Genomic DNA, 56,189 nt, shown 5'->3' with positions numbered 1-56,189 from the left:
AACGAGGCCATCCAGCAGCTCGACAAGGTGACCCAGCAGAATGCCGGAGCCTCCGAGGCGATGTCCTCAACATCTGAACAATTGTCGGCGCAGGCTGAGGAGATGCTGGAATCGATCAGCTTCTTCCGAATCGCGCAGTCCACTGCAGGTCGCCCTCATCAAGCCTCCAAACAGCATCGGAGTGCAGGATTCGCCGGTCGGCAAGGCACAAGCCCATCGGCCAAGTCAGCCAAGTCTGCTTCAGGCATGACGGTTGCAGCTCAGCAGGCCCGCGTCAACGGCTTCAAACTCGACATGTCGATGGGTGGACCGGATGAAGCCGACCACGAATTTCGGGAGATTGCATGATGGCGCGGTCCGAGGCCCAGTTCGTTACCTTCGCCATGGGTGAAGAGATCTTCGCGGTTCCAGTCGAGGTGGTGCGTGAAATCCTCGACCACGAGCATGCTTTCAAAATTCCGCAGGGCCCGGACTATCTCCTGGGCCTCAGGGATGTGCGCGGCCAAGGCGTGCCGATAATCGACCTGCGTCGACGTCTGGGCATGGCGGCGACGGTCCTCACTCACCATACCCGCGTACTCGTGCTCGACATTCCCTGTGATGGGCGGGTGCTGACACTTGGCATGATGGCAGACAAGGTCTTCGAGGTTACACCCTTTCACTTGGATCAAATCGACAGTGCCCCGCAGATCGGGGTGCGCTGGGAGTCCGATTACATTCAGGGTGTCGTCCGGCGGACAAGTGATTTCGTGGTGATCATCGATCTTTCCCGGCTCTTCGCCCATCAGGGTGAAGAGATCCAGCGCGCCAGCTTAGACGCGCGGCAGGTGGCATAGTATCGTGTTCGCGGAATCCATCACTGCCACCCAGATCAATTTCGAAGACCGCTTGAGCAATCGCAATTTCAAGCGCCTCGCGAGCTATATCTACGATTATAGCGGGATCAAGATTACCGATGCGAAGCTGACCATGCTGGAAGGTCGCCTGCGACGGCGGCTTCGCGTGACCGGACATGGGAGCTTTGACCGATATTGTGAATACCTGTTCGATGAGGGAGGGCTCGACAAGGAGGCCGTCTACCTCATCGATGTGGTGACCACGAACAAGACGGATTTTTTCCGCGAGCCCAATCATTTCGACTTCATGTGCAGTCACATCCTGCCGGAACTCGCCCGGCGCGGCAGCCAGCCGATCAGGATATGGAGTTCGGCGTGCTCGATCGGTGCCGAACCCTATACGATCGCCATGCTGCTCGAGGAGTTCTCGACGCTGCAGAACGGACCCAACTATTTTATTCTCGCAACGGACCTCTCGACGGACGTGCTGGACAAGGCCCGGCGGGGTATCTTCAGCCAGGAGATGATTGACCCGGTGCCCCCGGCGCTGGTGTCCAAATATGTCCGCTTTTCGAGAGATCGGGAACGGGCCCAGGTACGCATCGTTCCCAAGCTGCGGTCGCGGATTGGCTTTGCCCGTCTCAACCTCATGGATCCGACCTACGAGATCGGCGAGCCCGTAGATATGATTTTTTGCCGCAACGTCTTGATCTACTTTGATAAAGACACACAACTTCAGGTTATGAGCAAGCTCTGCAGCAAGCTTTCGGTCGGCGGCCACATGTTCATCGGTCACTCGGAATCGATTTCCGGAATGAACCTGCCGCTGCGCCAGATTGCCAATACCGTCTTCAAGCGACTGTGAGAACCAGATGAGAAAAAAGGTCCGTGTCCTGATCGTCGACGATTCCGCCAGCGTTCGCCAGACGTTGACGAACGTCTTGCAGTCGGATCCCGATATTGAGGTGATCGGCACCGCTGGCGATCCCTTCATGGCAGCCAAGCGCATCCAGGAAGAAATTCCGGATGTTATCACGCTCGATGTTGAGATGCCCCGCATGGATGGGATCACCTTCCTGCGCAAGCTCATGTCGCAAAGGCCGATCCCTGTGGTGATGTGTTCGTCCCTGACGGAAGCCGGCACCGAAACATTGATGCAGGCACTGGAAGCGGGTGCGGTTGACGTTGTCCTGAAGCCCAAGATCGGCGCCGCGGACTATCTCGCCGAACAGGCGAGCCACATCTGCGATGTCGTGAAGGCGGCATCGCATGCCCGCCCGGGTGTCAGACGGCGCGGGCTTGGAAACGGGTCACCGTCGGAAGCCCCGCCAGAAAAGCTGACGGCCGACGCCGTTCTGCCGCCGCCGTCAGGCCGGGCAATGGCCAAGACCACGGAAATGGTGGTCTGCGTCGGCGCTTCCACCGGCGGGACCGAGGCCCTTCGCGAGATGCTCGAAGCCTTACCAGCCAATTCGCCGGGCATCGTTATCGTACAGCACATGCCGGAAAAATTTACCGCAGCCTTCGCACGACGCCTCGACGGTCTTTGCGCGATGGAAATCAAGGAAGCCGAAGACGGGGACACGGTGTTGCGGGGGCATGTTCTGATTGCGCCCGGTGGCGGCAGTCACACCGTCCTCGAACGGCAAGGCGCGCGGTACTACGTCTCGGTCCGGCAGGGGCCGCTTGTGTCCCGCCACAGGCCTTCAGTCGATGTGCTTTTCCGATCGGCCGCGCGCGCGGCCGGTGGCAATGCCATGGGCGTTATCATGACCGGCATGGGTGACGACGGCGCTCGCGGCATGCTGGAAATGCACGCCGCCGGTGCCTACACCATTGCTCAGGATGAGGCGACCTCCGTCGTCTTCGGCATGCCGAAGGAAGCCATTGCCCATGGTGGCGTCAACCGCGTGGTGCCCCTTGGGTCGATTGCCGCCGAGATCATCGCCGCCGACAAACGGCGGTGATCTACCGGTCTGACGCGACCGGACAGAGGACGATCACCAAGAGCTGCATTCAAGCTTAAATAAAGTGAGCGGCGCTGGGCTTGCTCGCCCGGCGGTGCGTATTCGCATGCGAGACGTGGTCTGAACCTTGACAGGTTGCGCTTCCTCAGTCCCTGCAGAAAAGGCGCATGGGCACAACACGCACGGTCCACGAGCGAGCCGCGCCGGTTGCGGATGCCGCCGCTCAGAAGAATGCGTCGTCCAGGTCGTCATCACTGAGAGTGCCACTTTCTGTGGCGGATGACGCAGGGAGCTCGGTGCCCATGATCTGCGCATGCAGTTCCCGCTCGGCGACCATCGTATACAGCCGGCCGATCTGGCTCCCGATCACATCGAGAGCCTCCGTCAGCCCCTCTGCTGGCACGACGTCTTCAAGGATCTCCATTCGTGCGGCACAATCGCGAAGCACATCGCCAAGCGCCTCGTTGAAATCCAGTCTTCTGAGGGAGCCATTGATCTCGGTGAGGGCGGTCTGGCTTTGCTCATTGAGCGCCGTCAGCTGCGTATCCATCCGGTCACCGGCAGCACGGAGATTGTCGCGGACCTGTTCCAGCTGTCCGTCGAGGCTGTCTTCAGCTTCACCATTCATCTGGCCAACGAGTTGTTGGGCGGCGGCTTCGAGACTGTGGAGCTCGGCCAGGATATCCTCGGCGGTCTCGTCGAGCCTTCCGGCGAAATGCCGAAGCTCGGCCGTAACGACATTGATGGCCTTGCCCTCTTCACCAATCCGGCTGCAGCGGAGATTGGTGTTCAGCGCGATGTAATGGATGTCGGTGCGGACAGCGCGGACCGTGCCGATGCCTTCGAGCAACTGGCGAACGATATTTGCCGTATCAAGGCTCAGTCTTGATGCTTCTGCGCCGACGTGGTCCACTTCTCGCACTGCAGTTCGGGCACTGTCTATGCCTGTCTCGAGCTGTCGAATGGCGTTGTTGTTACCGCCCGAGGCACGATCAGACATGGTGGCGCTCAATGCTTCGATTTCCGCAAGCTCCGAGCGAAAGCTGGAGACGGTCGCCACGATCTTGCCGGTGTCTCGGTCGAAATCTTCGATCGTATGCTCCAACTGCCGGTAGACGAGGCTACGGATCAACAGGATCAGCGACTGTCTCTGCGCCTCAGTCAGCGCATGTCCAGGTTCCGATACCAGATAGTCCGACAGGATCTGCAGGCTGGACTGGCAATGCTCTATCCGTTGACGCGTGATGTCGCCGACCTGCATGGACGAAAGAATTGCGCCGAGCTTCATCTGTATGCCACTGGCGACAGCGCGGACACTGGTCGCCCGTTCGACCAGAAGCCTGCGATAGTTGCCAAGATCCTCGGCGCCGGCCGAAAGCGTTCGAAGGATCTGCGGCACGGCCTCGTCATAGCTGGAGACGATTTCGCGGCTTTTGCGGATTGCTGGACCGAGGCCGCTCCCCAGCGTCAGGACCTTGCCGGCGAAATCGTCGACCTGTTCGGTTCCCTCCTGGATGCGGTCGAGGATTTCTTCGGCAAAGCCCGCAAAATCGGCAATGCTTGCTCCAGTAATCTTGGCCGTCAGGGCGAAGGTGCGCAGATAGCGCAGCGTTTCCTGCATGAGATCGACATGGGGCTCAAGCGCCCGTTCGGCCCGCAGGATTTCCTGGAAACCCTCCTGTCGCCCCGCCTCTATGCTGGTCTGCTGGGAGAGGCGATCCATGGACGAGGTGAGCTTTGCCATGGTTTCCCGCGCGGTCTCCTCGTCAAGCGCACCGTTGAGTTGATCGAGCGAAGCGATGAGGTTGTTCAAGACGTCGAGAATGGAGAGCAGTGCCGATCCACCGTCGAGGAAGCGCTTCTCAATCAAGGCGCGCGCCGCCTCCATGCGGTCGACATAGTCCGAGAGCTCCGTCGGAGACGCTCCTGCAGAAAAGCTAGATGTCTTGAAAGCCGCTTCACCCATTTCCCGACCTACCGCCCCGTCTGTTCAACATCAGCTTATGCGTCAATCTCTGCCATCGTCCGCCGCTCCAATCTGAGCGGGGGGCGTCCTTCTGGCGGTACACTGTGGTGAGACAGCAGTTAATTCCATCAGAACGAGTAGATCATATCTGCGGCTTTAGTTAATTTAGCATCCACTTTGGTATTGTTGGCGGATTTTTGGTCAGGGGATCTCGAAAGATGTTGGCAGCTTCGCTGGACGTTCCGAGATTTGCGCGATGCTGAAAAGTCGTTTCGCGGAACGTTTGTAAGGGCGGCCGTAAGGCATTTACCCATTCCTTGCGATCAGAGATCGTAGAGGGTTCAATGCGGAGCCGCTGGCGCCGTCTTCGTTGAGACAGGTGCAATTAACGTGCGTGATTGCGCCAGATCACACGCTGCGACGAAGCACCACCCTTGGTGGCAGCATGACGTGCTGCGCATCTTCACGCCCCTCGATGCGACTAAGCAGCAGCTCGCTTGCGCGTGCGCCAAGGCTTAGCGGATCCTGATTGACGCTGGAGAGGCTGACGGCCGGCTGTCCGGCGAGCGAACAGTCGTCGTAGCCGATGACTGCGAGTGTGCCGGGGACATCGATGCCCAATTCGTGACAGGCCGCCAACAGCGGAATGGCATCGAGATCAGACCAGGCGAAGATCGCCCGCGGCCTGTCTTCCGAAGAGAGCAACGCCGCCAGTTCCTTCGACCTTGGCTCGCTCGGATGTGGATTGCGGATGATACGAGCCCTCTCTTCCGATCCGATTGCGGCCATCGCCGCCATGTACCCTGCCTCACGCTGCACCGCGACGACCGAACTGGGGCTGTCCGAGCGGTCGTAGCTCAGCATCGTGATGTCGCTGTAGCCGCACGATGCCAGCGCTTCGACGGCCATCTGTGCCCCCGCGAAATCGTCCGAATTGACCGTGTCGTACAAGTTCGCCTGGGGTTCGTGATGGGCAATGGCGACGATGGGGATCTGTTTCGCATAGTGCGCGACCACGCTTCCAGAGATCTGCGGCCCGATCAGGACCAGGCCATCCATCCTGGTGTCGATCATCGACTCGATCATCGATGTCTCAAGCTTGGAGGCCGCGCGACCGACGCCGACCATCGCCTTGTAATTCGCCTCGGCCAGACCTGCGTCGATCCCTTCCAGCAGAACCGGGACGAACGGGTTGGTGAGTTCCACGACAAGGATGCCAACGGTATACGTCCGCCCGCGCATGGCCCGTGCCGCCGTCGACGGACGATACTTCAGAAGGTCGATGGCGTGTTCGACCTTGGTCCGCAGAGCCTCTGACACGCCGTAGGCATTGCGCAGCACCTTGGATACGGCGGCGACCGAGACGCCTGCATGCTCAGCGACATGGCGGATCGTCACGCGATCAGTCGGCGGGCCAAGCTTCTGTTTTTCCATGGTTAATCTCGTCTGCGCATGATCCTTAGATCCACTATATGCAAAAAGCGCTTGCGCGGCAAACGAGTTTGTAGAATGATATACATAGAACGATACACAAAATGATCGGTGCGGCTCGATGGGTATGCGCCGGCGGGAGTAGAGACACCATGGACAGGCCCTCTCTGACAGGCTCGACTTTGGCATCTGATAGTCAGCCATTTGCGCGGGCTGAGATGATCGCGCCCGAGATCGACAAGGGGCAGGGGGCTGCCGGAACTTTCGTCCAGACTCATTGGCAAGTGGATGTCCTCCCCTCAACAGCCACCTTGGCAATCTCGGCGCTCGGCCTCTATCGTGCTTTCATCAACGGGAAGCGTGTCGGCGAAGATCTGCTGACGCCCGGCTGGACCTGCTATGACGACCGGGTAGCCTACCAGACATACGAAGTCTCTGAGCTTCTTAAGGTCGGCGAAAACAGGATCGAGATCTGGCTTGGCGATGGCTGGTATCGCAGCCAGTTGCTTTGGGCCTCGAACCCGATCTTCAATTGCTGGGGAGATCGTGTGGCGGCGATCGCAGAGATCGAGGCCGACGGCGCAGTCTCGCTCGTGACGGACGCAAGCTGGAAGAGCGGTCTCTCACCCGTGACGCGCAATGGCATCTATTTCGGTGAAGACTATGATGCGCGTATTGTACCTCGCGCCGAGGCCGGCATAGACCTGCTCGAGTTCGACAAGGGCCTGCTGGTGCCACACGAGGCGGATGCGGTGAAGGAGCTCGCACCGCTCACTCCGATCGATCAGTGGCAGGATGGCGAGGGCAGAACCCTCTATGATTTCGGTCAGAATGCCGGCGCCTTTATCCGGCTACGCGTCAGTGGAAAGGCGGGCGCGTCGGTCCGCGTCGAGCACTCCGAAATCCTCGGACCGGACAAGGTCTTCGACAACCGGAACTATCGCAGCGCCCGCGCCGAACTGCGTTACATCCTGTCTGGCGAAGGCGAGGAAAGCTATGCCCCACTCTTCACCTTCATGGGCTTTCGCTACGCCCGGGTGACGCTCGAAGGAGACGTCAGTCTGCTCTCCATTGAGATGGTGCCGATCAGCTCGGTGCCGGTCGCCACCGGTGGCATCACCACGGGGGTTGCGGCGGTCAATCGGCTCGTCGAAAACACCATCTGGTCACAGCGTTCGAACTTCATCGAGATCCCCACGGATTGCCCGCAGCGTGACGAGCGCCTCGGCTGGACGGGAGATGCGCAGGTCTTCGCGGGCACTGCCTGCTGGCTCGCCGATAGCGAGCGCTTCCTCATCAAATATCTGCGCGACGTTATGCACGACCAGCGTGAGAATGGTGCCGTCCCGCACTTCTCGCCGGACCCGACACGGCTCCATCCAATCGACGACAGGGGCGACTGGGCGGGTTCGACAGGCTGGGGTGATGCCATCGTCATCATCCCCTGGCAGCTCTATCTACATTACGGCAATAGAGAGGTCCTCGCGGAGTGCTTCCCGGCGATGATCAAGTGGCTCGACTATCTCTGGGGTATTTCGGGCGGTCCGATCATTCGCCCGCCAGCCGTTTGGGGAGAGCACGGTTTTACCTTTGGTGACTGGCTGCAGCCCGTCGGCGACAACCGCAAGCCCCGACCCACCGTCGCCGACGATTGTGCGGCCACCCTTTATCATTTCATCTCGACACAGATCGCCGCGCGGATTGCCCGCATTCTCGGTCGTGACGATGCGACGCGGCAGTTGGACGAGCGCGCAAACCAGATCCGCGCGGCCTTCCGCAACGAGTTCTTTTCACCGTCGGGCCGGATCGCACACAACGACCAGACGTCCTGGGCGCTGGCTTTCCTGTATGATCTCGTTCCTGATGACTACAAGGCGGCGGGGAGGGACTATTTCCGCCGTGTGGTGGAAGAAACCGATGGCGTGATCGGCACAGGCTTCATCGGCACCCCCGCGCTACTGCCGGCACTCACCGGGCTCGGCATGCTCGACCTTGCGGAAAAGGTGTTCCTCAATCGGAAGGTCCCGGGCTGGCTTTACCAGGTCGAGCGTGGCGCAACGTCGATCTGGGAGCGCTGGGACGCGGTGGCTGAGGATGGTTCGATCTACGATCCGGATATGAACAGCTACAACCATTATGCTTATGGCGCCGTCTGCCAGTGGCTGTTCGAAGATGTGGCCGGGCTCGAGCTGACGCCTGAGGGGGCAGGCTTCACGCATGTTACGCTCGATCCTGCCATCCTGCCGGCGCTCTCGCCCGTCAAGGCCTGGCACGATGTAAAGCAGGGGCGCATCGAAGCCGAGTGGACACTGAAGGGCGATCAGGTGACCTACAGAGTCGTGTTGCCCGAGGGGGTCGCGGCCTCGATCACGGCCGAAAACGGCCGAAAGGATCTCACCGTGAATGGTGTTCCGGTCACGCCTGGCGTGGAGAGCAGACTACTACCGGGCGAGCATAGCATGACCTTCCGCATCTGAACCGCGGCACCGTCAGCGGACGGATACGACACATGTTTAAGTGGTCAATAGAGGAGGAAACGACCATGAATTTGAAAGCAGGAACCATCCTGGCTGCGTCTCTCGCCAGTCTATTGGCAAGTGCGGCCCATGCCGACGTGACGCTTACGATACTGGCCGACACCAATCAGGAAACGATCACCTTCCTCGACGTGCTAACCAAGGCCTACAGCGAGAAGCGTCCCGATATCAGCTTCGACATCGAAAACCGTGCCGGTGGAGCGGAAGGCGACAACATCGTCAAGACCCGCCTTGCGACTGGAGAGATGGCCGACATCTTTCAGTATAACTCTGGTTCGCTCTTCCAGGCGCTGAAGCCGGAGCAGACGCTGGTGGATCTCTCCGATATGCCGAATGCGGGCAATATCTCCGAAAGCTTCAAACCTGTGGTCAGTGCTAGAGATGGCACCGTGCGTGGCGTGCCATTCGGTCCGGCGATGGGGGGCGGGATCTTCTACAACAGGAAAATCTACGCTGAGCTCGGACTTGAGGTTCCTAAGTCCTGGGCTGATTTCATCGCCAATAGCGAAAAGGTCAAGGCGGCTGGTAAAGTCGCTATCGCCCAGACCTATGGCGACACCTGGACCTCCCAGCTCTTCGTGCTCGCCGATTACTACAACGTCAACGCTGCAGCACCGAACTTCGCAATAGAATTCACGGACAACAAGGCGAAGTTCGCCACAACTCCCGCCGCTGCCAAGGGCTTCGAACGCCTCGAGCAGACGGCAAAGGCGGCACTTTTCAATGCCGATTTCGGCGCTGCCAAGTTCGATGATGGGATGCGCATGGTCGCAACGGGCGAAGCCGCCCACTACCCGATGCTGACCTTCGGCATTGGCAACATCCAGCAAAACTATCCGGACAATCTGGCCGACCTCGGCTTCTTCGCCCAGCCGGGTGACGACGCCGCAAATAACGGTCTGACGATCTGGATGCCTTCCGCGCTCTACAGTCCGGCATCCGCCGAAAACGCTGAGGAAGCGAAGAAATTCCTCGATTGGGTCGCGTCCAAGGAGGCCTGCGAAATGATGGCAAAGGCTGTTCCTTCGGGTCCCTATCTCATCAAGGGCTGCCAGCTTCCCGCCGACGTTCCCCAGGCGGTGAAGGACATGCTGCCCTATTTCGAGGCTGAGGGCCGCACGGCGCCAGCGCTCGAATTCCTCTCACCGGTCAAGGGCCCGGCTCTCGAGCAGATTACCGTGGAAGTCGGATCCGGCATTCGTCCGGCTGCCGAGGCGGCAGCCCTCTATGACCAGGATGTCGAAAAGCAGGCCAAGCAACTCGGCTTGCCGAACTGGTAACCTCCCGCCCTTCGAACCCCGTCCGGTCTCGCAGGTCCGGGCGGGGTCTGAACCGGAGAAGAGACATGGTTACGCAGAAATCCCCCTATCCCTACTGGTTTGTGCTGCCGGCGGCGATCGTATTCACGGTCCTGTTTCTGGTGCCGACAGTGGCCTCCTTCTGGTTCAGCCTGACGCGCTGGGACCTGTTTTCGGCCGATTTCATCGGCCTTGACAACTACCGTCAGTTTCTGCGCGAGCCTTTCCTGATCCAGGGAACGGTCAATACGCTGATCTACGCCGTAGCGACCTCGGCCACGAAGACCGTGATCGGCCTTTTGCTCGCCGTGTTACTCACGTCCGGCATCTGGGCGCAGGGCTTTTTGCGGACTGTCGTGTTCTTCCCCGTTCTGGTGTCGACGATTGGTATCGGGATCACATTTGCCGTGTTAATGCACCCGACCAATGGCATGATCAATGTCACCTTGAAGAGCATGGGACTACCGGGCCCCGGTTGGCTGACCGACCCCTCACTGGCACTCTATTCGGTGATCTTCGTTGATCTCTGGAAGGGCGTTGGTCTGGCAACGCTGATCTATATCGCCGGCCTCGCCACGATCAGCCAGGACTACTATGAGGCAGCCCGCATCGATGGCGCGACCCGAACCCAGATGTTCTTCCGCGTCACTGTTCCGCTTGTCCGTCCAGCAACTGTCACCGTCGTTACCCTCTCGCTCATCGGCGGCCTTCGCAGCTTCGATTTGATCTGGGCGATGACGCGGGGCGGACCGGGCTTCTCCTCGGATGTGCTCGCGAGCGTTATCTACAAGCAATATCAGGCCGGCTTTTATGGGCTTTCGACCGCTGGCAACGTGATCCTTTTCCTGTTGATCGCGCTGATCATTCTACCGCTCACGGCCTGGTTCAACCGTCGGGAGGTGGACCTATGACCCGCCGCCAGCTTTATACGGGCATCGTCTCGCTCGCGCTTGCGTCCGTGATCTTCATACTGCCTTTCATCTTCATCTTTCTGACTGCCGCCAAGACACGGCAGGATGCCTCGCGGCTCACTTTCTCCTGGCCACTGGACTGGCAGTTGTGGGAAAACTTCCTCCAGGTCCTGCAAACTCGCAACTACCTGCTGCTACTTGCCTACCTCAACTCCACCGTGATCACCGTCTTCGCCGTTACGCTGCTCGTTCTCTTCGGTGCGATGGTCGGATATGTTCTCCAGCGACGTCCATCCCGCTGGAACACGGTCATTTACGCGTTCGTGTTGGCAGGCTTGATGATCCCGCCAGCAGTCGTGCCGACAATCTGGGTGCTGCAGTCGATCGGTCTGTTCAAGACGATCACCGGCATGATCTTCATTCAGGTCGCCTATGGCCTTGCCTTCTCGGTTCTCCTGTTCCGCAGCTTCATTGCCACGATCCCGCGCGACCTAGACGAGGCGGCCCTGATCGATGGCGCAACGCCATTGCAGATCTTCTTCCGCGTGATCCTGCCACTGCTGAAGCCTGTGACAGTGACGGTCATCGTCGTCCAGTCGATCACCATCTTCAACGATTTCACCAATCCGCTCTATTACCTCCCGGGGCGCGAGAACGTGACGGTTCAGCTGACACTTTATAATTTCCAGGGCCAGTTCCAGACCCAGTTCAATCTGCTCTTCATGAACATTCTTCTGGTCACGATCCCGCCGCTCATCGTCTACATTTTCTTCAATCGACAGATCGTTGCCGGCATGACCGCCGGAGCCGTCAAAGGATAGTCGTATGACCAGTGTTGTTCTTCAGGACATTCGCAAGAGTTTCGGCAGCCTTGAGGTCATCAAGGGGATCGATCTGACAGTCGAAAAAGGCGAGTTCTGCGTCTTCGTCGGCCCATCCGGATGCGGGAAGTCGACCTTATTGAGGATGATATCAGGTCTTGAAACCTCGACCTCGGGACAGATCATTATCGACAACCAGGACGTGACCCATGCCGAGCCGTCAAAGCGCGGCATCGCCATGGTCTTCCAGTCCTACGCGCTCTATCCGCATCTGACAGTGCGCGAAAACATCGGTTTCGGGTTATCGCTCGCCGGTCTTCCGAAGAGCGAGATCGCCGAGAAGGTGGAAAAAACTGCGGAAAGCCTGCAACTGACCCATCTGCTCGACCGTAAGCCGAAGGCCCTGTCAGGCGGACAACGCCAGCGGGTGGCGATCGGACGTGCCATCATCCGCAATCCCAAGGTTTTCCTGTTTGACGAACCGCTCTCCAACCTTGATGCAGCGCTTCGTTCACAGATGCGCATGGAACTGACCGACCTGCACGCCAAGCTCGGCGCCACCATGATCTACGTCACCCATGACCAGGTCGAGGCGATGACAATGGCTGACAAGATCGTGGTCCTGAATGCTGGGCGCATCGAACAAGTCGGCTCGCCAATGGACCTCTACCACAACCCCGTCAGCCCCTTCGTCGCTGGCTTTATCGGATCGCCAAAAATGAACCTCTACGATGGCGAGGTTGCCGCCGCTGAAGGCTGCGCCACTTACGGCATCCGTCCCGAGCATCTTGCTTTGTCAAAGAGTGAAGGGAAATGGCAGGGCCAAGTCCGTCATATCGAACGGCTGGGTGCAGACACCGTCGTCTACCTCGTACACCCTCTGCTGAAACAGATTGTCGCTCGTGTGCCCGGTGATTTCAAAATTGAATCCGGAGACGTCATTCATGCGTCACCTATGAGCGGCAAGGAACACCGTTTCGCATAAGACGAAATGCATGTTTGACGTACTGCCCCGAGCATCAGCGCGCCAGGCAGAAACCACGTCAGTGCATCAGGCGATCTATTCGCCTGCATCTAATGCGGTGATCGGCTACACAACTCTCGTCGAGTTCACTCAAGGTTGATGAGAAGGCGCCGTTTTTGTGTGGGATGCTCGACGTGCTTCGGCAGAGCGCGCTAAAACCTTGCATATTCACCCCAATTGCTGAACTCGTCATCGAGTGCGTAGAAGCCGATATCGCTTCAGGTGATTGCCTGCTTGCGGCCAAACCGCAAGCAGGCTCTTTCTGTTCTAGGTCGTTGCAGGTGCCTCAACGTCTGAATACGCCTGCACCACATCAGGAAGTCTCGCACCCTTGATACTGACGGCCGCGACAGCAGCGTTCAGTTCAGCGATCTCAGACGGTGAGAACGAGACGGAGGGAGCGCCAATGTTCTCGATCATGTGTGCCATTTGGGTGGTGCCGGGGATTGGAACGATGAACGGCTTTTGGGCCAGCAGCCAGGACAGAGCGATCTGACCAAGACGAGCTTGCTTGCGTTCCGCCCAAACTTTCAGGACCTCGACGAAAGCGAGATTGTTCGGCAGGCTCTCCGGTGCCAAGCGCCCCTCAACGCCGCGGATGTCGCCCTCGGCGAAGCGCGTTCGCGCATCGATTGCGCCGTTCAGGAAGCCAACGCCGAGCGGGCTCCAGGGAACGAAGCCAATGCCAAGCTCTTCGCATACCGGAATTGCTCCCGTTTCCGGGCCGCGCCACAGCATGGAATATTCGCTTTGGACCGCGTTGATCGGCAGCACCGCATGCGCGCGGCGAAGCGTGTTCAGCCCCATCTCGGAGAGACCCCAATGCAGCACCTTGCCCTCGTCCATCACTCGCAGAGCGATACGGCACAAGACGCTGCTCGTAGCGATCTCTCTCAGTTCCATAATTAAGATTATGCGATCCTGTACTGTAGGGGGGCAGATTCCATTTTCAAATGCAACGAAGACAATAATGGCCATGGTTTCAGGAGGATGGAATGGCCCGCTCTTTTGTGCAGTTGAATATGGACGAACGTCGCATCATCGCACGGATGCATGCGAAGAAGATCAGCCAGGCAGAGATCGCACGAACGCTGGGTCGGGACCGCTCGACGATCTGCCGAGAACTACGGCGCAATTTCTGGCACGATCGTGACGTTCCGATTGCCGAAGGATACTGGCACGTCACCGCGCATCGGATGGCGGAAGACCGGCGACGGAGATATCGCAAGCTGCTGCGCGATCCATATCTGTGCGCTGCGGTCATCGATCGCCTGAAGGAAGGCTGGTCTCCGGAACAGATATCCGGACGGCTGCGACTCGTCAGCGGCTCGTCTGCCCGATTGAGCCATGAAACGATCTACCAATATGTCTACTCGCAGGAAGGCCAGGATCAGCAACTGGCTCGACATCTGCCCGAACGACGACGCAAACGGCGCCCGAGATACGCACGCAAGCCCAGAAGTCTGGTCTTTCCAATCGAGTGCGCCATTCGCAACAGGCCTGAGACCATCTATTCCCGCAGCGAATTTAGCAACTGGGAGGCGGATCTGATGATCTTCAGAATGGAACATGGATCCGCCAATGTCGCGACCGTCGTTGAACGCAAGAGCCGGTATACCGTTCTATTCCGCAACAATGACAGGCGCTCAAAGCCGATCATGAACCAATTGATCAGCCACCTAGCGCCCCTACCCGCGCGAGCTCGGCAAAGCCTGACGTTCGACCGAGGCCTCGAATTTGTTTCATGGCGGGAGCTGGAAAAGGGCATGGGAACGGCAGCCTGGTTCTGCGATCCGCAAGCACCATGGCAAAAAGGCACCGTTGAGAATACCAACAAACGGGTTCGTCGTTACCTCCCGCCTGAGACCATCGTGCTGGCTGTCAGCGATCAGGAGATCCGTTCCTTGTGCGAACGTCTCAATGCCACGCCTCGGAAGTGCTTGGGGTTTCAGACGCCGACTGAGATCTTTGGCAAGCACTTATTGGCTACGAAGGGCCAGATCATATAGATTTCCAACCGGCGTTGCATTCAGTCTGGAACCAATAGGGCTATTTAGTAATGCGACAGTTGGGCCAGTTAGAGATACGACAGTCTCGCCTCTTGACGCCCGGTCAATGCTCAAACCGGAAGCTCAATGTCTTCCCGATTCTTCTTGGCTCCCTCGGTCAAAGCAATCCGTAGCCGCTCGGCATCCTCTCCTGGGAGCATGGCCGCCCCAGTTCGCAAACCTTCCTGCCACGCAGGTCCACGCTCCCATGCTTCATTGTAGACCAGCGCCAGATCGGCAGATCGCCTTGTTTGTTGCAGGGCTTCGAAGAGCAGTGCCGCCTGGCGGATGTCCTTCTCCCGCTTGGCTGGACCTTGCCCGTCTGTGTGTCGCCGGCTGGCCACGATAAGTTTGTGAATCGCATAGCGGGACGGTTCCGGAACGACCACCGAAACACCACTCCGGTGGAGCAGTATTGTCCTCACCGGTTCCCGGATGAGGAAGTCGAGAAAGCGCAGTGGCTCGGCACTGGCGCCCCCGAGGGCGGGCATCTTCGCCGGTTGTTCGACGTAATCGTCCGACCCCCGGTTCGAGGTGAGGAATTCGACCCGGTAGCCGTCGGCGTTCTGGAAGGCGGATGACGCCGCAACGCCCGATCGATGGGGAACTGGCCTGAAGCTGGCGTCGACGCCCTGCAGCAGCTCTACAATCGGCGGCAGGCTGTCTTCGACCTCTCGGCTGATGGCATAATCCTGAGCAATGTCCGCATCTCCCGTCAGGATCGATGCCATGGGAAGGCGGACACCGAGCAGGCCCGAATAGCACTGGAAGGCCACCGTTCCGATCAGGACACCCCGAAGTCGGAACAGCCCGCCCTCGGCGAGCGCGGCAACGATATCGCCCGACATGGCATCGGGAGAAACCATGCCGCCTTCGCGGGTCAGCGTGTTGACCATGCGCCGTCGCGCGCGCAGATCGTCCTTGTCCCGTTTGTGATCCGCGACCCGGGCGGCGATATCCGGATCTTCCGCAGGGCCGACGTAACGGCGTTTCGTCCCACCATGTCCATCAGGCGTGTCGAAATACCAGTACTTGCGTCCCTTCACGGTCGCTGGGGTGAAGCGGCCTTCCGCAGGAAAGTCCGCCGTCCATGCAGCATCAAGCGAGCGCTGCCCCAATTCGGCGAGCATCGTCTGGTACATGAGATCGATGGACTTCATCAGCACGCCTCCGGCGTTATACTGTTTTTCAAAAACAGTATAACCGGCCAAGGCATGGCGAACAAGGTGGGATTTCGCGCAGGCATTCTCACTGCAGATGGAATGTCGTTTAACTCAAGACCTGAGACAAAGATCCGGATTTTTGCTTCCACTAGCCTCATGTACAAATTATTCGCGGCAATCTCCTCTTCCCGTAAAGCCAATGACGGTAGAGGCAGGTCCATCAGCAATTTGGACTCACAGCGAAGATTGTAAAAAGAGGCCAAACTGGTCCAACACCCCGCGCGCATCACGTCGCTTGCGAGAGGCGGTTCCACCCTTCTTTCACCGTTTCCATGGCCGGGTTCGTCGATGTGCTTGCGACATGAGGCAGGGTGGAAATCTTCTCCCCGAGGACCCGCCGATACCGGCCAATGTCACGCGTGCGGACCTTCAACAGGTAGTCGAAGCGGCCGGCAATCATGTGGCATTCTTCGATTTCCCGGACCTTCTTGACGGCCTCGTTGAAGCTCCTCAGCGCCTCTTCGCGCGTATCGGACAGCTTAACCTCGACAAAGGCCACATGGTCGAGCTGCATTTTGACCGGACTGAGAATTGCCCTGAAGCCTTCGATGTAGCCTTCAGAGACCAGACGCTTGAAACGGATCTGGCAGGGGGTCTTGGACAGACCAACACGGACGGCCAGATCGGTAATCGAAATCCGCCCATCCTCCACGACAGCGTCGAGTATCTTTTTATCGAACTGGTCAAGATCACCAGTTGTACCCAAACTTGTAGCCATTTCGATCTGAAATCTCCCCTTATAAAAGACATTTAGCCACCCAAAGATCCAAAATCAAGACAACTTCACTATCGCTATTGTGGTAGCATTCCAGATATCGAATTGGAGGCAGGGTCGATGGGTCTGAGGACGACGCGTCTTGACGGTGCAACATGTGACGCAAACATGCTGATCGATAGATATGGTCCGATAGGCCTGTCTGCAGTGCGTGCCGCCGTCAGCATCCCCTCCGCCAAACCCGCTGAGGACGGCCGGAAAGACAAGCTCGACAGGTTTCTTGTCCCTGAACATCTCCCGGAATTTTGAGCCGCCAGGCTCCATTCAACGCTCAACCAGGACCGCTGCGATGCTGAAAACAGTTGCTGAAAACGCGCCAGACGCCTCCACCCTGCCCTTCGCGCAGTTTGCCCCGCCGATCCGTGAACAGTCAGAACTGCGCAAGGCGATCACCGCCGCCTATCGCCGCCCGGAAACCGAATGCCTCCCGCCGCTTGTCGAGGCTGCGCGCGTTTCGGACAGCGAGAAGACGGCGATCAAAGGCGTTGCGCGCAAGCTGATCGAAGCGCTTCGGGCCAAGCACAAGGGCACGGGTGTCGAAGGGCTGGTTCACGAATATTCGCTGTCGAGCCAGGAGGGCGTTGCCCTCATGTGTCTTGCCGAGGCCCTTTTGCGCATTCCGGACACGGCAACGCGGGATGCGCTGATCCGCGACAAGATTTCCGAAGGTGACTGGAAATCCCATGTCGGCGGCGGGCGCTCGCTGTTCGTCAACGCGGCCACCTGGGGTCTGGTCGTTACCGGCAAGCTGACCTCGACCGTCAACGATCGCAGCCTCTCGGCTGCGCTTACCCGGTTGATTGCACGCTGCGGCGAACCTGTGATCCGGCGCGGCGTCGACATGGCGATGCGGATGATGGGCGAACAGTTCGTCACCGGCGAGACAATCGACGAAGCCCTGAAGCGCGCCCGTCCGCTTGAAGCACGCGGCTTCCGCTATTCCTACGACATGCTGGGTGAGGCGGCGACCACCGCCAAGGACGCCGAGCGTTACTATCTGGACTACGAAAACGCGATCCATGCCATCGGCAAGGCGTCAGCGGGGCGCGGCGTCTATGAAGGTCCCGGAATCTCGATCAAGCTGTCGGCCCTTCACCCCCGCTATGTTCGTAGCCAGTCGAAGCGCGTCATGGACGAGCTTCTGCCGCGTGTTCGGGCGCTGGCATTGCTGGCACGCAGCTATGATATCGGCCTGAATATTGATGCTGAAGAAGCTGATCGGCTCGAACTTTCGCTCGACCTCCTCGAAGAACTCGGCCTCGATGCGGACCTGTCCGGCTGGAACGGGCTCGGCTTTGTCGTCCAGGCTTATGGCAAGCGCTGCCCCTATGTCCTCGACTACATCATCGATCTGGCACGCCGCTCCGGGCGCCGGATGATGGTGCGCCTCGTCAAGGGTGCCTATTGGGACGCCGAGATCAAGCGCGCCCAGCTGGATGGCCTTTCGGACTTCCCGGTCTATACGCGCAAGATCCACACCGATGTGGCCTATATCGCCTGCGCCAGAAAACTGCTCGCGGCGACGGATGTGATTTTCCCGCAATTCGCCACGCACAACGCTCAGACGCTTGCCACCATCCACCATCTTGCAGGCCCTGACTTTCAAGTGGGCAAATACGAGTTTCAGTGCCTTCACGGCATGGGGGAACCGCTCTATGACGAAGTCGTCGGCAAGCAGAACCTCGACCGACCCTGCCGCATCTATGCGCCTGTTGGCACGCATGAGACACTGCTCGCCTATCTTGTCCGTCGCCTGCTTGAAAACGGTGCGAACTCGTCCTTCGTCAATCGCATCTCAGATCCGAAGGTTTCGGTCGACGACCTCACGGCCGATCCGGTTGACCTCGTGGAAGCCTTCAGCCCAGTTGGGAAGTCCCATGACCTGATTTCGCTGCCGGCAAACCTTTTCGGAGCCGAGCGACAGAATTCCGCAGGCATCGATCTTTCGAACGAGACGGAACTGGCGCGGCTCGCCGCAAGCCTGGTTGAAACCGCGAAAACCTCCTGGCACGCCACACCGCTTCTGGCAGATGGCTCCATTGAGGGCTCGATCCAGCCCGTCGTTAATCCGGCCGACCACGGCGACATCATCGGTCAGGTGACCGAGGTCGAGATCGATGCGGCCTCTAGGATTGCCAAGCTGGCGGAAATGGGCGCACAGGAATGGGCAAAGGTCGCGCCGGCGGACCGGGCACGGTGCCTCGACCGCGCAGCCGACATCATGCAAGCGCGCATTGAACCCCTGATGGGGATCATCATGCGGGAGGCTGGAAAATCGGCCGCAAACGCGATTGGTGAAGTGCGCGAAGCCATTGATTTTCTGCGGTACTATGCTGAGCAGGCAAGGCGCACGCTCGGCCCCTCCCACGCGCCTCTCGGCCCGATTGTTTGCATCAGCCCATGGAACTTCCCGCTTGCGATCTTTACCGGGCAGGTTGCTGCAGCGCTCGTCGCCGGCAATTCGGTGATGGCCAAGCCCGCGGGCGTAACACCCATCATCGCCTTCGAAAGCGTGAAGATCCTTCATGAGGCCGGCATTCCGCGCGCAGCCCTCCAGTTCACACCGGGCGGTGGAAGCCTGGGGGCAGCCCTGATCGACGCCCCGGAAACGGCGGGCGTGATGTTCACCGGCTCGACGGGCGTTGCGCGGATGATCCAGTCGCAGCTGGCCAACCGTCTTTCGAAGGTGGGCAAGCCCATTCCCCTGATTGCCGAGACCGGCGGCCAGAATGGGATGATCGTCGATTCCTCCGCCCTTGCCGAACAGGTGGTCGGCGACGTGATCGCATCTGCCTTCGACAGCGCGGGGCAGCGATGCTCCGCCCTGCGGGTGCTTTGCCTGCAACAGGATGTGGCCGACCGGACGCTGACGATGCTGAAGGGCGCGCTGCAGGAACTCTCGATCGGTCGCACAGACCGGCTGAACATCGATGTCGGTCCTGTCATTACGCAAGCGGCCAAGGCAGACATCAACGCGCACATCGAAAGGATGAAGGCGCTGGGCTGCAAGGTCGATCAGCTGCCGCTTCCCGCCTCCGCCGACCTCGGGACCTTCGTGGCTCCAACAATCATCGAGATTAAGTCACTCTCCGATCTCAAAAAGGAGATCTTCGGGCCCGTTCTTCACGTCATCCGTTACCGCCGCGAGGACCTCGACCGGCTGATCGATGACATCAACGGCTCTGGCTACGGCCTGACCTTCGGCTTGCACACCCGCCTCGACGAAACAATCGCGCATGTGACGAGCCGGGTGCAGGCAGGTAATCTCTATGTGAACCGAAACATCATCGGTGCCGTTGTCGGTGTCCAGCCATTCGGTGGTCGCGGCCTCTCCGGGACGGGACCAAAGGCCGGCGGTCCGCTTTATATCGGCCGTCTCGTTCAAAAGGCGCCGGTGCCACCGCAGCACAGTTCCGTTCACAAAGATCCGGCAATCGCCGATTTTGCGGTCTGGCTCTCATCCAAGGGCAGAACCGAGGATGCAGATGCCGCTCACGAACTCGGAAGCCTTTCGGCTGTCGGCTTGCACAAGGAGCTTGTCGGCCCGGTCGGCGAACGCAATCTCTACTCGCTTCACCCCCGGGGCCGCGTGCTGCTTGCCCCAGTGAGTGAGCGGGGGCTCTACAGGCAGATTGCGGCAGCACTGGCAACCGGCAACCAACTCGTCATTGATGAGGCCTCTGGTCTTCGCCCGATACTGACGGATATCCCGGCGAGCGTCTCTCAGCGCATCAGGTGGACATCAGACTGGAACAAGGACGGGCCCTTCAGCTCGGCTCTTGTCGAAGGTGACGCAGATCGGATCGTGAAGGTGAACCAGGCGATTGCGGCGCTCGACGGTCCGCTCGTGCTCGTCCAGTCTGCCACGACGTCAGAAATCGAGAACGATATCGAGGCTTATTGTCTGAATTGGCTGGTTGAAGAAGTTTCGACGTCCATCAACACGGCTGCGGCCGGCGGAAACGCAAGCCTCATGGCAATCGGCTAGGATGACAGCCGATCCGGCAACCGAGCCAAAACTTTAGCTCGGTTGCCGGACTAACAATCCAAGCTCCCGTTTGCTCGATCTGGTGTTTGCACGGAAAGGTCCGGCGGACTCGAGTTGACCTGATCAGCCAGTCTCCTGAGCCACGGCTCGGCCGTTATGGCCCCTTCAAAAGAAGCTTTGAATGAGATTAGGGCCGGGAGTGCTTGGTCGCTTAACCAAGTGAGGCTGCAGTCCGTCTCATCTCCGGAATTGCCCTGAAATTAGGCGTATTATTTTCTGCACAAAAACTGTCTTGACGGACGGTGAGATTCAACGTTCACTGAACCAATCACAAATTGGTTCGGACCATTCATGCCAGAGACTTCTCCCAAGGAAAATTCGAATTACGCTCTCGAGAAGCTGCGGGATCTTCTTCGGCACGGAGATCTCGGCACGGAAGGCAAATTGCCGACAGAGCGCACCCTGTCCGAAAAGCTTGGGCTGAGCCGCCGGGCAATCCGTCGTGCGCTTGAAGTTCTGGAGGCGGAAGGCGCGATCTGGCGTAAGCAGGGGTCAGGCACCTATGCCGGCCAGAAGCCTGACGAGTGGAGCGGCCAGCTCGAGACCATCGTGGCTGGGACCAATTTCATGGAGATCATGGAAGTCCGTCTGCGCATCGAACCGCAGCTGGCGCAGCTCGCCGCTCTTCGCGCCAAGGGCAGCGATATCGACCGCATGCGCGACCTGGCCCAGAAAATCGCCGGCAGCGAGGACGCCGACGCCAAGGAACTCTGGGACGGCGCTTTGCACCGCCAAATCGCGCAATCGGCCGGCAATCAGCTGTTTCTGTCGATCTTCGATGTGATCAACCGGGTCCGACAGGACGATGCCTGGCAGGCTATCCGGGAGCGTGCCCGCAACAGCGCCAACACGATGAACGTGTCCAATGCCCAGCATGCAACGATCATCGATGCCATCGCATCCCGTGATCCGGCCAAAGCCGGCGAAGCCATGAGACAGCATCTCCTGATGCTGCAGGAGCGGCTGATCCGCCAGACATCCATGGACCATCTGGAGGGCGACCCGCAGGGCGACTTGTCATGACCAAACGCATTCCGGCTACGGCCGGCCTACCCTTAAACGCCGGAGCCATAATCGGCGACACCCATGAGAACAGAAAACCACACCAGAGGATTTGTCGACCATGAAGATACTGTCCCGATTTTCCGCCCTACTCCTGGCGAGCGCGATGCTTGCAAGCCCCGCACTCTCGGCCGAGCTTCGCATCGGCTTGCAGGACGATGCCGACGTCCTAGATCCGGCCCAATCGCGAACCTTTGTCGGTCGTATCGTCTACACCGCCATGTGCGACAAGCTTGTCGACGTTTCGCCCGACCTGAAGATCGTGCCGCAACTGGCCACCGATTGGGCCTGGTCGGCAGACGGCAAGGAACTGACCATGAAGCTGCGCGAAGGCGTCAAGTTCCATGACGGTACGCCTTTCAATGCAGCAGCCGTCGTCGCCACAATTGAGCGCAACAAGACCCTGCCGGAATCGCGCCGCAAGAGCGAATTGTCCTCTGTCGACAAGGTGGAAGCCACCGGCGACTACGACGTGAAGTTCACGCTCAAGGCGCCCGATGTCACACTGCTGGCTCAATTGTCCGACCGTGCCGGCATGATCGTCTCACCGAAGGCTGCCGCGGAACTCGGTGCCAATTTCGGCTCCGCGCCGGTCTGCGCCGGACCGTTCAAATTCGTCGAACGCGTGCAGCAGGACCGTATCGTGCTCGAAAAATTCGCCGACTACTGGGACAAGGACAAGGTCTTCATCGACAAGGTGACCTATCTACCGATCCCTGACACGACGGTCCGTCTTGCCAACCTGCGCTCCGGCGAACTTGACATGATCGAACGACTGGCGGCAACCGATGCAACATCCGTCAAGGCAGACGAGAGCCTGACTTATTCCGACGTCGTCAACATCGGCTACATGGCGCTCTACGTGAACATCGCCAATGGCCCCCGCGCCGACAATCCGTTTGGCAAGGACAAGCGCCTGCGCCAGGCCTTCTCGCTCGCTATCGACCGCGAAGCGCTCAACCAGGTCGTCTATGAAGGCACGGCCGTTGGCGGCAATCAGCCGTTCCCGCCGAACAGCCCGTGGTTCAACAAGGAGCTGCCGGTTCCGGCCCGCGACCTCGAAAAGGCGAAGGCCCTGATCAAGGAGGCCGGTTTCGAGCGGGTGCCGATCGAAATGCAGATCCCCAACAATCCGGTTGCGGCCCAGATGATGCAGATCGTCCAGGCCATGGTGGCCGAGGCCGGCTTCGATGTCAGCCTGAAGACCACCGAGTTCGCCACGCTGCTCAGCGAACAGACCGCCGGCAACTATCAGCTCAGCCGCTCCGATTGGTCCGGCCGCGTCGATCCCGACGGCAACCTGCACCAGTTTGTCACCTGCGAGGGCGGCATCAACGACACCAAATACTGCAATCCTGAAGTCGATACGCTGCTCAACGAAGCCCGCGCTTCGACGGATGATGCCGTGCGCAAGCAGAAATACGATGCCGCCGGCAAGATTGTCAATGAGGACCTGCCGGTGATTTATCTCGGCCACCAGTCGTGGATCTGGGCAACGAAGAAAGAGGTCACCGGCTTCGTTCCGTCGCCCGATGGCATGATCCGCCTGCTCGGCGTGAAGAAGGGCTGATCCGCCTCGATCTCTCCTGCGGAGCGTCTGACGCTCCGCAGGCATCCTTTGAAATCAGGACCGGAAGTTCATGCATATCTACATCGGAAAACGGCTGTTGGTCGCCATACCGACGCTATTGATCGTGTCGATCTTCGTCTTCTCGCTGCAGAAGCTGCTGCCGGGCGATCCGATCCTCGCCATGGCCGGCGAAGAGCGTGATCCGCAGGTGATCGAATTCCTGCGAGACAAATATCGTCTGAACGACCCCGTGATCTACCAATACGGCTACTGGATCGCCAACGTGCTTCAGGGTGATTTCGGCATGTCGCTGCGCACCAACCAGCCGGTGCTTGAACTGATCGGGGAGAAACTTCCCGTCACGATCCAGCTGGCGATCATGTCGATGATCTTCGCCTTTGTCATCGGCGTTCCCATGGGCATCCTGGCTGCCGTCAAGAAAAACACTGTCATCGACTATATCGCCAATATCGTCGCGCTGTCAGGCCTCTCAATCCCGAATTTCTGGCTCGGCATCATGCTGATCTTGCTGGTCTCGGTCAAACTCGGCTGGTTGCCGGCCTCTGGCTACGAGTCGATCTTTATCGATCCGGTGCGGTCGATCGAAACCATGATCATGCCGGCCTTCGTGCTGGGCACAGCACTCGCCGCGACCTTGATGCGTCATACCCGCTCGGCCATGTTAAGCGTGATGAAGTCCGACTACATCCGCACGGCCCGCGCCAAGGGCTTGTCGGACCGGGTCGTCATTCTCAGCCACACCTTCCGCAACGCGCTGCTGCCAATCGTGACGCTCAGCGCCCTTCTGTTCGGCGAGCTTCTCGCCGGCGCGGTGCTGACCGAGCAGATCTTCACCATTCCGGGTTTTGGCAAGCTGATCGTCGATGCCGTCTTCAACCGCGATTATGCGGTGGTTCAGGGTGTTGTGCTGTGCACCGCCGTCGGCTTCATCCTGATGAACCTCGTGGCCGACGTGCTCTATGTCATCCTCAACCCGCGCATGAGGGCCAGCCTATGACGACGCTTAATCCGACTGTGGCAGCGAGCGTTCCCGCCAAAAGCGGCAACCGTGCCTGGCGCAAGCTGAAGGCCAATCGCAGCGCGCTTGTGGGGCTCTGCATCATTCTCTTCTTCGCGATCCTGGCATTGTCGGCACCGCTTCTGCCGATCCCCGATCCGCTGGCCACCAGCTGGACTGCCGTCCGCAAGGCGCCATCGGCAGAGCACTGGATGGGCACCGATGATATCGGCCGCGATATCCTCTCCCGGATGATCTGGGGCGCGCAGGCCTCATTGATGGCGGGCACATTTTCTGTAGCGATCTCGATCGTCATCGGCGTACCCTTCGGTCTCATCGCCGGCTATTTCGGCGGCTGGGTCGATCAAGTCATCTCGCGCATCACCGAGGCCTTCCTCGCCCTGCCCTTCCTGATCATGGCGATTGCGCTGGCGGCCTTCCTCGGCCCCAGTCTCACCAATGCGATGATCGCCATCGGCCTGTCGGCCATGCCGGTTTTTGTGCGGCTGACCCGCGGTCAGGTGCTGGCCGTCAAGACGGAAGACTATGTCGAAAGCGCCCGATCGATCGGCCTTGGCCATCTCGACATCATGCTCCGTTACATCCTGCCCAACATCACGGCACCCATCATCGTGCAGTCGACGCTGACAGTGGCGACCGCCATCATTGCCGAAGCGAGCCTGTCCTTCCTGGGGCTTGGCCAGCAGCCTCCCGCACCAAGCTGGGGTTCGATGCTCAATGTCGCGAAGAATTTCCTCGATCAGGCCCCGTGGATGGCCATGTGGCCGGGGGCGGCGATCTTCCTGGTCGTGATCGGTTTCAATCTGCTCGGCGATGGTCTGCGCGATGCGCTCGACCCCCGAGAATCCTGAGGACTACCTGAAAAGGAACATTGCATGACTGAGTTTACCACCCGCCCGGAGATCCTCGGCACTTTCGGTGTCGTCACCTCCACCCACTGGATCGCCTCCGCCGTCGGGATGAGCATCCTGGAAAAAGGCGGCAATGCGTTCGATGCAGCAGTCGCGACCGGCTTCGTGCTGCAGATCCTCGAGCCGCATCTGGTGGGTCCGGGCGGTGACATGCCGGCGCTGATCTATTCGGCCAAGACCGGCAAGGTTGAAGTGATCTGCGCACAGGGGCCTGCCCCGGCCGACGCGACCATCGAGCACTACACACGGGAGGGGCTGTCGATCATCCCTGGCGATGGTTTGCTCGCCACCGTTATTCCCGGCGCCTTTGACGGCTGGATGCTGATGCTGCGGAACTATGGCACGATGACCGTGCGCGAGGTGTTGGAGCCGGCCATCCACTATGCCAGACATGGCCACCCGATGCTGCCGCGGGTGTCCGCCACGATCAAGGGTCTGGCGGAGTTCTTCGAGAAGGAATGGCCGACGTCCTATGAAACCTGGCTGCCGGGTGGCGTGGCGCCCGAGCCGCATGCACTGTTCTGCAATCCGGTCCTTGCCGCCACCTACACCCGCATCGTCAACGAGGCTGAATGCGCGACCAGTCGCGAGAACCAGATCGATGCGGCCCGCGACGCCTTCTACCGGGGCTTCGTCGCCGAGGCGATCGAGGACTATCTGAAGACCGCCGACGTGATGGATGCCAGCGACAGCCGCCACAAGGGCGTGTTGACCGCTGACGACATGGCCGGCTGGTCCGCAACCGTGGAAGCGCCGCAAACCTTTGACTATCACGGCTGGACCATCGCCAAGACAGGCCCATGGGGCCAGGGGCCGGTGCTGCTGCAATCGCTGGCGCTGCTGAAGGGTTTTGATGTCGGCGCCATGGACCCGCTGGGTCCGGATTTCGTCCACACCGTTGTTGAGACCATGAAGCTCGCCTATGCCGACCGCGAGGTCTATTACGGCGACCCGGCCTTTGCCAGCGTGCCCATGGAGCACCTGTTGTCGGACGCCTACAATGACGCACGCCGCAAGCTGATCGGCACCACCGCATCCATGGACCTGCGTCCGGGCCGATTGCCAGGTTTCGAAAGCCAGCATGACCTGACAATGGAAATGCTTGCATCCATGTCCGGCACGGGCGCTGTCTACGAGCCGACCATGTCGCACCTGACGGAAAAGCGCGGCGACACAGTGCATATCGATGTCATCGACCGCGAGGGCAATATGGTCTCGGTCACGCCGTCAGGCGGCTGGCTGCAGTCCTCACCGATCATCCCCGGCCTCGGCTTTTGCCTCAATTCCCGTGCCCAGATGTTCTGGCTGAAGCCGGGTCTTCCGACTTCGCTGGCCCCCGGCAAGCGCCCGCGCACCACGCTGACACCATCGATCGCGCTCCATGAAGGCCGCCCGACCCTGGCTTTTGGAACGCCTGGCGGCGACCAGCAGGACCAGTGGCAGCTGTCCTTCTTCCTGCGCTATGTGCATCACCGGCAGAACCTGCAGGCGGCAATCGATATGCCGCTGTTCCACACCGCGCATTTCCCCGGCTCCTTCTATCCGCGCACCAGCCAGCCGGGCAATGTGATGATCGAAAGCTCGATCGGCGCTGAGACCATCAAGGCGTTGCGAGCCATGGGCCACGACATTACCGAGGCCGATCCTTGGTCGGTCGGTCGACTAACGGCCGCGCGTCGCGACGCCGACGGCCTGCTGCGGGCGGCGGCCACGCCGCGCCTGATGCAAGCCTATGCGATCGGGAGATAATCCATGACCTGGTCCATCGTCGCGCGCGATCCGGCAACCGGTCATCTCGGCATCGCTGTCGCCAGCCGCTTCTTCGCGGTGGGTGCTGCCGTGCCTTTCATGCGCGGCGGGATCGGCGCGATCGCCACCCAGGCCTTCGTCAGCCCGCTCTACGGCACGGACGGCCTTACGCTTTTGGCTGAGGGACACGCGCCTGACGCTGTCATCGCAATCCTCACGGATCGTGACGACGGTTGTCAGCAACGGCAGATGCACCTGATCGACGGGCAAGGCCGCAACGCTGCCTTTACCGGTGAAAAATGCGTCGAATGGGCAGGCCATCTTGTCGATGAGAATGTTTCGGTCGCCGGCAATATGCTGGCGGGACCGCGGGTCATTTCCGAAACCTTGCGGGTCTACAAGGAGACCGCGAGTGCGCCATTCGCAGAGCGACTTCTAGCGGCCATGGAAGCTGGCGAAGCGGAAGGTGGCGACAAACGGGGACGGCAGTCGGCAGCCCTCAAGATCTACCGCGACCAGGACTATCCCTGGCTCGACATCCGCGCCGACGACCATCCCGATCCGCTGGGCGAGTTGCGAAGGCTGTATGCCGTGGCGCAGGAGCGTTTCCTGCATGTCGTGGAAACCATGCCGACCCGCGCCAATCCGCATGGCCTGACCGATCGGCGCCTGATCGACGAAAAGATTGCCGCCCTTGAAACGGCACGCATCGCAGAGGGACGCCCCTCGCCTTCCTTTGCCACGCCGCTCAAACCAGCCTGAACCAGACCGCATCAGAAGCGCACTTCAAGTATCGGACACGGAAAGCCATGAACGCCATGACGACAGCTGCCGCAAAGATCGAGACATCAGCCGTTCTCTCCGTCGAGGACCTGACCACGTCTTTCCTCGTCGATGGCCAGTGGCGGACGGTGGTGCGCAACATATCCTTCGACGTGAAGCCCGGAGAAACCGTCGCCATTGTCGGCGAATCCGGCTCTGGCAAGAGCGTCACTTCGCTCTCGATCATGCGCCTTCTGGCCCGCGAACAAAGTCGCGTCGAGGGACGTATATGGCTGAATGGAAGGGACATTCTGGCATTGCCGGAAAAGGACATGCAGACGGTGCGCGGCAATGAAGCTGCGATGATTTTCCAGGAGCCAATGACCAGCCTCAATCCGATCTTCACGATTGGGCGGCAGATCTCGGAAGTGCTGACACGGCACAAGGGCATGACAAGGGCCGAAGCCCGTGCGGAGACGATCCGCATGCTGGAGAAGGTGCGCATTCCCAATGCGACGAACCGTTTCGACGATTATCCGCACCAGTTTTCCGGCGGCATGCGCCAGCGCGTGATGATTGCCATGGCGCTCGCCTCGCGCCCGAACCTGTTGATCGCCGACGAGCCGACAACGGCACTTGACGTGACCATCCAGGGCCAGATCCTCGACCTGATCAAGGAGCTGCAGGAGGAGGACGGCATGTCCGTTCTCTTCATCACCCATGACATGGGCGTGGTGGCCGAGATCGCCGACCGGACCATCGTCATGCTGCGCGGCGACGTGGTCGAGAAGGGAGCGACTGCCGACGTCTTCCATCGCGGCCAGCATCCCTATACGCGGGCCCTGCTTGCAGCCGTACCGAAGCTCGGCTCGATGCATGGCCATGCCTGGCCGCTGCGTTTTCCGATCGTCGATACCGGCTCGGGTGTGGCGAGTGAACCGACTGAGGTTGCTGATACCGTCGACACGCGCAAGACGCCGGTGCTCTCGGTCAAGAACCTGGTGACGCGCTTTGCGATCCGTAGCGGCCTCTTTGGCCGGCAAACCGGCGCCGTGCATGCGGTGGAGAATGTCTCCTTCGACCTCTTCCAGGGCGAGACCCTATCCATCGTCGGCGAGAGCGGTTGCGGCAAGTCGACAACGGGGCGTTCGATCACCCGTCTCGTCGAACCGGAAAGCGGTGAAGTTCAGCTCGACGGCTATAACGTTCTGCGGCTGGATCAGCCGAGCCTGCGCGCCATGCGCCGCAGCGTGCAAATGATCTTCCAGGACCCCTTCTCAAGCCTGAACCCGCGCATGACGGTGGGTGCCGCCATTGCCGAACCCTACCTTAAGCACCGCCTCGGCACCCGGCAGGAGGCCCAGGAAAAGGTCGCGGATCTCCTGCGCAAGGTCGGCCTCGACCCGCAAATGATGGATCGCTATCCGCACGAATTCTCGGGCGGCCAGCGCCAGCGCATCGCGATTGCCCGGGCGCTCGCGCTCAACCCGAAAGTTATCGTGGCCGACGAAAGCGTTTCGGCGCTCGATGTGTCGATCAAGGCGCAGGTCTGCAATCTGCTGATGGACCTGCAGGAAGAATTCAATCTCGCCTTTCTTTTCATCAGCCATGACATGGCTGTGGTCGAACGGATCAGCCACCGGGTCGCGGTGATGTATCTCGGCGAAATCGTCGAGATCGGTCCCCGCGCGGCCATCTTCGACAATCCTCAGCACGACTATACGAAAAAGCTGATGGCTGCCGTTCCGGTTCCCGATCCCGACCGTCGTGGCCTGAGGCGGAGTGCGGCCATCGACGAACTGAAAAGCCCGGTCCGGCCCGTCGGCTATGTGCCGCCTCACCGCGAGTACCGCGAAGTCACACCGGGGCATTTCGTGCAGATGTGATCTGTCGCAGAACAGCCTTTCGACTTCAGCCTGCTCCACAACACCAGACTTGCGCGTGACAAAGGGCCGGGACATTGCCTGCGTCGATCGGAATTAGTCCGCACGGCGAGAACATTCTGTCCCCGCTTCTTAATTGGGGTTCGCTCTCAAGCTTCCGTTTGGCCCATCACGACCGTTGAGACGAGACCGTTTCCGACTTTCCCCCCGTTTGAAAGGTGCAGTTCTGCACCTCGCCAAAGCGCCAGCATTTGGCGGATGATCCCGCCGGTTCGAAGAAGCGGATCTAAGGGCGCAATTATACGTCGCTGACGCGACGCCTGGGCTTTGGGGCCGTGGCCCGCCTCCGCTTTCGACGAACCTGTTGGATCCGTTCGATCGAAGGAGTGCCTTTGCTGTGGCCGTCCCGCATTTCTCTGTCAGCATCGTTGCGCGCGGCTCAGGCCGTAGCGCCGTGATGTCGGCAGCCTACCGGCACTGCGCAAAGATGGAGTTCGAACGGGAATCCCGGACAGTCGACTACGGGCGCAAGCAGGGGCTGGCGCATGAGGAGTTCGCCATTCCCTCTGACGCGCCCGGATGGCTGCGGGACATGATCGCCGATCGATCGGTCTCAGGTGTGTCCGAAGCCTTCTGGAACAAGGTCGAGCTGTTTGAGAAACGTGGTGATGCCCAGCTTGCCAAGGACGTGACGATTGCACTGCCGATCGAGCTGACGACCGAGCAGAACATTGCACTGGTCCGTGACTTCGTGGAACGCCACATCACCGCCAGGGGCATGGTGGCTGACTGGGTCATCCATGACAATCCGGGCAATCCGCATATCCACCTGATGACGACGCTCAGGCCTTTGGCCGAGACCGGCTTCGGGCCGAAGAAGGTGGCTTTGACCGGACCGGATGGTCAGGTCATCCGCAACGATGCGGGAAAGATCGTCTACGAGCTTTGGGCCGGCAGCACGCAGGACTTCAACGCATTCCGGGATGGCTGGTTTGCCTGCCAGAACCAGCACCTCGCCATGGCTGGCCTTGATATCCGCGTCGATGGCCGTTCCTTTGAGAGACAAGGTATCGCACTGGAGCCAACCATCCATCTCGGTGTTGGCGTCAAGGCAATCGAACGGAAGGCGGAAAGTTCCGAAGAGAAGGCAGCGCTCGAGCGGCTGGCGCAGCAGGAGGAGATGCGCGCGGAGAATGCCCGCCGCATCGAGAGCAGACCGGAGCTGGTGCTCGACCTGATCACCCGCGAGAGAAGCGTCTTCGACAGTGGCGATATCGCCAAGGTCCTGCATCGCTATGTCGACGATCCCGCACTCTTCCAGAACCTGATGGCCCGCATCCTGCAAAGCCCGGACGTGCTCCGGCTTGAGCGCGAGCGGATCGATCTTGTCAGCGGCGTCAGAGCCCCTTCAAGATACACAACGCGAGAGCTGATCCGGCTTGAGGCGGAGATGGCAAGACGCGCCAGCTTTCTGTCTCGAGCTTCCAGCCATCATGTGCATGAGACCGTGCTCAACTCCGTATTTGCCCGTCATACACGTCTGTCGGATGAGCAGAGAACAGCGATCGAACATGTGGCCGGGCCTCAGCGTATCGCCGCTGTCATTGGCCGTGCAGGTGCTGGCAAGACAACCATGATGAAGGCGGCCCGCGAGGCCTGGGAGGCGGCAGGTTACCGCGTCGTGGGCGGTGCCCTTGCGGGCAAAGCTGCGGAGGGTCTGGAGAAGGAAGCGGGCATCCCCTCACGCACACTGTCGTCATGGGAATTGCGCTGGCGCCAGGGGCGGGATCTGCTCGATGCGCGATCAGTGTTTGTCCTCGACGAGGCGGGCATGGTCTCGTCCCGGCAGATGGCGCTCTTTGTCGAAGCGGTAAGCCGGGCGGGTGCCAAACTTGTTCTGGTCGGCGATCCGGAACAGCTCCAGCCAATCGAAGCGGGGGCGGCCTTCCGCGCAATCGCCGACCGCATCGGTTATGCCGAACTCGAGACCATCTACCGGCAGAATGCGCATTGGATGCGTGATGCATCGCTCGATCTGGCCCGGGGACGAATCGACAGAGCCGTCGAGGCTTACAGTGCTCAAGGGCGAATGATCGGTGCCGAGCTCAAGGCAGACGCGGTCAATCGGCTTATCGCCGACTGGACCCGCGACTACGATCCCGACAGGTCCATGCTGATCCTTGCCCATCTGCGCCGCGATGTTCGTATGCTGAACAAGATGGCCCGTGGCACGCTCGTTGAGCGCGGCATCATAGAGGCCGGCTCGCTGTTCAAAACAGCCGAAGGTCATCGCCACTTCGCCGCCGGCGACCAGATCGTCTTCCTGAAAAACGAGGGCTCGCTTGGCGTGAAGAACGGCATGCTGGCCAAGGTCGTAGAGGCATCCCCTGGGCGTCTCGTGGCTGTGGTCGGCGAGGCTGAACATCGCCGGCACGTCATCGTCGAGCAGCGCTTCTACAACACGCTCGATCACGGCTACGCAACCACGGTTCACAAATCCCAAGGTGCCACCGTCGATCGTGTCAAGGTGCTCGCCTCCCTCTCGCTCGATCGTCACCTGACCTATGTGGCGATGACCCGTCATAGGCAAGATCTCGCCGTCTATTACGGGACCAGATCCTTTGCCAAGGCAGGCGGTCTTGTCCGCGTTCTCGGTCGCTCCAATGCCAAGGAGACGACACTCGATTATGCCGGTGGTCGCTTCTACGCAGACGCCCTACGGTTTGCCGAGGCCCGTGGCCTGCATCTCGTCCAGGTCGCCCGAACGCTTGTTCGCGACCGGCTCGAATGGACCGTGAGGCAGGGCGCAAAACTGGCAGAGCTTGGGGCACGCCTTGCCGCGATCGGTACACGCCTTGGGCTCGTCGCTCCACGCCCAATCGCATCCCCTCCATCCGCAACAGTCAAGGCAAGGCCCATGGTCTCAGGCATCACCGCATTTCCAAAACCGTTGGCGGAGGTTGTCGAAGACAAGCTCCAGGCTGATCCCGCCCTACAGTACGCCTGGAAGGACATCTCCGCCCGTTTCCACCTCGTTTATGCCGATCCGCAATTGGCCTTCCGGGCGGTCAACATCGAGACCATGCTGGAGAATGATGCCGTCGCCAGATCGACGATCACAGCGCTCCTCGAGAAGCCGGATAGCTTCGGGGCACTCAAGGGAAAGACCGGCCTCTTTGCCGGCAGCGCTGATGTCCAGACACGCAAACGCGCACTGGCCAACGCTCCCACTCTGGCCCGAGATATCGAGGCCTATATCGCCAAGCGAACGGCAGCTGCTAGCCGATACGAGGTCGAAGAGGTTGGCGTGCGCCAGAGGCTATCTCTCGACATTCCGGCCTTGTCGCCTTCGGCCAGGCAAGCCCTTGAAGGCCTGCGCGATGCGATCGACCGCAATGACGTGTCGGCGGGTCCAAGCCTCCTATCCATGGAGAAGGCGGTGAAGGCGGAGCTTGATGGATTTGGCAAGGCCGTGGCGACGCGCTTCGGCGAACGAAGCTTTCTGCCGATCACGGCGAGAGATGCCGATGGCAAGGCGTTCGAGGCACTCTCCACCGGTATGTCGCCTGCGCAAAAGACCGAGCTTCGATCCGCCTGGGACTTACTGCGAGCCGCCCAGAAGCTGGCAGCTTATGAGCGCACCACCGTGGCGCTCAAACAGGCCGAGGCGCTGCGCCAGACACAGTCAAAAGGCTTGTCCCTGAAATGATGGGGCGTACCATCCGCCCGCCAAGGGGCCTTTGCAGATACTTTCGCATTGTCCTAGTCTGCCAAGGTGGGCACAAGCGCCCTTCGAGTGCAAGGAAGGCAGAGCATGGACGAGACGACGCATGACACCAGCCAGTTGGAAATGGTGGTGTTGATGACGCCCGATATGGCGAATTTTTCGGGCAAGGTGCATGGCGGCGCCTTGCTTAACATTCTCGATCGGGTGGCCTATTCCTGTGCCTCTCGTTATTCCCAGCAATATGCGGTGACGCTCTCGGTCGACCAGGTCGTGTTCCGCCAGCCGATCCATGTGGGCGAACTCGTGACCTTTCGCGCCTCGATCAACCAGGCCGGGCGCACCTCGATGGAAATCGGTATCCGGGTCGAAGCCGAAAACATTCGCTCAGGCGAACGCCGGCACACCAATTCCTGTTATTTCACCATGGTCGCGGTCGATGCCGAGGGTCGGCCAACCGCCGTGCCGCCCTATACGCCGGAGACAGAAGTGCGAAAGCGCCGCCAGCGTGCCGCAGATATTCGCCGGTTGCTGCGGCTTGAATTCGAGGCGCGCTTCAAGGAAGCCAGCGCGATGGCAGATGAGCGGGTTTGATCTTACCTGCGCCCAGCCGGTGTTTGTGCGCGGGCAGCGATGCCGTCGGTCAGCCCTTGGCGTCCATGCGGGAAAAGGCGGCAAGCACTGTTCGTTCCGATTGCATCAGATAGGCGTCGAGGGCTGCGGCGGCCGCTTGCGGATCGCCTGCCTCCAGCATTGAGAGTATGCCGGCATTGAGTTCGACATAGGGCGCATGCAGGAGCTCCGGATCATGCAGCAGGCCGAAACTCAAGCGTAGCTCAGCCGCGATCTGGGCATAGAAGTCACTGAGCCTGCGGCTGTCTGCCAGATCGACGATCGCCGCGTGGAAGGCCATGTTGTCGCTGCCGACCACGCCCCAGTCTTTGCGGTCGCGCGCGGCACGCGCACTCTCGACTGCGACGCGCATGCGGGCCACCGCCGGGTGGTTGGGATAGGCATTGGCAAGCGCCCGGCATTCGATCATGCGACGGACACGGTAGATGTCGATGATCGAAGCCATGCTCGGCGTTGAGACGAACACGCCGCGGTTCGGCTCATGGCGCAGCAAACCTTCCTTGGTCAACAGCCGGAAAGCCTCGCGCAGCGAGTTGCGTGACACATCCAGATCCGCACTCAGAGCCGCCTCAGACAGGCGCTGGCCAGGCTTCAGTTCGCCGGCGATCAGCTTGTCGCGGATCGCTTCCGCCAATCTCGGCGCGAGCGCCGTCGTTTCCTGTTCCGCCATCATGCCCCAACCGCCGGCTTTGCGGTCTCTCCTCTACGGCGATCTCAAAGCGTCGCCATGCCGATCGCAGTGGTTATCTCGCAGGACGCCCAGGCGAACAAGGGGGCCGGAACGTCGTCCAAAGATTGTTCTGAATGGGGCAAAACCGCCAATTTCAACGCCATGCCGCCTATAGTTTGAGCAACTTGGTAGAACGATTAAATAAAATCGTTCAACGATCTTGACAGAATTGTGAAACGCAACGACGCTGCATTTGCTGATTAACAAATCCTGCCGGGACTACCGGCGCTTGATCGGTCAACCGAAGAGGGAACAATGGAACAGAATTCGACAGCGACTGACGCCACAGCCGGCGGAATGTCGAACCGCACGCGCCGCGCAGCCCTGGTTGCCGCCATCTTTCTGATGGCGACCTCTGCCATCGGGCCTGGCTTCATCACCCAGACGGCAACCTTCACCACGAAGCTCGGATCCGCATTCGCCTTTGCAATCCTTGCCTCGATCCTGATCGACTTCGTCGTCCAGTTGAACATCTGGCGGATCGTCACACTGACAAAGATGCGCGCCTCCGACATCGCCAATGCCGCAATCCCTGGAACGGGCTACCTGCTGGCGGCCCTTGTGATCATCGGCGGGCTGTTCTTCAATATCGGTAACATTGGCGGGGCCGGCCTCGGCCTGAACGCCATGCTCGGCATCGATCCCAAATGGGGCGGCGCAATCAGTGCGCTGATTGCCATCGGCATCTTCTCATCGAAAAGCGCGGGCGTTGCCATCGATCGGCTGATCGTGGTTGCCGGCATCGCCATGATCGCTCTGACCCTTTATGTGGCGATTATCTCCGGTCCACCCGTTGGTGACGCCCTCTTCCAGACCTTCCTGCCTTCCACCATCGATTTCGCCACGATCACCACGATCGTCGGCGGCACTGTTGGAGGCTACATCACATATTCGGGTGCGCATCGCCTGCTCGACAAGGGCACGGTCGGCATCGAAAATCTCGGCGCCGTTAACCGCGCAGCACTCACCGGCATCGCCGTCACCGGCCTCATGCGCTACGTGCTCTTCCTCGCCATCCTCGGCGTGGTAGCCTCCGGTGTCGTGATCGACGTTTCGGGCAAGGGTGCAAATCCGGCAGCCCAGGCCTTCCAGGCAGCCGCTGGCGATGTCGGATACCGGATCTTCGGCGCCGTTCTCTGGTTCGCCGCCATCACCTCGGTCATCGGTGCCGCCTATACCTCGGTCTCCTTCATCACCGTGTTCAAGCAGGACATCAGCGAGCGCGGCCGCAACATCGCGACCGTCATCTTCATCGCCGTCTCGCTGTTCTTCTATGTCGTCATCACAACGCCTCCTGCCCAGATGCTCGTCTTCGTTGGTGGCCTGAACGGCTTGATCCTGCCGATCGGCCTGTCCATCTTCATCTATGCGGCTTGGGCGCGGTCCGACCTCATGGGTGGCTATCGCTATCCGCGCTGGCTGCTGGTGCTGGGCGCCCTCACCTGTGCCTTGACCTGGTACATGGGCTACAAGTCGATCGGCCCGATCTTCGCACTGCTGACCGCGACAGCCTGATTTCGACAAGGGAGGACGACATGAGTGCCATCGACCTGAACAGTGACCTCGGTGAAAGCTACGGCGCCTGGACCATGGGTGACGACGAAGCCATGCTTTCGATCGTCTCCAGTGCCAATGTCGCCTGCGGCTTCCATGCCGGCGATCCGCTCGGCATCTGGAAAACCGTGAAGGCTGCAGCCGAGAAGGGTGTTTCGATCGGTGCGCATGTCTCCTACCCGGATCGGGTCGGCTTCGGCCGGCGCGACATGGATGTGACATCGGCGGAATTGACCGCCGATGTCATCTATCAGATCGGCGCCCTTAAGGGTGTTGCCGCCGCAGCCGGCGTATCTGTTGGATATGTCAAACCGCATGGCGCCCTCTACAATCGCATCGCCAATGATGCGAAGCAGGGCCAGGCGGTTATCGACGGCATCAAGGCTGTCGATCCCTCGCTGGTGCTGATGGGACTTGCCGGGGCGCCAATCCTCAACCTCGCCCGGAAGTCTGGTCTGGCAGTGGTGGCCGAAGCCTTTGCCGACCGCGCCTATACGCCGGACGGCCAGCTCGTTTCCCGTCGCGAGGCGGGAGCCGTGCTGCACGATACCGACCTGATCGCCCGCCGCATGCTGCAGCTTGCCAAAACTGGCACGCTGGAAGCCATTGATGGCTCGACGATCAAGGTGGATGCCCAGTCGATCTGCGTCCATGGCGACAGCCCAGGCGCCGTTGCGATCGCCCGTGAGATCCGCAAGGCCTTCGAAGCAGACGGCATTGCCATCCGCTCGTTCCTGGCCAACTGAGCCGACAGGTAGGACAAGAGATGATTGCCATCGACAATCTCCGCCACGTCGACGCCGAACCGGCGCGCCTTGCGCGCGCCCGTTACCGCCAGGGGGCCATCGAGCCGACGGCGGGTATCGCTCCCGGCTTCACCCAGGCCAACATGATCGTACTGCCGCGCGACTGGGCGTTTGATTTCCTGCTTTATGCCCAGCGCAATCCGAAGGCCTGCCCGGTTCTCGACGTCTCCGATCCGGGTTCGCATGCGACCATGCTTGCGCCGGGCGCAGACCTTCGCAAGGACCTGCCGCTTTACCGGATCTGGCGCAACGGCAAGCTGGCCGAAGAGACGGCGGACGCAACGGCCGCCTGGGCCGAACATCCGGATCTCGTCAGTTTCCTGATCGGCTGCTCGTTCACCTTCGAAACTCCAATGGTCGAAGCCGGCATCGAGATCCGCCACATCACAGATAAGACCAATGTCCCGATGTATCTGACCAGCACACCCTGCCGGCCGGCGGGCCGCCTGCATGGCAATATGGTCGTCTCGATGCGACCGATCCCCGCCTCGCGCGTTGCCGATGCAGCCACTATTTCCAGCAGGTTCCCGGCCGTGCATGGATCGCCCGTGCATGTCGGCTCGCCTGAAGAAATCGGCATCAAGGATCTGGCAAAGCCGGAATTCGGCGATCCGGTGCGGATCGAGCCGGGCGAAGTACCCGTGTTCTGGGCCTGCGGAGTGACGCCCCAGGCGGCTGTGATGGCCTCCGGCGTACCCTTTGCCATCACCCATGCGCCGGGCCACATGTTCGTGACCGATATTCCCGATTCCGCTTACCACGCCTGAGGTTCCGATGCGTTTCCTGCCCGTCAGCCTGACCGTCCTGCTCGTCGAACTAAAGGATCTCGACGAGACGCTGGCGCTGTTCGCCTCGCTCGAGAGCGATCCCGTCGATGGCATCGAGGATATGGTGCCGGCTGCGCGCACGCTGATGATCCGCTTTCGCCCCGAAACGCTGAAGGCCGAGCAGCTCGCCGCCGCCATCGCCACACGTGATCTTTCGGCCAAGATTGCTCCCTCGGACAAGATGGTCGAGATCCCCGTCCGCTATGACGGCGAGGATCTGGCCGATGTCGCAGACCTGACCGGCCTCTCGGTTGAAGACGTGATCCGCCGCCACACAGAGAGCATCTTCACCGTCGCCTTTTGCGGCTTTGCGCCTGGTTTCGGCTATCTCGTCGGCGGCGACCCAGCGCTGCAAGTGCCACGCCGTCAAAGCCCGCGCACGAAGATCCCGGCGGGATCCGTCGCGCTCGCTGGCGCATTTTCCGGCGTCTATCCGCAAAACAGTCCCGGCGGTTGGCAGATCATCGGCACCACGCCCTTGAAGATGTGGGACCTCCTACGCGATCCGCCAGCGCTTTTTCAGCCGGGCTACCGTGTCCGCTTTACCGACACGGCAAAGCAGACCCAAACGGCTATCGTCTCTGCCCGTGTCTCCACAACCAAAGAAGACGCACAGGCAACGCCGCCCGATGGCGTCACGATCAAGGTTCTGGCATCGCCTATGCCCGCGCTATTCCAGGATCTCGGCCGCTTCGGTCAGACAGGCCAAGGCGTCTCCTCCTCCGGCGCGCTCGATCAGGGTGCATTCAAGGCCGCAAACCGGGTGGTCGGTAATCCTGTGGAAATGCCAGCACTCGAAATTACGCTCGGCGGCTTCTCCTTCGAGGCCTCTGGCCGCGCCGTCATGGCCCTGACAGGAGCACCCTGCCCGATCACCATTCGCAACGCTGGTGGATGGATGTGGAAGGCCGACACCTATCGGCCGATATCATTGGAAGCAGGCGACGTCGTGACCTTGGGCTTTGCTCCGCGTGGCGCCCGCAGCTATCTCGCCTTTCGTGGTGGTTTGCATGTAACACCGGTGCTGGGTAGCGCATCGACCGATACGCTCGCCGTCGTCGGCCCCGAACCAGTTGTCGTCGGCTCGACGCTTCAGGTGAAGTCAGAGCGCAAGGGTCTCGTGCCGGTATCGCTCGACGAGGCTCCCGCTTTTGACCATCCTGCGGTGGACGAGGTGGTGACGCTGGACGTGATCATGGGCCCGCGCAGCGACTGGTTCACGGAATCCGGCTTGGCCACGCTTTCGAGCCAAACCTATCTGGTGACCCCGCAATCCAACCGCGTCGGCATCCGCATCTCGGGCGATGTGGCGCTGGAGCGCAAGGATGCCGCCGAACTGCCGAGCGAAGGCACGGCCACAGGTGCAATCCAGGTTCCGCATAGCGGACAGCCCGTGCTGTTCCTGGCTGATCACCCGTTGACGGGCGGCTACCCTGTCATTGGGACCGTCGCTGAATATCATCTCGACCTTGCCGGGCAGATCCCGGTCAATGCCCGGATCCAATTCCGGCCTATCACGCGCTTTGCCGAGATTGAGCCCGTCCGGGGCTGATCTGCATTCCGCAATACTAGGCCGCAACACGACTGTGAGGAGACATTCGATGAAGAAAGTGCTGATCGCCAATCGCGGCGAGATTGCCGTGCGCATCATCCGCGCCTGCCGCGACCATGGCCTCCAGTCGGTCGCCGTCTACGCCGATCCCGATATCGACGCTGTCTTCGTCAAGCTGGCGGACGAGGCCTATGGCCTCGGTGGCAGCCGTCCGGCGGAAACCTATCTCGATATCGAAAAGCTGATCGCGATTGCCAAGCGTTCCGGCGCCGATGCGGTTCATCCCGGCTATGGCTTTCTCTCGGAACGCGCGGAGTTCGCCCGGGCAGTACAGGACGCAGGCCTCATCTGGATTGGCCCCGATCCGCATGTGATCGAAGCTCTGGGCGACAAGGTCGAGGCGCGTCGGATTGCAACCAGTGTCGGCGCGCCTCTGGTTGCCGGCAGCGATGGTCCGGTCGAGACGGCAGCCGAAGTGATCGCTTTTGCCGAAAGCCATGGCCTTCCGGTCGCAATCAAGGCTGCCCATGGCGGCGGCGGGCGCGGTCTGAAGGTCGCCTGGAAGATGGAGGAAATCGCCGAACTCTATGAGTCAGCAGTCCGGGAGGCCAAGGCGGCCTTTGGTCGCGGCGAGTGCTTCCTCGAACGTTTCCTCGATCGCCCACGCCATATTGAGGCGCAGGTGCTGGCTGACAAGCACGGTAATGTACTCGTCGTCGGAACCCGCGACTGCTCCTTGCAGCGCCGCAACCAGAAACTGGTCGAAGAGGCGCCGGCCCCCTTCCTGACCGATGCTCAACGCCAATCAATCCATGATGCGGCCAAGCGGATCTGTGCAGCTGCCGGCTATTCCGGCGCGGGCACGGTCGAATTCCTGCTCGGCGTTGACGGCACGATCTCCTTCCTCGAGGTAAACACCCGCCTGCAGGTCGAACACCCCGTCACCGAAGAAACGACCGGCATCGATCTGGTCATTGAACAGTTTCGCATTGCCGCCGGCGAAAAGCTTACCGTCATCACAACCCCCGCCCCCCGCGGACACTCGATCGAGTTTCGCATCAATGCCGAGGACCCCGGCCGCGGCTTCCTGCCGACACCCGGCGCCATCACGGCCTTCGACGCGCCCTCCGGGCCCGGCGTCCGTCTCGATAGCGGCGTGCAATCCGGATCAACCGTGCCCGGCACATTCGATAGCCTGATGGCCAAGCTGATCGTGACGGGCGCCACGCGCGAACAGGCGATTGCCCGTGCCCGCCGGGCGCTGAAGGAATTCAACATCGAGGGCCTCGCCACCGTGCTGCCCTTCCACCGCGCAGTGCTGGAAGCACAGGACTTCACCGGCGAGGACGGCTTCAAGGTGCACACACGCTGGATCGAAACCGATTTCGCCGACACGCTGGACACCATGGCCCGACCGGAACAGCTGGCCGACACCGCGCTGATCCGTACCCATGTCGAGATCGACGGCAAGCGCCATGCTCTCGGCATCCCGGCATCGCTTCTCGCCGGCCTCGGTGGTTTGGCTGGTCAGGGTACGGCCGCAGCCGCTCCCGCTGAAAAGACCGACGCCTCAGCGATCACAGCCCCAATCGCCGGCACGCTTCAGGCTTTCAAGGTCGAAGATGGTGCAATGGTGCAAGAAGGGGACCTGATAGCGGTGATGGAAGCCATGAAGATGGAGACACAGATCACCGCCGCGCGGGCCGGACAGGTGAAGTTCAAGGCAGAGGCTGGCGCCTATCTACAGCCCGGCCAGGAGATTGCGCGCTACGAGTCCTAAGGACGGGGAGGCTTCAGGCGCCCAGCGAAGCGCCCATCAAACAGCAAAAGGCCCGCTTGAAAGCGGGCCCGTTGCTGGAGGACTTTAAAGCCTTCAGGCTTTATCGACAATTTTCTTTACAGCATCTTTCGCCTGGCCCTTGGCCTGCTGCGCATCGCCCTTGGCTTCCTGTGCAGCGCCCTTGGCCTGCAAGCTGCGGTTATCGGTTGCGTCGCCGACGGCCTGCTTTGCCTTGCCGACCAGTTCGTTTGTCTTGCCGGAAATCTTGTCCGCTGTAGAACCCATTTTCGCTCTCCTTCTTCCGAGTTTGCGTCCCATGCAGCCTTCAAGTCGCTATCCGGTCATTGTGCCGGGGAAGTCCATATTCGGCTGCTTGTTGATCGCTTGTGGTTCTACAATGCCTCGCGACGGCTTTCGTTCCGCGCCTGAAGCACACCAAGCGGTGTCAGCGGGCTTTCAGCGCTTGTAGGTCTGCAATCCGGGACGGTAGGTCTTGTCGTCAAGAAACTGCTTCAGGCCCTCGGCGCGGCCATTGCTTTTGTCCAGCAGAAGCATCTGCTCGAGCTTGGCATAGATATAATCGTCCGCCTGTTCCCAGGGCATATTCCGCACCCGCTTGAATGTATCCTTCGCGGCCTTGAGCACCACCGGATTTTTCTCCAGAAGGGTGCCGCAAAGCGCCCTGACCCGGTTCTCGAGGTCGCCGAGCGGCACGGATTCATTGACCAACCCCATCTCCCGCGCTTTCTGACCGCCGAAAGTCTCGCCGGTCATGATGTAATAGAGGGAATCCCGATGGCCCATCACTTCGGCCACCGCGCGCGTGACATTGCCACCCGGCAGGATTCCCCAGTTGATCTCCGAAAGCCCGAAGGTCGCCTCGTCCGCAGCGATGGCGAGATCGCAGGCAACCAGAGGCGTGAAGGCGCCACCAAAGCACCAGCCATTGACCATGGCGATGGTCGGCTTTTCGAAATACATCAGCCGGTTCCACCATCCGCCGGCCTGGCGGCGGCTTTTCAGCACAGCGCCCCGACCCTTGCCGTCATTTTCGCGGAAATACTCCTTAAGATCCATGCCTGCCGAAAAGGACTGGCCTGCGCCGCGGAGAACCAGAACACCGCAGCGCTCGTCGGCTTCCAGTTCATCGAGGATCTCCAGCATCCGGATATTGAGCGCCGGATTCATCGCATTGCGTTTTTCCGGCCGGTTCAGGGTGACAAATGCGATGCCGTTGTCAAACTCGACCAGCACCGGTTCGGGCAGGTTGCTTTCTATATCAGCCATGATTTCACTCCTGCATGCCTGTTTCGACCGGCAGTGCCGGGGGATTTTGGGTAGACGCGTAGGTCTGGCGCAGCAGATTTTTCTGCGCCTTGCCGGATGCCGTCCGTGGGATGGTTTCGACAAAAAGGATGCGGTGCGGCCGCTTGTAGGATGCGAGGCGTTCCGCGCAAAAGGTTAGAATTTCCTCGGCACTCGGTGTCTCAGCGGCGACCGCAACCACAAGCGCCAGACCGCACTCGCCCCATTTGGCATCCGGGACACCAATCACCGCAACATCCTGGACCTTGGCATGGGCCCCGATTACAGCCTCGATTTCTGCCGGAAAGACATTCTCGCCGCCGGTGATATACATGTCCTTCAGCCGGTCCGGCACAAAGATGACGCCGCCTGAATCACGCCGTCCGAGATCGCCGGTGCGAAACCAGCCATCGACGAAAGCCAGCGCGGTCTCTTCCGGCTTGTTCCAGTAGCCCGGCGTGACGGACGGTCCCCGCAGCCAGATTTCACCCACCTCACCATCCTCGACGTTCTCGCCCGTGGCATTGACGATCCTGATTTCCAGGAGAGGTGCGGGATAACCGACGCTACCCGGATGACGTGCGATCGCCTCTCGATCCAGCGGCATATGGATCGCTGTCCCCACCTCGCTCATCCCATAGCCGTTCACGAGCGGAATCCCGTGCTCAAGAAATTCGGCAATCAAGGCAGGCGAGAGCGGCGCGCCACCGATGAAGATTGCCTGCAAGGCCTCAAGCGCCCTCGGGTTCCAGACAGGGCTTGCACGCAAGGTCGCTGCCATCTGGGGGACGGCAAAATAGTGAGTGACACCGAGTTCGGGATCACCGAGGAGCGACAGGGCGCGGTCAGGGTGAAAGCGGTCCGCTATGATCAGGAGCCCGCCCATCATCACCGTCGTTCGGGCAATCGCCACCAGGCCGATCGTGTGGAAAAACGGAAGGTCACAAAGCGTGACCGACGCCTCCGTGATCTCGCCGACCATGGCGAAGTTCACAGCCGAAGCGAAGGCATTGTGCCGCGTGAGCAGCACTCCCTTGGGCTTTCCGGTCGTGCCTGACGTATAGAGCATAATGCAGGTCCTGGCTGCCTCGAATGAAGCTGCCGCAACCGCACCAAGCTTACCCGCCCGAGCAAGAAGCCCGTTTTCACCCTCAACGGTCAGAACCTGCACCCCGTCCCGCACCGCCTCTGCGAGGACGGACGCAAACTCTACGTCATGAATGAATAGGGCAGGGTCGCCGTCCTCAATGATAGGCCGCAACTCAGCGGCACCCAATCGCCAGTTCAGCGGTATGAACACTAAACCTGCGCGCTGGCAGGCAAGGCAGGTCGCAAGTTGTGCAATGGAATTGCGACCGAGATAGGCGACATGCGGCGGCGCCACGGATGCCTTGACTTCATTGGAAAGCAAAGCGCCGATCTTGCCGACAAGACGATCTAGCTCTGAAAAGGTAAGACGTTCACCGCTCGCAACCTCAACAACAGCGTCGGCGTCAGGAGACACCTTGGCCCGGTAGACCAACGGGTCATACGTCTCCAGCCCGCAGAATTGCGCAGCTATCCCCTCCACCCCTACGGGCTGGTCCATACGATCTCCTCCCTGCGCCACTCCCAAGCACATCGTAAGTTCGACATACTAAATCAAAAATGATCACAGACAATAGGAGAATTCCCTGATAGAACAGAATATGATCACAGAGAACAAGCGAACATTGTTCTGACCCGCGAAAGAAGGCACATGATACTAAAGAATGACCTGAATCCGGCCAATTATGATGAAGTCTTCGAACTTGGCCGCCGGCTGAGGACGGGGCGCCTTGATGACATTCTCGGCTTTCACATCCGTATGGCTAACGTCGCGATCTATCAGGACTATTCTACGGCGATGGGTGAACTCGGCCTCACGCAGAAGCAATTTGCCGTCCTTGAACTCATTGCAGCCAACCCCGGCGTTGGGCAGATCGACATCGCAAATCAGCTCAGCATGGATCGCGCGACGATGATGGCGCTCGTCAATCGGCTCGAGGCACGCAACCTGATATCGCGCCAGGCTTCAGCCATTGACCGCCGTCGGCAAGAATTGCGCATGACCGGCGACGGCGCAATCTTGCTTGGCCAAGCGCGGGACCTCCAGGAAGCCCATGAGCTTCGCTTCACCAGCCGGTTCACACCTGAAGAGCTGGAGGTTTTCATTGGCTGTCTGAAGAAAATCTATGCAGACATCGTTCCCGGCAACAACGAAACCGACTGAATGCCTGGCCAGATGGGGCAGCCGTCTGAAAAACGACTGCCCCCGCATCTGGCAATAGCCGCTCTCCTCAAAAAGGATAGTGCTGGTTCGGATCTTCGATCGTGATCCAGCGCAAGTCAGTGAATTCGGCAATCGCGGCTTTGCCGCCGAATCGGCCGTAGCCACTCCCCTTGACACCTCCAAACGGCATCTGAGGCTCGTCAAAGACCGTCGGACCGTTAATGTGGCAAATCCCGGATTCGATCCGGGCGGCGACGGCCAGCGCGCGACGAATGTCTTTGCTGAAGACGGCGCCGGACAAACCATATTCGGTATCGTTGGCAATCCTGATTGCTTCCTCCTCACCGTCTACGCGGATAATCGGTTTGACCGGCCCGAAGCTTTCCTCGGCATAGAGGCGCATGTCGGGAGAGACGTTGTCGAGCAGCGTTGCCTCGACAACGCTCCCTTCCCGCTTGCCGCCGGCGAGCAGTATCCCACCCTTGCCCAGCGCATCCGCGATAAGCTCGTCCATTTTCTTCGCCGCATCGAGACTGATCAGTGAACCCAGAACCACATGCCCCTTCGGGTCACCAGCCGGCAGCTTCGAAACCTTGGCCGCGAGTTTCGTCACGAACGCATCAGCAATCTTGTGGTCAACGATGATCCGTTCGGTCGACATGCAGATCTGCCCCATATTGGCGAAGGCACCAAAAGCTGCGGCATTCACCGCAGCATCGATATCTGCATCATCGAGAATGATGAGCGGCGCCTTCCCGCCAAGTTCAAGCAGCGCTGGTTTCAGGTGACGACCACACAGCTCGCCAATAAGCTTGCCGACACGGGTCGAACCGGTGAAGTTGACCCTCCTTACGGACGGATGCGCGATCAGGGCTTCGACGATCTGTGCTGCGTCTTCCGGCGCATTGGTGATGACACCGACCACGCCGGAGGGAAGCCCGGCTTCAACGAGGCATTGGGCAATCAGACGATGTGTGCCAGGGCACTGTTCGGACGCTTTGAGAATGACGGTGTTTCCGCAAGCGATTGGCATGGCGATCGCCCGCGTTCCCAGAATGATCGGCGCATTCCACGGCGCAATCCCGACGCAAACACCGGCAGACTGACGAATTCCCATCGACAGTGAACCCGGCTTGTTGGACGGAATGACTTCGCCGGAAATCTGCGTGGTCATTGAAGCTGCCTCACGCAGCATGCCGGCAGCCACCATGACGTTGAAACCAGCCCATTGGCCTGTCGCACCGGTCTCTGCCGTCATCAATGCCGAGAACTCGCTCGATTGAGCCTCCATGATGTCAGCAGCCTTCAAAAGGATCTTTCGGCGCTCCCCGGGTCCCGTCTTCGACCACGCTGGAAACGCCGCAGCTGCCCCGTCTACCGCCGCCTTCACATCATCGAGCCCGGCTGCAGACGCCGTTGTTGCGATCTCCTGGGTATAGGGATTGATCCGATCATAGGTCCGGTTCCCGATGGCAGCCTTCTCCGCACCATCGATCAACATTGGAATATGCATGTTCATGGCAATTACTCCTCCAGTATGCCTGATTTAATATCGAGTTCGCTTCAGCCCCGTTGCGAGCTCCAACTCGACGTGTCACGTCAAGAGGGGTGGCCTCTCTGAGCGACTTTCAACCCTCCGAAGAACAGACTTATTCGTGAGTCTAAAAAACGTTCCTGCCTCGCAAGGAATGGCATATCGCTCAATAGGGTAAGCCAACATAGTTCTCCGCCATCGCCGTAGACGCGGCCCTGGATTGGGTCAGATAGTCGAGTTCTGCTTCCTGGATTCTCTGGCCGAAATCTCCGGTATCCGGGAAGCGATGAAGCAGCGTGGTCATCGACCAGGAAAAACGCACTGCTTTCCAGACCCGCCGCAATGCCTTTTCGGAATAGGCATCGAGCCCTGCGTCGGTTTTCTCCAGATAATGCTGGAGCAGGCCTTCGCACAGGTAATGGACATCCGAGACGGCGAGATTGAGACCCTTGGCGCCGGTCGGCGGGACAATATGCGCGGCATCACCGACAAGGAAGAGCCGACCGAACCGCATTGGCTCCGCCACGAAGGAGCGGAGCGGGGCAATCGACTTTTCAAAACTCGGACCAGTTATCAGCGCCTCGGCATGGTGCAGCGGCAGGCGACGGCGAAGCTCATCCCAGAAGCGGTCGTCCGACCACATCTCGACGGTATCGTCGAGTGAACATTGGACGTAGTAGCGACTGCGGGTGTGCGACCGCATCGAACACAGCGCGAAACCACGTGGATGATTGGCATAGATCAGTTCATGACTAACCGGCGGTACATCGGCCAGGATCCCGAGCCAGCCGAAGGGGTAGACACGCTCGAACGTCCTGATCGCCTCTTCCGGCACTGCCTTTCGGCTCGCACCGTGGAAACCGTCGCACCCAGCAATGAAATCACAATCGATCCGATGGGTTAGGCCGTCTTTGACGTAGGTGACAAAGGGTGCATTCCCATCGAAGCCGTACGGGCTCACATCTTCGGCATCGTAGATCGTGATGTACCCGTCGCGTGCGCGTTGTTCGATCAGATCAAGAGTTACCTCCGTCTGGCCATAGACCACAACCCGCTTCCCGCCTGTCAGGCCGAAGAGATCGATCCGATGATCGCGCCCGTTGAACGCGAGCGAGAAACCATCATGCGGCAAGCCCTCCCGATGCATGCGGGCGCCCACCCCAGCGCGATCGAGCAGGCCGACGGTCCCTTCCTCCAGGACGCCGGCCCGGACGCGTGACAGGATGTGGTCCTTGCCGACGCGGTCAAGGATCACCGTGTCGATGCCAGCATTGCCCAGCAACTGGCCGAGCAGAAGCCCGGATGGACCCGATCCGATGATGACGACTTGGGTGCGCATGGTTCCTCCCAACGGCAGCCGCCGATCACGAAGCCTGGTTCAGAGGCATTTCGAAATTGGCATTGCGCAAATTGTGAGATCAGATGCGGGAATGAACAATGGACGCAGCACGCCAACTATTGCACAAATCGAACATGGACACGACCAGCGCGCGGATGATGTCCGCCATCCCGAGTTATGACCTCTACGGCGAGAGCGGATCAGCCGCTGCGCAGTTTTGGGTGCACTGCGAAACAATACCGTCGCGAAGCAGTCTCCACCACTTCGAAATAGGCATGCACCGGCATGTGCATTTCTTCCAGATCCTGTCGATCCTTTCAGGTTCCGGCGACGCGATATTCGGTGATCGAATTGTGCGTATCGAACCACCGGCCATAATAACAATACCGCCCGGCGTAGCGCATGGTTTCAGGTTTGCACCGGATATCGACGGGCATGTCTTCACCATTCTCTCAGGCCGACTGCCGGCGCGGCCGGACGAACCCAGTCCGATCGGGAGATTTCTTGCCGAACCCCGCGTTACATGTCTCGATGACACAGCGGCACCTGCGATCCGCTCGACACTCAACACCGTGCTCTCGGAATGGGCTGGCCGCCGAAGCCAGTGGGCGATCATGGTCGAGGCCGGCATCGCTTCAACGCTGGCGCTGACAGCCCGAGCCGCGGCACTGGATGTTCGAGAGGCGCAAGGCGGCGACGAGAATGACCGGCGAATGGAGATCCTCTCCACTCTGGTGCAGCGGGAAGTCCGCAATCACCGTCCGGCGAGCTACTTTGCCTCTGCGCTTGGCATATCGCCCACCCATCTCAATCGGATCGTCAAGGTAAAGACGGGCCTGAGCACCCAGGCGTTTCTCGCGGAGCGCCTGCTCGAAGAGGCCCAGCGTGCGCTTCTGTTCACAGGCGGAAACGTGCAGGACGTCGCCTTTCGTCTCGGCTTTTCCGATCCCGCCTATTTCTCTCGTTTCTTTTTGCGCCAGACGGGCGTGACACCCCGTGCGTGGCGCCTCCAGGAACAGCCCAAGCTCGGCGCCCGTGAGGAGGGCCTTGGCCTCAATCACGGGTGAAGCGTTTGATCAAAAGCGGACGGATGTCTTGCATGGGACGTTCGACGCCATCGAGGCGCGGGGTCATTCCGGCGGCAAATCCTTCCGCTTCGAACCCGCGAATGAAATCTGCGTCTCCACTGATCACATGGACCGGGACCGCACGCGACGCATTGGGGCCGGTCACGATGCTGGCCGGCTGGTGATCGCCAAGAATGACAAAGACTGTGTCAGAGCCAAAGCGCGCCATGTAACTCCCCAGCGTCTGCAGCGAATAATCAATGGTTTCGATATACTGCCGACGGACCCGCTCAGGATCAGCCCAGACCACAGAGGGTGGATCGCCGCTCGTCGCTTGGGCATCGAAGACCGTGCCGTCGCCGATGGCATCCCAATCGATCAGGTGCGCCACCGGTGTCCAGGGTGCGTGGCTCGAGATGAGCGCGATCTCGGCCATGACGTTCTTTCCCGCGGCTCGCGCCGGCTGACGGGCCAGTCGCTCGAAGGCAGCAAGCGTATACTGGTCCGGCATGGTGATCCAATTGAACGGCTTGCCGCGATAGCCGAGATCGGCGGCGGCCAGAACACGGTCATAGCCGTAATAGGCGGCCTCCGGCCAGGCCATGGTGATGGCCGGCATGATGGCGACGCTCTGCCAACCGGCCTCCGAAAACAGACGATTGAGGCTTGGCTGGCGGCTCATCATCAGGCGATCATAGCGTGCCTGATTGTCGATCCAGAGGCCCGACATCAACGTGCCATGCGCAAGCCAGCTCAGCCCCCCAACTGTCGGAGAGGTCACCCAGGTGCTGGCGGAAAAGAGACCAGCATCGCCGATCGCCTTTTCCACCGCAGCCAGACGCGACTGGATCAGTGGCGCATAACGAGGATCTTCGATAGCACTGCGGCCATAGGATTCGACGAAGATCACCACAATATCGCGGCCCCGCACGCGTCCGAACAGACCATCGCCGGATAGAGGCTCAACGCCTGCATCCAACACCTTCTCGAAAGCCTGCATATCGACGGCCGACCGGATGACAAGATCAATGCGGGCGACGAGATAGCGCACGACGCCGGCATCCGTCCGGAGTGAGCCCATGGCCAGCGATCCACCGGCAAAGGCTGCGAGCACGGCAAAGGCTCCGATCAGCCGACGCCGCGCCCTGCCCTCTGTGGCAGCCATTTCGCGTGCGCTGCGCCAGAAAAGCCAGATCACCAGAGCGACGCCAAAGAGCACGACGCAGCCCAGGATGAATGCGGTTCCAGCCCCGATCGAGCCGGACAGAACATTCCAGCCATCCCCCATCAATCGGCTGTCGAGGTAGGGGTTGAACGGGCGCTGAAAGGCCGTCTGCGTCCCCAGATCGGCAATCTTCAGGGCCAGCAGCAGGAAGACGACGACCGCAACGATGGCGCGCACCACGCGGCCCATCCATCCCGGCACCAGCAGGAGCATAAGGCAGAGCAGCGGCCACTCCAGCGGCAATCGCAAGAAGGCATCCAGGCCCAGGGCATCCGGATGATCCGGGAGCCGGATCGCGATTAAGACAAACACTGAGACCACAAGGCCTGCCAGCAGAGGCTTGACCGACGAGACTGGCCGTCTGACGGCAGAACAATTCGAAGTCATCAAAGTCCGCAGCCTGTGTCGTGACGTAGTGCTATGACTTGATGCAGCAACGTCGTTGAAAGTTCTGGCCCGTGTCCGCCTTCCGTTTCCTGATCCTTCTTTCGGTCCTGGCCATCGTCCTCTTGCTGGCGCTGAGGCTTGATACGACCACGTTGATTGCCGCCCTTTCGAAGGTGTCGACACTGCACATCGCCGGGATTCTTTGTCTCGTCCAGGCTCAGATTGTTCTCTCGGCCCTGCGCTGGCGTTTTACCGCTGACCGCTTGGGCCAAACCATTGCGAGTGGTGAAGCGATCCGCGAATATTATGTCGCCACTCTGCTCAACCAGTCCCTGCCGGGCGGTGTTGCCGGAGATGCGTTGCGCGCTTACCGAATGCGCGCGGAAGGCCCCGGCGGTTGGAAGCAGCCGGCCAAGGCAGTCGTCTTTGAAAGGCTGTCCGGACAGATCGTCTTCTTCGCCTTCGCCGCTCTGGGTCTGTTCGCCTGGCCGAACATCGTCGGCGTGGACGCAAGCGACCATATGGCGATCGTCGGGTTCGCCGTTGTTGTCGGGCTTGGCGCCCTGATGCTCCTCGGATGGAAGATCGCAAAATCCAAAGGGGTGATCGGGCAGCCCGGCATGCTCGCGGACATCCGTAAGGCATTTCTCGATCGCGGTGCCTGGGCCATCCAGATCGCCCTCAGCTTGACGGTGGTCCTGGCCTATGTCGCGGCTTTCTTTATCGCCTCGCATGCCGTAGGCGCCAGACTTCCGTTGATCGCAACGGTCACCATCGTGCCGCTGACGCTGCTCGCCATGCTGATACCATCGGGTCTCGGCGGATGGGGAAGCCGGGAGGCGGCCGCCATGGCGCTGTGGCCTCTGATCGGGGCGACGACGTCTGAGGGTCTCGCAGCAAGCCTTGTCTATGGTGGCCTCTCGCTTGCAGGCGCCCTGCCCGGCTTGGCGTTTCTCGTCTGGAGCGGCGCGCCAAAGACCCCGCAAGCTTAAGCTACCGCACGGCAGACTAGACGCGACGTCCCCGTCTGAGCTCGCTCCGATCATCGCTCAACGCCCGGCCGAGCAAGCAGATAACGAATGTCGACTGCGAAGGAATAAACGAGCGCGGCAAGCGCGATTGCGGCGATTGCAGTCGCGACGTCGGAGGATACGAAAGGCACAAGGATCGCACAGAGTGCTGCCACCTGCACAACGCAGACAAGCTTGCGACGGAACGATGGCGGCAGGCTACCATTCAATTTTGGAGAAAAATGACCCCACGCCAGGAATCCGTAGCGCATCAACCCGATCAGAACGACCCAGGCTCCCACCTTGTCGAGAAGCAAGGCCGCCAGAGATAGAAGGAGGATCAGGAAGGCATCCACCTCCATGTCGAAGCGTGCCCCGAACGACGATTCGACCTCAAAACGGCGCGCCAGATAGCCGTCGATGCCGTCGAGAGCAAACGCAATCAGCACAATGCCAAGCAATGTCCAGAGGGCCACCGGATCGCCAGCAAGCCGCTCACTCGACACGAGCGCACCGGCTGTCAGGCTGACAAGTCCGGCCCGGATCGATGTGACCAGATTGGCCGGACCAAAGCGATCATGCCCATGGCCGGGCAGGGCGCGGAGGACGAGCGCAAAGATGATCGCCAGCGTCACCAGCGTGACAATGATAAAACCCGGCCCAAGCGGAAAAATAGCAAAGGCTGCGACGAGCAGCGCCAGGGTGCATGCTGCGACCAGGGAGAGATTGGTGATGGCGGTGGAGAGCAACAACCCACGCCCCTCCAATCCAAAGGCACGCTCATCCCACCAATAGCCCAGCCGCTCTGGTCCGCTCGCCATCTGTTCAATCCTCCTGGATGCAAGCTTACTCTGCTGCGACCAGGGTTTCGAGGTCCATCATGTGACCGCCGCGGATTGTCTTTGTCCGGAGGTAGTTCTGGTTCTCGGCCGTCACGCGGCCGACGACCGGCGAGCGTGCTTCCACATCAATGCCACCCGCACGCAGACCGGCGATCTTGGTGGGGTTGTTGGTGTAGACGGCAACCCGACCAATGTTCATCAGCCGCAACATGGCAACAGCCGCCTCGTAGCGTCGGTGATCTTCTGCCAAGCCCAGCTCGGCATCCGCGTCGATCGTATCGAAGCCGAAATGCTGGTAGCCATAGGCGCGCATCTTCGCACCGATTCCCGTGCCACGGCCTTCCTGGTCGAGGTAAAGCAATACGCCGCCACCGGCTTCCTGGAGAAGAGCAAGACCATTGCGCAGCTGGTCACCGCAGTCGCATTTCAGCGAGCCGCAGAGATCGCCCGTGATGCAGGATGAGTGGATGCGGATCGGAACGGTCTTCGTTACGTCAGGCCGACCAACGACGATGGCCACCTGATCCTTCTGCGCGACACCACCGCGGAACACGACGAATTCGGCATGATCCATGCCTTCGAGCGGTACACGGGTTCGGACAACCTCGTCGAAACGCTGGCGCGCCTGGTCCGCACCCTTCAGCCGGTCAGCATTCAAGAGGCAGCACGCTGCGAAGCGATCCGGCTGTTCGGTGACATCCGCCACAACCATTGCCGGAAGGAGAAGGGCGATGCGAGCAAGTTCTGCGGTTTGGGCAGCGAGCGCATCGGCAGGCTGCCAGAGACGCGGCGCTTCAACGCCGAGTGAATAGGCCAAACGCGAGGCCTGATCGAAGTTCAGGCCGGCAAGCGGCACCAGAATATCCGCGCTCGACGAAATACCCAGGCGTCCCGCCCGCGGCGCGGTCAACAACAGGGAGTGACGGTTGCCTGCTGCCGCGGCAAATTGATCGAAAACAGTCGGTGCCACGCAATCGAGCGAAAGGGACGCAAGCTTCCGGCTGCCGTCGGACAAAACGACTGGACGGCCAAAGCGCAATTCGGCGACTGCGCGTTCAACTTCGGCTTCCGGCGATACGAATTCGAACATGGACGGGCTCAGGCTGGACATGATGCTTACTCTCCCTACGTCAATGGTTGTCATTACGCCTGAGAACTCCGGCTGGATTGCGTAGAGCCTGTAAATAAATATTGATCGGCCATTCGAAACCAAATGCGCGCTGACGCGCTACGTTCCCGGTTGGATGCTGGAATTGGTGAAGGACCACTGCCTTTGACGGAAAGAACTGACCGAGAGCCCGCCATTCGGCAGGCAACCGCACTCTGGCAAACCGGTCCAGGGGAAGTGCAACTGCAGCATCAGGCGCTCGGTGAACGGCAATCCGGGCAGCTCATGATCCGAAACATGTTCAGCGGTGTCAGCCGGGGCACGGAACGGCTGGTGCTTGAGGGCCTCGTCCCTGAAAGCGAACGTGAACGCATGCGTGGGCCGGGCATGGAGGGCAGTTTCCCCTTCCCGGTCAAATACGGGTATGCCAGCGTCGGACGCATTGAAGACGGTCCGCCCGAACTGCGCGACCGTGCAGTCTTCGTCCTTCATCCGCACCAGGACCTGTTCATTGTGTCGGAGGAGCAGATCAACCTCCTGCCCGATGCGCTTCCCCCGAGACGAGCTGTGCTCGCTGCCAATATGGAGACCGCACTCAACATCATCTGGGATGCCGGTATCCTGCCCGGCGACAGGGTGGTGGTTTTCGGGGCGGGCGTCGTGGGAACCCTTGTTGCCTATCTGTCGAACGGAATTGCCGGGACAGAAACCCTTCTCGTTGATAGCAATCCCGACCGCAGCGCACTGGCAGCAGAACTGGGACTTGCGTTTTCCAATCCCGGTGACCTCAGCGGCGAATTCGACGTACTGATTAATGCCACGGCTTCGGCAAATGCGCTCGAAGCCGCAATCGCCCATGCCGGCATGGAGGCCCGCATCGTCGAGGCCAGCTGGTATGGCGACCGTTCCGTCAACATTCCGCTCGGCGGGGCGTTCCATGCAAGGCGGCTTTCACTCATCAGCTCGCAGGTCGGCACGATCCCCCCGAACAGGGCTTCGCGGTGGAGCTACAAGCGCAGGATGGCCAAGGCGTTGGAACTGCTGGTCGACACCCGCCTCGATGCCCTGATCTCGGGCGAGACAGCTTTTTCTGAACTGGAAGCTGCCTATCCCCGTATCCTGTCATCGCCGGATACGCTCTGCCACCGCATCCGCTATTCGTAAAAGACAGACACACGAAAGAGAGACCATGTTCGCAGTTGAAGTGAGAGACCATATCATGATCGCCCACAGCCTTCCCCGCCCGGTCTTCGGGCCGGCACAGGGCATGCACGGGGCAACGTTTGTCGTGGATGCTGCCTTCTTCACCAAGGATGTCGACGAGGATGGACTTGCCGTCGATATCGGGGCTGCGACAACCGTTCTGTCGGAGATCCTGAAGCCCCTCAACTATCAGAATCTCGACGAACATCCGGCGTTTGCCGGCAAAATCAGCACGACCGAGGTCATAGCCAAGCACATCTTCGATCAGCTGGCTTCCGCCGTATCCGACAAAAAGCTTGGCCCGGGTAGCCACCGTATTTGCCGCTTGCGCGTGCTGCTGCACGAATCCCACGCCGCACGCGGCTGGTATGAGGCCGACCTTTGACGCGCAGCCTGGTTTTCGCCTATCCCGGCGATCTCACGTTGAAGACCGGTGGCTATGGCTATGACCGCGCTGTCGTCGCCGGCCTCAAGTCTCTTGGCTGGGACGTACAATTGCTTGCGCTTGGCGACGGCTTTCCAGCCCCTTCGACGGACACGCGCCGTGACGCGGAAGCGCGGCTCTCGGCCCTTTCCGACGGCGCACTGGTCCTGATCGACGGGCTCGCCTTTGGCGTTCTGGATGACTGGGCAATGCGGGAAAGAAGCAGACTGAAGATCGTCGCGCTGGTTCATCACCCGCTGGCACTCGAAACAGGTCTGTCCCCGACCGACCAGGAGCGGTTGACGAATTCGGAGCGCCGAGCGCTTTCAGCCACCCGCCACGTCATCGTAACATCGCAGATGACCGCACGCGAGGTGGCAGATCGGTTTGAGATCGCCGCCGAGCGCATCACGACAGCCATCCCCGGCACGGCCCGCGGCCTGCCCTCGACCGCCTCCGGTCAGCCACCGCACATTGTCTCGATCGGCACGCTGACGCGCCGCAAGGGGCATGATGTGCTCGTTTCGGCGCTGAAAAAGATCGAGGATCTCGACTGGACGGCATCGATCATCGGTAGCCGTCGGCTTGACCCTGAGATCAGCCGCCAGATCGAGGCCCAGATCGCGACGCTCGGTCTGGCCGATCGCATCGCTCTCTGCGGAGAGGTCGACGACACAGCCACGGCACTGGCCGGAGCCGATATTTTTGCGCTCGCCAGCCGCTATGAAGGCTACGGCATGGTCTTTGCTGAGGCCCTGACACAGGGACTGCCAATCGTCGCCTGCCATGCGGGAGCCGTTCCCGAAGTGGTTCCGGCAGATGCGGGCATTCTCGTTCCCGTTGACGATCCCTCAGCATTTGCCGCCGCACTGCGCAGGCTTCTGACTGATGAACCCGGACGGGCAGCCAGAGCCGAGGCCTCCGCGCGTGCCGGGTCAGCGCTCCCCCGCTGGGACGATACCAGCCGGACCATTTCAAACGCATTGGAGACTGTTCGATGAGCGGTTTTGACAAGGACTGGCTGGGG

The 56,189-nt window shown here is 60.4% G+C and carries 43 protein-coding genes and 2 pseudogenes; 31 read left to right on the top strand and 14 right to left on the bottom strand.

Annotated elements, in window-relative coordinates:
• From IP76_RS23290 to IP76_RS10565, 4 genes and pseudogenes are all read left to right on the top strand, one after another.
• Positions 1–348: pseudogene (locus IP76_RS23290) on the top strand (methyl-accepting chemotaxis protein); the annotation flags it as partial.
• Positions 348–836 (top strand): chemotaxis protein CheW, encoded by a 489-nt coding sequence (locus tag IP76_RS10575; RefSeq protein WP_054158180.1) that lies wholly within the window; start codon positions 348–350, stop codon positions 834–836. The pseudogene IP76_RS23290 and the gene IP76_RS10575, both read left to right, overlap by 1 nt.
• A 4-nt stretch (positions 837–840) precedes the next feature.
• Positions 841–1,701: a CheR family methyltransferase gene (locus IP76_RS10570; protein ID WP_082352492.1), complete on the top strand. Its 861-nt coding sequence runs from the start codon at positions 841–843 to the stop codon at positions 1,699–1,701.
• Positions 1,702–1,708: 7 nt separating this feature from the next.
• On the top strand, positions 1,709–2,803 hold the full coding sequence (locus IP76_RS10565) for a chemotaxis response regulator protein-glutamate methylesterase (RefSeq protein ID WP_054158179.1): 1,095 nt from the start codon (positions 1,709–1,711) through the stop codon (positions 2,801–2,803).
• A 223-nt stretch (positions 2,804–3,026) separates the two neighbouring features.
• On the opposite strand, the gene IP76_RS10560 is transcribed toward IP76_RS10565, so the two are convergent.
• The gene (locus IP76_RS10560; protein ID WP_054158178.1) at positions 3,027–4,769 is read right to left on the bottom strand and encodes a methyl-accepting chemotaxis protein; all 1,743 of its coding nucleotides are present in this window, start codon (positions 4,767–4,769) and stop codon (positions 3,027–3,029) included.
• 408 nt (positions 4,770–5,177) lie between these two features.
• Complete coding sequence (locus IP76_RS10555; RefSeq protein ID WP_054158177.1) at positions 5,178–6,203, bottom strand: LacI family DNA-binding transcriptional regulator; 1,026 nt, start codon at positions 6,201–6,203, stop codon at positions 5,178–5,180.
• A gap of 149 nt (positions 6,204–6,352) precedes the next feature.
• On the opposite strand from IP76_RS10555, the gene IP76_RS10550 reads away from it, so the two are divergent.
• The 5 genes from IP76_RS10550 (at position 6,353) to IP76_RS10530 (ending at position 12,752) form a co-directional block, all read left to right on the top strand.
• Positions 6,353–8,677 carry an alpha-L-rhamnosidase gene (locus IP76_RS10550; protein WP_054158176.1) on the top strand — a complete coding sequence of 775 codons (2,325 nt, stop codon included), beginning with the start codon at positions 6,353–6,355 and terminating at the stop codon, positions 8,675–8,677.
• A 65-nt stretch (positions 8,678–8,742) separates the two neighbouring features.
• Positions 8,743–10,017: an ABC transporter substrate-binding protein gene (locus IP76_RS10545; RefSeq protein ID WP_054158175.1), complete on the top strand. Its 1,275-nt coding sequence runs from the start codon at positions 8,743–8,745 to the stop codon at positions 10,015–10,017.
• A gap of 65 nt (positions 10,018–10,082) precedes the next feature.
• A complete protein-coding gene (locus IP76_RS10540; RefSeq protein ID WP_054158174.1) occupies positions 10,083–10,946 on the top strand; it encodes a carbohydrate ABC transporter permease in 864 nt (287 codons plus the stop codon).
• Complete coding sequence (locus IP76_RS10535) at positions 10,943–11,767, top strand: carbohydrate ABC transporter permease (protein WP_054158173.1); 825 nt, start codon at positions 10,943–10,945, stop codon at positions 11,765–11,767. Before IP76_RS10540 ends, IP76_RS10535 begins: the two co-directional genes overlap by 4 nt.
• Before the next feature lie 4 nt (positions 11,768–11,771).
• Complete coding sequence (locus IP76_RS10530) at positions 11,772–12,752, top strand: ABC transporter ATP-binding protein (RefSeq protein ID WP_054158172.1); 981 nt, start codon at positions 11,772–11,774, stop codon at positions 12,750–12,752.
• Positions 12,753–13,058: 306 nt separating this feature from the next.
• Here IP76_RS10530 and IP76_RS10525 read toward each other — a convergent pair.
• Positions 13,059–13,640 (bottom strand): annotated as a pseudogene (locus IP76_RS10525) (aldo/keto reductase); the annotation flags it as partial.
• Between the two features lie 146 nt (positions 13,641–13,786).
• On the opposite strand from IP76_RS10525, the gene IP76_RS10520 reads away from it, so the two are divergent.
• Positions 13,787–14,800: an IS30 family transposase gene (locus IP76_RS10520; protein WP_054158171.1), complete on the top strand. Its 1,014-nt coding sequence runs from the start codon at positions 13,787–13,789 to the stop codon at positions 14,798–14,800.
• Between the two features lie 110 nt (positions 14,801–14,910).
• Here IP76_RS10520 and IP76_RS10515 read toward each other — a convergent pair whose 3' ends face one another.
• Both IP76_RS10515 and IP76_RS10505 read right to left on the bottom strand, forming a co-directional pair.
• On the bottom strand, positions 14,911–15,999 hold the full coding sequence (locus IP76_RS10515; RefSeq protein WP_054158170.1) for a GSU2403 family nucleotidyltransferase fold protein: 1,089 nt from the start codon (positions 15,997–15,999) through the stop codon (positions 14,911–14,913).
• A 289-nt stretch (positions 16,000–16,288) separates the two neighbouring features.
• Positions 16,289–16,780, bottom strand: a complete 492-nt coding sequence (locus tag IP76_RS10505) for an Lrp/AsnC family transcriptional regulator (RefSeq protein ID WP_054158168.1) — start codon at positions 16,778–16,780, stop codon at positions 16,289–16,291.
• A 346-nt stretch (positions 16,781–17,126) separates the two neighbouring features.
• On the opposite strand from IP76_RS10505, the gene putA reads away from it, so the two are divergent.
• The 10 genes from putA (at position 17,127) to IP76_RS10450 (ending at position 34,179) form a co-directional block, all read left to right on the top strand.
• A complete protein-coding gene (gene putA / locus IP76_RS10495) occupies positions 17,127–20,825 on the top strand; it encodes a trifunctional transcriptional regulator/proline dehydrogenase/L-glutamate gamma-semialdehyde dehydrogenase (protein WP_054158166.1) in 3,699 nt (1,232 codons plus the stop codon).
• A gap of 351 nt (positions 20,826–21,176) precedes the next feature.
• A complete protein-coding gene (locus IP76_RS10490) occupies positions 21,177–21,908 on the top strand; it encodes a FadR/GntR family transcriptional regulator (protein WP_054158165.1) in 732 nt (243 codons plus the stop codon).
• 100 nt (positions 21,909–22,008) lie between these two features.
• On the top strand, positions 22,009–23,517 hold the full coding sequence (locus IP76_RS10485) for an ABC transporter substrate-binding protein (protein ID WP_054158164.1): 1,509 nt from the start codon (positions 22,009–22,011) through the stop codon (positions 23,515–23,517).
• A 70-nt stretch (positions 23,518–23,587) separates the two neighbouring features.
• A complete protein-coding gene (locus IP76_RS10480; protein WP_054158163.1) occupies positions 23,588–24,535 on the top strand; it encodes an ABC transporter permease in 948 nt (315 codons plus the stop codon).
• The gene (locus IP76_RS10475) at positions 24,532–25,407 is read left to right on the top strand and encodes an ABC transporter permease (protein WP_054158162.1); all 876 of its coding nucleotides are present in this window, start codon (positions 24,532–24,534) and stop codon (positions 25,405–25,407) included. The genes IP76_RS10480 and IP76_RS10475 overlap by 4 nt, the downstream gene beginning before the upstream one ends.
• 24 nt (positions 25,408–25,431) lie before the next feature.
• Positions 25,432–27,216, top strand: a complete 1,785-nt coding sequence (locus IP76_RS10470) for a gamma-glutamyltransferase family protein (RefSeq protein WP_054158161.1) — start codon at positions 25,432–25,434, stop codon at positions 27,214–27,216.
• A gap of 3 nt (positions 27,217–27,219) precedes the next feature.
• Positions 27,220–27,978, top strand: coding sequence for a DUF1028 domain-containing protein (locus IP76_RS10465; protein WP_054158160.1), 759 nt, complete (start codon positions 27,220–27,222; stop codon positions 27,976–27,978).
• Between the two features lie 56 nt (positions 27,979–28,034).
• The gene (locus tag IP76_RS10460) at positions 28,035–29,864 is read left to right on the top strand and encodes an ABC transporter ATP-binding protein (RefSeq protein WP_082352493.1); all 1,830 of its coding nucleotides are present in this window, start codon (positions 28,035–28,037) and stop codon (positions 29,862–29,864) included.
• A 394-nt stretch (positions 29,865–30,258) separates the two neighbouring features.
• Positions 30,259–33,570: a Ti-type conjugative transfer relaxase TraA gene (gene traA, locus IP76_RS10455; RefSeq protein ID WP_054158159.1), complete on the top strand. Its 3,312-nt coding sequence runs from the start codon at positions 30,259–30,261 to the stop codon at positions 33,568–33,570.
• Positions 33,571–33,675: 105 nt separating this feature from the next.
• Positions 33,676–34,179, top strand: a complete 504-nt coding sequence (locus tag IP76_RS10450; RefSeq protein WP_054158158.1) for an acyl-CoA thioesterase — start codon at positions 33,676–33,678, stop codon at positions 34,177–34,179.
• Between the two features lie 49 nt (positions 34,180–34,228).
• On the opposite strand, the gene IP76_RS10445 is transcribed toward IP76_RS10450, so the two are convergent.
• Entirely contained in the window at positions 34,229–34,888 is a 660-nt protein-coding gene (locus IP76_RS10445; RefSeq protein WP_054158185.1) for a GntR family transcriptional regulator, read from the bottom strand.
• A 315-nt stretch (positions 34,889–35,203) separates the two neighbouring features.
• On the opposite strand from IP76_RS10445, the gene IP76_RS10440 reads away from it, so the two are divergent.
• From IP76_RS10440 to IP76_RS10420, 5 genes are read left to right on the top strand one after another with little or no spacing between them, the layout of a single operon-like run.
• Positions 35,204–36,463: an NRAMP family divalent metal transporter gene (locus IP76_RS10440; RefSeq protein WP_054158157.1), complete on the top strand. Its 1,260-nt coding sequence runs from the start codon at positions 35,204–35,206 to the stop codon at positions 36,461–36,463.
• A gap of 20 nt (positions 36,464–36,483) precedes the next feature.
• Positions 36,484–37,248, top strand: coding sequence for a LamB/YcsF family protein (locus tag IP76_RS10435; protein ID WP_054158156.1), 765 nt, complete (start codon positions 36,484–36,486; stop codon positions 37,246–37,248).
• 20 nt (positions 37,249–37,268) lie between these two features.
• On the top strand, positions 37,269–38,075 hold the full coding sequence (locus IP76_RS10430) for a putative hydro-lyase (protein WP_054158155.1): 807 nt from the start codon (positions 37,269–37,271) through the stop codon (positions 38,073–38,075).
• A 7-nt stretch (positions 38,076–38,082) separates the two neighbouring features.
• Entirely contained in the window at positions 38,083–39,687 is a 1,605-nt protein-coding gene (locus IP76_RS10425; protein WP_054158154.1) for a 5-oxoprolinase/urea amidolyase family protein, read from the top strand.
• Positions 39,688–39,736: 49 nt separating this feature from the next.
• Positions 39,737–41,467 (top strand): biotin carboxylase N-terminal domain-containing protein, encoded by a 1,731-nt coding sequence (locus tag IP76_RS10420; RefSeq protein WP_054158153.1) that lies wholly within the window; start codon positions 39,737–39,739, stop codon positions 41,465–41,467.
• 93 nt (positions 41,468–41,560) lie between these two features.
• On the opposite strand, the gene IP76_RS10415 is transcribed toward IP76_RS10420, so the two are convergent.
• The 3 genes from IP76_RS10415 to IP76_RS10405 form a co-directional block, all read right to left on the bottom strand.
• The gene (locus IP76_RS10415) at positions 41,561–41,752 is read right to left on the bottom strand and encodes a CsbD family protein (RefSeq protein ID WP_054158152.1); all 192 of its coding nucleotides are present in this window, start codon (positions 41,750–41,752) and stop codon (positions 41,561–41,563) included.
• Positions 41,753–41,923: 171 nt separating this feature from the next.
• The gene (locus IP76_RS10410; RefSeq protein ID WP_054158151.1) at positions 41,924–42,754 is read right to left on the bottom strand and encodes a p-hydroxycinnamoyl CoA hydratase/lyase; all 831 of its coding nucleotides are present in this window, start codon (positions 42,752–42,754) and stop codon (positions 41,924–41,926) included.
• Between the two features lie 4 nt (positions 42,755–42,758).
• A complete protein-coding gene (locus IP76_RS10405; protein ID WP_054158150.1) occupies positions 42,759–44,360 on the bottom strand; it encodes an AMP-binding protein in 1,602 nt (533 codons plus the stop codon).
• A 150-nt stretch (positions 44,361–44,510) separates the two neighbouring features.
• Here IP76_RS10405 and IP76_RS10400 point away from each other — a divergent pair, with 150 nt between their 5' ends.
• Positions 44,511–45,023 (top strand): MarR family winged helix-turn-helix transcriptional regulator, encoded by a 513-nt coding sequence (locus tag IP76_RS10400; RefSeq protein ID WP_054158149.1) that lies wholly within the window; start codon positions 44,511–44,513, stop codon positions 45,021–45,023.
• 67 nt (positions 45,024–45,090) lie between these two features.
• Here the strand turns inward: IP76_RS10400 and IP76_RS10395 are convergent, their stop codons facing one another.
• On the bottom strand, positions 45,091–46,536 hold the full coding sequence (locus tag IP76_RS10395; protein ID WP_054158184.1) for an aldehyde dehydrogenase: 1,446 nt from the start codon (positions 46,534–46,536) through the stop codon (positions 45,091–45,093).
• Between the two features lie 187 nt (positions 46,537–46,723).
• Entirely contained in the window at positions 46,724–47,896 is a 1,173-nt protein-coding gene (pobA, locus tag IP76_RS10390) for a 4-hydroxybenzoate 3-monooxygenase (RefSeq protein ID WP_054158148.1), read from the bottom strand.
• 155 nt (positions 47,897–48,051) lie between these two features.
• Here pobA and IP76_RS10385 point away from each other — a divergent pair, with 155 nt between their 5' ends.
• Positions 48,052–48,963 (top strand): helix-turn-helix domain-containing protein, encoded by a 912-nt coding sequence (locus tag IP76_RS10385; protein ID WP_054158183.1) that lies wholly within the window; start codon positions 48,052–48,054, stop codon positions 48,961–48,963.
• Here the strand turns inward: IP76_RS10385 and IP76_RS10380 are convergent.
• On the bottom strand, positions 48,950–50,437 hold the full coding sequence (locus tag IP76_RS10380; protein WP_245281437.1) for a sulfatase-like hydrolase/transferase: 1,488 nt from the start codon (positions 50,435–50,437) through the stop codon (positions 48,950–48,952). The two genes, IP76_RS10385 and IP76_RS10380, sit on opposite strands and share 14 nt — an antisense overlap.
• Before the next feature lie 209 nt (positions 50,438–50,646).
• Here IP76_RS10380 and IP76_RS10375 point away from each other — a divergent pair, with 209 nt between their 5' ends.
• On the top strand, positions 50,647–51,567 hold the full coding sequence (locus IP76_RS10375) for a lysylphosphatidylglycerol synthase transmembrane domain-containing protein (RefSeq protein ID WP_082352489.1): 921 nt from the start codon (positions 50,647–50,649) through the stop codon (positions 51,565–51,567).
• A gap of 50 nt (positions 51,568–51,617) precedes the next feature.
• Here the strand turns inward: IP76_RS10375 and IP76_RS10370 are convergent, their stop codons facing one another.
• Both IP76_RS10370 and ribA read right to left on the bottom strand, forming a co-directional pair.
• Positions 51,618–52,406 (bottom strand): CDP-alcohol phosphatidyltransferase family protein, encoded by a 789-nt coding sequence (locus tag IP76_RS10370; protein ID WP_054158146.1) that lies wholly within the window; start codon positions 52,404–52,406, stop codon positions 51,618–51,620.
• Positions 52,407–52,431: 25 nt separating this feature from the next.
• Positions 52,432–53,538 carry a GTP cyclohydrolase II RibA gene (gene ribA, locus IP76_RS10365; protein ID WP_054158145.1) on the bottom strand — a complete coding sequence of 369 codons (1,107 nt, stop codon included), beginning with the start codon at positions 53,536–53,538 and terminating at the stop codon, positions 52,432–52,434.
• A gap of 162 nt (positions 53,539–53,700) precedes the next feature.
• Between ribA and IP76_RS10360 the strand changes: the two genes are divergently transcribed.
• From IP76_RS10360 to IP76_RS10350, 3 genes are read left to right on the top strand one after another with little or no spacing between them, the layout of a single operon-like run.
• Complete coding sequence (locus IP76_RS10360) at positions 53,701–54,699, top strand: zinc-binding alcohol dehydrogenase (protein ID WP_245281436.1); 999 nt, start codon at positions 53,701–53,703, stop codon at positions 54,697–54,699.
• Between the two features lie 25 nt (positions 54,700–54,724).
• On the top strand, positions 54,725–55,123 hold the full coding sequence (locus IP76_RS10355) for a 6-carboxytetrahydropterin synthase (RefSeq protein ID WP_054158144.1): 399 nt from the start codon (positions 54,725–54,727) through the stop codon (positions 55,121–55,123).
• On the top strand, positions 55,120–56,163 hold the full coding sequence (locus IP76_RS10350) for a glycosyltransferase family 4 protein (protein WP_054158143.1): 1,044 nt from the start codon (positions 55,120–55,122) through the stop codon (positions 56,161–56,163). The genes IP76_RS10355 and IP76_RS10350 overlap by 4 nt, the downstream gene beginning before the upstream one ends.
• The last annotated feature ends 26 nt before the right edge of the window (positions 56,164–56,189 follow it).

It is taken from the genome of Rhizobium sp. AAP43 (assembly GCF_001296045.1).
Taxonomy (GTDB): Bacteria; Pseudomonadota; Alphaproteobacteria; order Rhizobiales; family Rhizobiaceae; genus Allorhizobium.
This window is presented reverse-complemented; position numbering and strand designations above follow the sequence as displayed.

Coding starts and splice junctions, on each gene's coding strand:
- IP76_RS10530 (WP_054158172.1), top strand. CDS start 11,772: ATGACCAGTGTTGTTCTTCAGGACATTCGCAAGAGTTTCGGCAGCCTT.
- IP76_RS10485 (WP_054158164.1), top strand. CDS start 22,009: ATGAAGATACTGTCCCGATTTTCCGCCCTACTCCTGGCGAGCGCGATG.
- IP76_RS10555 (WP_054158177.1), bottom strand. CDS start 6,203: ATGGAAAAACAGAAGCTTGGCCCGCCGACTGATCGCGTGACGATCCGC.
- IP76_RS10520 (WP_054158171.1), top strand. CDS start 13,787: ATGGCCCGCTCTTTTGTGCAGTTGAATATGGACGAACGTCGCATCATC.
- IP76_RS10505 (WP_054158168.1), bottom strand. CDS start 16,780: ATGGCTACAAGTTTGGGTACAACTGGTGATCTTGACCAGTTCGATAAA.
- IP76_RS10355 (WP_054158144.1), top strand. CDS start 54,725: ATGTTCGCAGTTGAAGTGAGAGACCATATCATGATCGCCCACAGCCTT.
- IP76_RS10425 (WP_054158154.1), top strand. CDS start 38,083: ATGCGTTTCCTGCCCGTCAGCCTGACCGTCCTGCTCGTCGAACTAAAG.
- IP76_RS10480 (WP_054158163.1), top strand. CDS start 23,588: ATGCATATCTACATCGGAAAACGGCTGTTGGTCGCCATACCGACGCTA.
- IP76_RS10490 (WP_054158165.1), top strand. CDS start 21,177: ATGCCAGAGACTTCTCCCAAGGAAAATTCGAATTACGCTCTCGAGAAG.
- IP76_RS10420 (WP_054158153.1), top strand. CDS start 39,737: ATGAAGAAAGTGCTGATCGCCAATCGCGGCGAGATTGCCGTGCGCATC.
- IP76_RS10565 (WP_054158179.1), top strand. CDS start 1,709: ATGAGAAAAAAGGTCCGTGTCCTGATCGTCGACGATTCCGCCAGCGTT.
- IP76_RS10430 (WP_054158155.1), top strand. CDS start 37,269: ATGATTGCCATCGACAATCTCCGCCACGTCGACGCCGAACCGGCGCGC.
- IP76_RS10535 (WP_054158173.1), top strand. CDS start 10,943: ATGACCCGCCGCCAGCTTTATACGGGCATCGTCTCGCTCGCGCTTGCG.
- IP76_RS10460 (WP_082352493.1), top strand. CDS start 28,035: ATGACGACAGCTGCCGCAAAGATCGAGACATCAGCCGTTCTCTCCGTC.
- IP76_RS10470 (WP_054158161.1), top strand. CDS start 25,432: ATGACTGAGTTTACCACCCGCCCGGAGATCCTCGGCACTTTCGGTGTC.
- IP76_RS10465 (WP_054158160.1), top strand. CDS start 27,220: ATGACCTGGTCCATCGTCGCGCGCGATCCGGCAACCGGTCATCTCGGC.
- IP76_RS10475 (WP_054158162.1), top strand. CDS start 24,532: ATGACGACGCTTAATCCGACTGTGGCAGCGAGCGTTCCCGCCAAAAGC.
- IP76_RS10385 (WP_054158183.1), top strand. CDS start 48,052: ATGATGTCCGCCATCCCGAGTTATGACCTCTACGGCGAGAGCGGATCA.
- ribA (WP_054158145.1), bottom strand. CDS start 53,538: ATGTCCAGCCTGAGCCCGTCCATGTTCGAATTCGTATCGCCGGAAGCC.
- IP76_RS10560 (WP_054158178.1), bottom strand. CDS start 4,769: ATGGGTGAAGCGGCTTTCAAGACATCTAGCTTTTCTGCAGGAGCGTCT.
- IP76_RS10410 (WP_054158151.1), bottom strand. CDS start 42,754: ATGGCTGATATAGAAAGCAACCTGCCCGAACCGGTGCTGGTCGAGTTT.
- IP76_RS10400 (WP_054158149.1), top strand. CDS start 44,511: ATGATACTAAAGAATGACCTGAATCCGGCCAATTATGATGAAGTCTTC.
- IP76_RS10515 (WP_054158170.1), bottom strand. CDS start 15,999: ATGAAGTCCATCGATCTCATGTACCAGACGATGCTCGCCGAATTGGGG.
- pobA (WP_054158148.1), bottom strand. CDS start 47,896: ATGCGCACCCAAGTCGTCATCATCGGATCGGGTCCATCCGGGCTTCTG.
- IP76_RS10545 (WP_054158175.1), top strand. CDS start 8,743: ATGAATTTGAAAGCAGGAACCATCCTGGCTGCGTCTCTCGCCAGTCTA.
- putA (WP_054158166.1), top strand. CDS start 17,127: ATGCTGAAAACAGTTGCTGAAAACGCGCCAGACGCCTCCACCCTGCCC.
- IP76_RS10450 (WP_054158158.1), top strand. CDS start 33,676: ATGGACGAGACGACGCATGACACCAGCCAGTTGGAAATGGTGGTGTTG.
- IP76_RS10405 (WP_054158150.1), bottom strand. CDS start 44,360: ATGGACCAGCCCGTAGGGGTGGAGGGGATAGCTGCGCAATTCTGCGGG.
- IP76_RS10395 (WP_054158184.1), bottom strand. CDS start 46,536: ATGCATATTCCAATGTTGATCGATGGTGCGGAGAAGGCTGCCATCGGG.
- IP76_RS10575 (WP_054158180.1), top strand. CDS start 348: ATGGCGCGGTCCGAGGCCCAGTTCGTTACCTTCGCCATGGGTGAAGAG.
- IP76_RS10435 (WP_054158156.1), top strand. CDS start 36,484: ATGAGTGCCATCGACCTGAACAGTGACCTCGGTGAAAGCTACGGCGCC.
- IP76_RS10540 (WP_054158174.1), top strand. CDS start 10,083: ATGGTTACGCAGAAATCCCCCTATCCCTACTGGTTTGTGCTGCCGGCG.
- IP76_RS10440 (WP_054158157.1), top strand. CDS start 35,204: ATGGAACAGAATTCGACAGCGACTGACGCCACAGCCGGCGGAATGTCG.
- IP76_RS10415 (WP_054158152.1), bottom strand. CDS start 41,752: ATGGGTTCTACAGCGGACAAGATTTCCGGCAAGACAAACGAACTGGTC.
- IP76_RS10370 (WP_054158146.1), bottom strand. CDS start 52,406: ATGGCGAGCGGACCAGAGCGGCTGGGCTATTGGTGGGATGAGCGTGCC.
- IP76_RS10445 (WP_054158185.1), bottom strand. CDS start 34,888: ATGGCGGAACAGGAAACGACGGCGCTCGCGCCGAGATTGGCGGAAGCG.
- IP76_RS10550 (WP_054158176.1), top strand. CDS start 6,353: ATGGACAGGCCCTCTCTGACAGGCTCGACTTTGGCATCTGATAGTCAG.